The organism is Acetobacter fallax (assembly GCF_011516735.1).
Classification (GTDB): Bacteria; Pseudomonadota; Alphaproteobacteria; order Acetobacterales; family Acetobacteraceae; genus Acetobacter; species Acetobacter fallax.
The window spans coordinates 1-43,641 of the sequence record NZ_WOSX01000030.1; the positions used below are offsets into that span (position 1 = coordinate 1).

Genomic DNA, 43,641 nt, shown 5'->3' on the forward strand with positions numbered 1-43,641 from the left:
GATACTGCGCTCGGGTGATTTCAGTCCAGGCCATCTTGATCTCATCAGGTTATCGCAAACCCATGAATCATAACCCGCTGAAATCACTCAACTCATTTTCGGTCAGACACTTACAAAAACAAGCTATGTTTGATGTCAGAAAACCATCCGACGACCAGCCCACCAGGCGCCGACCATACTGGATTCTTCCGACAGAAGCACAACTTTTGTAAGATATCACCTCTTTTTTCGATAAAACAGAACGAGCTATTACTATACTTTACAGCCCGACCTGCATTGCATCTCCCAGTATAAAATCAGATACCTCATTCATATAAAACATTCTGTCGGGACAGATGGAGCACGACGAAAATTTCCTCACTCTGAGTCTTTCGTACAGAGTCCGGCTCATCTTTCTGACCATCAGATCGGGTGCCTCCTGGTCCATCGCAGTGATACCGACGGCCCAATTGTTGTTATACCATCAACACCAGAAATAGTTTGCAACAAATTTCTTTGCATACAGTATAGAATTTATTACCCGCAACACAGACTGTCATAATTTGACATATTTTTCAAAACATTTCCAATCCGGAAAAATAGTTACTTTTGTACAACAATCTTTCCTCTGCAATCAGACTCACCCACAGAACAGCTTGACACCCCCCCCCATTACCAGGATCAGGTGGCAGCCATGCCTGTAATGCAACGAAGCGTTTCATGTATGTCTCGGAACTGAGCAGAATTGTTTCATGGCACCAAACCAGAACAGCTGAATGTTACCAGACGTTAATGATACGCCATCGCGCTTACCTGGAACCCGGATCGATACGGTACCGATCCAACCATCTCATGTTTGCCCCATCGAAAGCTGGGAACCATTTATCTGGGTGTGCACCGAATGAAACAGATGACTTCAAAGGTTTTTCGCAATGGTAAGCTGCTTTTACTGACTTACTCAGCCATGAGCGGAGCAATGCTCTCCCCCGCCTTTGCTCAGAGCACAGCCACGCAGACAGATACGAACCGCAAGCCTCATCCGGCAACGACCCGGAGCGTAAAGAAGACCGCAACAGTAACGGGGCCGGCGGCTCCCGTGACAGCGGCTCCGGTCATATCGACCCGTTCCGACAAGACCGCGACCATATCGCGGGCCAAAGCCGCCACCTCAATGGAAGCGGCACCAGCCCAGGCGGAAACGGTCACTGTAACAGGCTCGATCCTGCGTGATCCGAACCTCACCAGCGCCTCACCGGTGACAGAAATCACGAGAGCCGATCTTCAGCGACGCGGCATCAAAAACGTCACCGACGCTCTCCAGGCCCTCTCCGCGAACGGTGCAGGAAACCTCACAAATGCCTTCTCCTCCAACGGCGCTTTCGCCGGCGGCGCGTCGGCCCCTTCGCTGCGTGGCATGAGCACGGACTCCACACTCGTCCTGATGGATGGCCAGCGCCTCTCCTATTACCCGCTTTCTGATGACGGCGAACGGAACTTCGTTGATACCAACTGGATGCCTCAGTCGATTATGGAAAAAATCGACGTCATGCAGGATGGCGGCTCGGCAACATACGGCGCGGATGCCGTCGCGGGCGTGGTCAACTACATCACCCGCAAGCAGATCAAAGGCTTCGAAGGCAACGCCGAAGGCGGCCTGAGCCAGCGTGGCGATTCCGGCCATCAGCGTCTCTATGCCACTTACGGACATGGTGACCTGGCACAGGATGGCTATAACTTCTACGTCAACTCAGAATACCAGCAGGATGACGCGCTATATAATCGACAGGTCGGTTATCCTTACAACAATGGAAATCTGACAGGCATCGGCGGCACCAACGGCAACACAAACGTTGCCGGTGCCGATGGCACGATCGCAAACTTCGGGCAGACGCCGGTCGCACTGGTCCGCCCCGTTACGAACGCAACCGGTGGCACCGGCCCGTGGCAGTTGCTCAATCAGTCTGCCGGCTGCGGAAAATATGGCTCTGTGGTCAGCGGATATGCTTCAGGCACGACAGCGGGTTCAACGAGCCAGGCCTGCACTCAGAATGCAACCGGCGATTACAGCCAGATCAGCCCGGATCTCCGGCGTATCAACGCCACAGCTCACTTCACCGCCAATGTGACAAACCGCTCGCAGTTCACAGCGATGTTCAATTATTCTCAGGTCCAGTCGAGTTCGATCTCGCATAATCCTTACACAACGCGTTCGTCCACTCAGTCGTTGCTCGCCAACACACGCACCACCTTCCTGCCTGTGTATCTGCCCAACGGACAGCTCAATCCCAACAACCCGTTCGCGGCACAGGGGCAGGAAGCACAGATCTACAACATGTTCGGTGGCCTCGTCCCGACACAGACGCAGTTCAGCCAGAATTTCCGTGGCTCAGCCCGTTATTCAGGCACGGCAGCATCGCACTGGGGATCAGACTGGAAGTATGACGTCAACTTCGTCGGCATGAATACCACACTTGAGAACACCTATACCGGTTATCCGACAATTAACGGCATCAATAACGCGATCCTCAACGGCACTTATAATTTTGTCGATCCCTCTGAAAATTCAGCCGCGGTTCTCAATTCGATCGCCCCAAAAAACACAATGCATGCTCTCTCGCAGGAGTATTCGGGGGATATGTCGGCAAGCAAGGGGATTCTGAAGCTCCCCGGCGGCATGTGGGATATCGCCATCGGCGGCAACATCCGTTACGAGGCACTGAACGATCCGAACGCCAACCCGGTCAATCAGAGTGATCTGGGCGCGCAGTATGCAGGGATCAATCCCTTCAATGCCAAAGGCAGCCGCTGGGTGGAATCCGGTTATTTCGAAACGTATCTGCCATTCGTCAAAATGCTGGATGCCGACATTTCCGGTCGTTACGACAATTATTCAGAAGGCATGCATCATTTTTCACCGAAGGTGGGCGTAAACTTCAAGCCAGTTAAGCAGTTCACCCTGCGTGGCACATTCTCAAAAGGCTTCCGTGTCCCCAGCTTCGCTGAGACAGGTGGCTCAAATGTCGGCTACACCACCTACACGCCGACAGACACGGCATGGATCAGCCAGCATCTGAATGCCAACGGAACGCCGGACACCTACGCCCAGAGTTACAGCCTGGGTGTAAACACGTCCGGAAACTCCAGCCTCAAGCCGGAAATCTCAACCAACTTCACCGGCGGCGCGATCATCAGACCCCTCGACTGGCTCAGCCTGACATTCGACTATTATTACATCAAGAAAACTAACTACATTGCGCCCAATCCGGTTTCGCCCGCAACCGTCGCCGCCGCCTACCTTGCAGGCCAGAGAGATTTCGGATCCGGCATTTCCGTAACACCGGATATTTCCGATGCACAGAATCCGGCGGGAGCATTACGTCCCGGCCTCATCAATGTCGGTTACATCAACACGAACAAACTGGTGACAGATGGCGTGGACATGGCAATCGACGCCAGTCACCGTCTTCCAGGGGCCCTTCATGATGTGAGATGGTACAGCCGCGGCACGGCGACCTACGTTCACAGCTTCAACCTGACCCTGCCGGACGGAAGCGTGCAGAGTTACGCAGGCACCATCGGGCCGTATCAGGCCGTCTCCGCTTCAGGAACGCCACGCTGGAAAGCCAGCTGGGCGAACACCTTCGCTTACAGGGGCCTCTCAGTCACGCCGACAGTTTATTACACCAGCGGCTACAAGACGGTTGCTGAGGATTATACAGGTGCCGGCTCCAGACAAGGCTGTGCCGCTGCTTCCCAGATCCTCAACAGCTACGCACCATTCCAGTGCCACGTTAAGAACTTCTGGGACGTCGATCTCACCGTCAATTACCAGATCAACAAACGCTGGTCTATTTACGCCAACGTCTACAACCTGCTCGGCTTCCGGGCACCGTATGACTTCGCCACCTACGGGTCCTATCTTTATAACTCGTCCTGGGCACAGAAGGGTCTTGTCCTTCGTTCGTTCCAGTTCGGTCTCAACGTAACCCTCTGACCGAAACGTCACTCCCGGGGGCAGTCTTTCACCCCCGCCCTGAAAGGCCTCCGTCAGGAGGCCTTTTTGGTATCGAAGCAGAAATCAGATCTTTCCATCAACACCACGAACAAGCCGCCACGGAATAACCGCTCCCTCCACGCGACGCACATCCACATTGTAAACATCCCGCATGGCAGCATCCGTCATCACACCGGCAGGCGTGCCACTCCCTGCAATGCAGCCACTCTGCAAAAGAACCACCCGGTCGCAGAAACGGGCAGCCAGTGTCAGATCGTGCAGAACAACAGTAATGCTTCTGCCCTTTCGGGCCAGCGCGCAAAACAGGCTCATCACGGATAACGCGTGAGCCGGATCAAGAGCGGCAATCGGCTCATCAGCGATCAGATATGGTGTCTCCGCCGCCAGAGCCCGGGCGAGCAGAACCCGCGCCAGCTCCCCACCGGATAAAGCCGTGGCCGGGCGATCCTTCAGCGACACCGTCCCCGTTTCCTCCATCGCCTGAGCAATGGCGTCCCGGTTTGCCGGATCACTGCCAAAAGGCAACCGACCAAGCGAAACAAGATCAGAAACATCCATAGGCGGCGGAGAACCACCATTCTGCGGCATAAACGCAATCTGACGCGCACGCCGGTTCGGCGACAGGTCAGCAAGCCGGCCACCATCCAGAGTGACATCGCCCGTATCCGGCTGGCGCAGCCCCGCAAGCACACGCAGGAACGTGCTTTTCCCCGCGCCATTCGGACCAATCAGCCCAAGCACCTCGCCCTGACGCGCTTCAAGCGAAACATCGTTCAGAACCGACCTGCCGCCGAGACGCAGACTGACATTCGCCGCGCTTAGCCCACCTGTCTCAGCACTCATGAGCCGGTCCGCCTCAGTCTGATCACGCGCCACAGAAAGAGCGGCGCACCGGCAATGGCAGTCAGCACGCCCACATGAAGCTCCGAACTCGTCGGAATGAGCCGCGCGAGAGCATCGGCAAACAACAGTAAAATCGCACCGCCAAGAAAGGACGGAAACAGCAAACGCCCCGGCCGATGTCCCGTAAGCGGACGCAGAAGGTGCGGCACGACAAGACCAACAAAACCAATCGCGCCGGAAACCGCCACGCAGGATCCAACAGCCAGCGCAGACCCAAGCACAATGCGCGTCCGGGCGCCCGACAGACCACCGGGCGGAAATCCAAGACTTTCCGCAACGTCCTCACCAAGCGTCAGAGCATCAAGCGTGCGGGCCGTGGAAAACATGAGTGCACAGCCGGCAACAATACCCGGCAGGCAAAGCCAGACATGCGTCATCGTGCGGTCTGCGAGAGATCCCATCAGCCAGTGCATGATTTCAAAAGATGCATACGGACTCGGGACCAGATTGAGAGTCAGCGCCGTCATAGCCGCAAAGAAACTGGTCAGCGCAGTCCCCGCCAGAAGAAGAGTCAGCGTTCCCCCCTGCCCGGCCAGACCAATGAGCATGGCAACCGAAAGCAGAGCGCCGGCAAGCCCACCCGCCGGAAGCGCCAGCGCGGACGTCGCCGCAAGACCTGTATAAAATGTCACGACCGCGCCAAGCGCCGCACCGCTGGAGACGCCCAGCAGACCCGGATCGGCAAGAGGATTGCGAAGATACCCCTGCAGCACAGCCCCCGAGAGTCCGAGCGTCCCGCCAATCAGCAGCGCAAGCAACGCCCGCGGAAGACGGAGCTGACCAAGAATAATGGCGCCGATCGTGGGACGACCGGCGAACAGGTCATGAAGGGCGGCCGGAATGTCCAGCGCAGTTTCCCCCCACAGGAGAGCCGCCGCAAACAGCGCGATAACCCCCGCCAGAAGGGCCGCAACAAGACGACAATCCGGGTGACGGGTCACTGTCCGGCCTCCAGCGCGCGGCGGGCGGTCACGAGCGCATCAAGCGCATCGAGCGTCTGCGGCAGACCACACAACCAGCGTGAGGCTGGCATAACCAGACGATGCGGCCCGCTAAAGGCCCTTTGCAAAGCCGGATTATCCAGCATGCTCCGGGCAAGAGAAACCCCGCTGTCGGAAGAATCGAGGATCAGCAGGTCAGGATGACGGGCGATCAGGATTTCCAGCGGTATGGCCCGGGTATATCCATTGCCATCCAGGCTCATGAAATTTCGAAAACCCGCATGACGGAGAACATCATCGGGAAGCGAATCCCTGCCGGTGATGTAACCGTTCGCTGTATAGATCGCAGCAACCGGAGCACTGTCTCCGGTCGTTACCGAAAGACGGGAAAGCCGGTCATTGAAAGCACGGATCAGAGCCTCGCCCCGTTCCGGAACCCCAAGCAGACCGGCCATGCGGCCAATCTGCTGCGGAATTTCGGAAAGACTGTTAACCGGCGAAAATGTTTCCACATCCGCACCAACCGACCTGGCGGCGAGAAGCGTCGTTTCAGCAGTGAAGCTTTCACCCAGAACGAGATCGGGCTTCCGGGCAAGCAGATTTTCAGCACTCGGGCGAATAACCGGAAAGTTTCCTGCCCGCTCACAGAGAACAGCATTGGAGCAGTCCCGGGACAGAGGCGTCAGCCCTGTAACCTGTTCCGGGTTCGCCAGCAGGATCAGAAGCTGATCCGTGCAGAGATTGAGGGAAACAACATGCAGCGCTCCCCGCCCCTGAGCCTCGCCGGACAATACGAGAAACAGGATAACCAGAGCAACATGCAGCGCCCCGTTCATCTCAGTAAGTCAGCGTAAAGCCGGCATAACCGCCCCGCCCCGGCTGCAGATAACCGAGCGACTGCTCATACTGCCTGTTCAGCAGATTGTCCGCACGGGCAAAAACCGAGACATACCGGTTAATTTTGTAGTTTGCAGCAATATCGATCGTGAAATAACCATGACCTTTCGCGCAAAGGCTGCACGTTTCCGTTCCGATGACCGGGAGATCGCGCCAGCCACTGACATAAAGGATATTGCCCGAAAACGTCAGATCCTTAACAGGCGTCCAGGTCGTGTTGAAATTGAACTTATGCTGCGGACGTCTCTGCAGCACCGTATCGTTCGTTTCATCCCGCCCATGTGTCCAGGTATAATTCAGGTTGAACTCAAGAGTCTCCAGAGCCTTCCAGTTCAGGAACGCCTCCACGCCATACATCCGCGCTTTCGCGACATTGGCATAGGAATAAATGTAATTTCCTGATTGAATCTCAAGGGAAGACTGAATCAGATTCTGCACCCGGTTATCATACCAGGTCGCGCCAAAATTCAGATGATTATTCAGAAGCTTCTGCTCAACACCGGCGTCATAACCAATCAGCCTCTCAGCCTTCAGGTTCGGATTTCCCAGTTCCGAGTAACCGGCACCGACCTGACTGGCAAAAAGCTGATAAAGCGAGGGACCATGAAAGCCCGAACCGGCACTCGCCTTGATAATGGTGCCAGTCCCCGGAACATGAATTGCCGGAGCAACACGCCAGGTGACATGGTTCCCGTAACGGGAGTTTGCGTCGTAACGAATATTCGCCGCGCCGTACAGAATTTTATTCCAGTTCCCCTGATACTGCCCATAACCCGCGGTCGTATCCATGCTGGCTGAGTTATTGTAACCGGTATCCCACTCACTGGCCGCCGTATGGCTCGTGTTAAAAGTATCGTGGAAATGTTCCGCGCCAATCAGGAGAGAGCCATACTGCCTGAGATTGAACGTGCCATGCCAGTCAATCTTGAGACGGCTGGAACGGTAATAATCCGGATCAGGATTAACCGGACTGCCATAGGATGTCCCGGTTTCCGTCCAGCGGTTGCGGTTGGTCATGTAGCCCAGCCCGATCACCTGATCAAAAAAACCACCGCCGGACACAAGATGAGCCGTCCCGCGCACGACCGCTTCGTTCTGATTGTTCTGTTCCCTGACACCGGAATCGCCATACGCATTTTCGCTCTGCAGATCATATATAGAATAAGTATGGTAATTACTCTGCACCAGCCGCGATGTCAGACCCACATCAAAATTGTCCGTAACGTCGTAACCGAGGCGAACATTTGCGCTTCTGTTGTCGTTACGGTTTCCCTCGTTCCTCTGCTGCCTGTCAGCACCGTAATACCGCTCGGCATATTTCGGAATGCTGTGAAAGCCATCCATCCGGTAGTGAGACAGATCGACATTATAATGGAAGCGCCCCTTGCTCCCGCGCGCGCCAAACGCCTGATTGAACGTGCCGTAAGCACCGCCTTCAATACGCACAAACGGCGTAAAACGTCCCTGCCCCTGCGCAGTGGTGATATCAATGACACCGGCCATCGCATCCGCCCCATACAGACCGCTCTGCGGGCCGCGAAGAATTTCAATCCGCCCCATGCCATCCGTGGTGAACTGGGCCGGGTCAAACAGACCGCTGGGCGTGCTGCCGTCATTGACGTCCATGCCATCTATGCGGACCTTGACTTCATTCGAATTGGAACCACGCATGAAGATGGAGGTCGTCGCACCCGGCCCGCCTGACTGGACCACGTTCATGCCAACCTGCCGGGCGAGGATCTCCGACAAACCCCGCCGCTGCTGGGTCTGAATCTGCTGTTCCGTGATGATCGTCATGGCCGTGCCAATCTCATCAGCGGATGTCGGCCTGCGCGCGGCACTCACGCTGACCAGTTCGGGAAAACCCGGATTTACCGGCGAAACCACCGTTTTTGATGTCTTCGCCTGCACAGCATGCGGCCGCGCCTGTCGGACCGTCCCGCTCTGCGGCACAGCATCTTCAGCCCGGGCGGCCTGCATTCCTGTGACGGAAAGAATTGAGGAAGCGATCAGAAATCGGCGGAATACAGTCATCGGGTTCAGGTCTCGCGGTCACGTTATCGCTGCCACGAGAGCGCACTGTCCCCGAACTGCATTGTGCCGCAGCCAGAGCCATCACCCGCCAGAACACCCCGTCCGACGTTTCCCGATCGCAACCAAAGCTGACGGCAGGTTTCCTGGCTCGCGGCATAACACCCGACATAACCTTCCCGGAAAAAAGCTTTCCAGTGGCCCGGACCATGACGTCCGGATGATGCTCGGGCAAACCGCTTACAGTTGCGGGGGCAGCCACAGCTTTGGACACTTCCGTCCGCACTGCATTCCCTTTTGACCCCGCAAAGCGGGGCACCGTCGCGGCCTTTCTATATTTTGAGCCGTTGCTGTCAAGAAACTGATCGGATCAGTCCGATAACACTCCCTCAGACTCACCGCCCGTCAGACGACGGCGATCAGACCTTATGCCCGGGCTGCGTATCCCAGGCCACGTCACGCCTCCGGCGCCTGACTGTCGGACGCTCATCCGCCGGCGGTGGAAGCATGGCAAGATAATCATCAAGCAAAGCCGATGGTTTCGGAAAATCCGCCAGCGATTCCGCCGTGCGCATCCGCTCCACCAGAGACAGCCCCAGATGCATATCCTCCAGAACATAAGTCGCCAGCCGTTCGAGTCCGGGCCGGTAATCAGACGGATGAGAAAGCGCCCCCCCGATCGACGCCAGATTGCGCAGCCGCAGATTCCCTCGCTCGAAAGCAATCATCAGAGAGTCAGACCACGAAGCGCGCGGCCAGTGAATCAGCATGTCCTCCGCAACAAGCAGATCAGACTGCGCCCGGCAGGCACGGGCGGCAGTGGCCTGAAGCTGCATGGCGGGAACGACATGAACAGAACACCGTGTCGCGAACCGGACAAGAGAAAGAATCGTGGCAAAATCAGGTACACTGAGCCAGAGCGCTACCCGGCGCCCGTCCCGCGCAACAGCCTTCGCCCCCTGCAACTGCCGGGCAACCTTTGCACAACGCGCCTCGAAAAGCGGAAAAATTTCCGCCAGAGCCTCGTCGCAGGCGGCGACATACCGGCCCTTTTCCGCAAAGGTCAGAGCAATGGCACGGGCAGCCGGAAGAACATTGTCAATTTCATTGCGAGCCGCGAGAAGAAGCGGCATTGCAAAGGTCCACGCAGTCAGACCTGCTCCGGCAATACGGGTCAGGGTCGCAAGCAGGTCGCTTCGGCTGACCACAGCGGGAACAGGGCTGCTCCCGTGCGGAAACAGCAGCGAGGCTTCCGCGAACAGCACCGCAAGCGACGGCAGAAGACCGATAATCTCGGTGGTGCGCAGGCCCGATGTTTCCGCCATTTCATCCAGGACCAGCGGTGGCACGGGGCGGGACAGCACGGCGGCGGCACGGACCCAGAGCAGTTCAGACGCACGCTGGACGGGGTCCGCCCATTCAGGTTCCTCCAGAGGATCACGGGCGGGAAGAGCGCTTCCATCCCCCGATCCGATGAGACGCATGACCAGATCAGCGTCGGGATAACAGTCGAAGAACCAGATCCGCAGCGGTTCCAGCAGCGTGTCAGGAATACGGCTCGTCGCATCCTTCCGCGAACCGCGCCACTGAACGGTGGGAATGACGAGCGGCCAGAGCGGACGAAACAGCAGATCAGATGGCGTTGTGCCGGGACCGGCAACCTCCGGCATATCGGCATCCGGAGACTGAGAGAAAAAGACCGGGAGCGGCATGTCAGACGTCCCTTACATCGAGAGTGATCTCAGCACGAAGCATGCGTTCATTACGCTCCGAAAGATAAAGGGCATGATCGATTTCCCGTGGCCACTCGGACGGACCAGGGCGCGCCGTGCTGAGCACAGGCGCATCCTGTGCGCTGGCATTGTTTTTGTGCCCAAGCACCTGCGCCAGAGCAGTCAGGTCCGCCACGGCATGGGCGCGGGACGGCGCGCGCATCACCTCCCGCGCCATCAGACAGAACCTGGTCCACCCGGCGAGCAGACCAAGATCGGTGGCAAATGGTCTGCCAGCCGGAACCAGCCCGGCAAGGCGATCGGGCACAAGCAGACATTCCGCCAGACCGGTATAAAGCGCCTCCATCCGGGTCAGCGCATTTTCAGCCAGACGAAGACAACGCCCCGCGCTGGTACCGTTATAATCCGGCGGCAGAATATCAGGAAGATTGCCAATCACCTCCCGCAACAGGCGAAGCCGGGGCGGAAGCCGTGACTCAGCCTCACCGTCCCGGTCCGCCGCCCGGCCGCCCTTCCCCCCACCCGGCGCCCGGTTTCGCACCGGCGCACACAGGACAGAAGACAGATCATGAGGATTAAGACCGGTCTGCATCAGCACGCCGGTCAGCCAGTCCGGCAGATCCGGGGACGTGTTGCGCCGCATCACCGTGGCAACGATCTGATCACGCAGCATCCGCCGCCGCCGCACACTGATCGCCGCGACAGCGCGAGCAAGCACCTGCGCCTCACGACCGGCAAATCCCGAGAGCGCGGTGGCCCGGACACTGTCGCGCACATCGCTGATCCGAACCGGCTTCAGAGCAATGATCCGCCGGATCATCACGCGGTCAAACGCGGAAGGCGCGAAGCCGAAATCATCCAGCCGGTCCGGTGGCGCGACCAGAACACCGGCGCCGAACGGATTGGGCAGAAGAAGCTCTGTCGGCCTGGTCTGATAGATCCGCAGCATCAGCCCGCCTGACAGAGGACTGGTGGTGGGCAGGAAAACAGAAAGCCCCGGAGCGATCGACGCGGCGGCTTTCTGCGATTCGAGAACGCTCTCCATGGTGTTTATGCGCTATCCTGCCTGTGCGGGTTGTGGCGTGGTCGTGCGGAAACGGGCTGGCACCGGAACGGATGACGTGTCATGTCCTCGACGAAGAACATTCAGACCCGGGAACGATGAACATTCCGTCAAGCGATGCACCGAAGCCGAAGCACTCCCCTCGCAGCCGCAAAGGGGGGCCTTCGAAAAGTCACAACCGGAAGGGCAGCGGCCCGGCGCCCCTCATGAGTGCTGACCCGACGCGTGACATAGCCTTCGACATCGTCCGGGGCGTGATCGAAAACCGCCGGATGCTTGAAACCACGCTGTCCCGCTCGCCCGAGGCAAAAGTCGCGGACGCGCGTGACCGTGCGGCGGCCCACCGCCTGGCCGCCTCCGCATTGCGCCATTTCGGAACACTGTCCGCCGTCCTGGAGCCCTTCCTGCGCAAGGAACCGCCCGAACCCGTGCGCGCGGCCCTGCTCCTCGGCGCGGCACAGCTTCTGTTTCTCGAAACACCTCCCCACGCGGCCGTTGGCACGACGGTCGATCTCATGCGCCGTCGCGGCCTGGCGCCCTTCGCCGGACTGGCCAACGCGGTCCTGCGAAAAATCGCGAATGGCGGCCCGGCGCTTCTCGAAGGCCTGGACCAGGACCGGCTCGACGTCCCGCCCTGGCTGTGGTCATCCTGGAAAGCCCTCGGCCCGGGCGTGGCGCGGGCCATCGCCAGAGGACTGGAGCATGAAGCCCCGCTGGATCTGACCATGCGCACGGACGCGGAAATCCCCGAAGGCGGCGAAATCCTGCCCACCGGATCAGTGCGCCTGCCAGCAGGAACCCGCGTCGTCGAACTGCCAGGATTCGAAGACGGCGCCTTCTGGGTTCAGGACGCGGCAGCAACCCTGCCCGCCCGCCTCCTCGCCGTGAAACCAGGCGAACAGGTCGCCGATCTGTGCGCCGCTCCCGGAGGAAAAACAGCCCAGCTCGCCTCGGCCGGCGCACAGGTAACCGCGCTGGAACGCGACCCGGGCCGGATGGAACGGCTTCAGGAAAATCTGACGCGCCTAAAACTGGACGTCACCACGGTCTGCGCCGATGCCGCCGCCTGGCAACCGGAAGCGCCCCTCGATGCCATCCTGCTGGACGCCCCCTGCTCAGCAACCGGAACCGCCCGCCGCCACCCCGACGCGCTGTGGATCAAACGTCCCCGTGATCTGGCCGGCCTCACTGAAGCGCAGGATTCCCTGCTGGCCGCCGCCGCCCGGATGCTGAAACCAGGCGGACGGCTGGTCTATGCCGTATGCTCGCTGCAACAGGAAGAAGGCCCGGAACGGGCACGGGCCGCGGAAAAATACGGCCTGAAACCCGACCCGATCAGACCGGACGAACTCGCCGACCTCCCCGAAGCCCTCACCGCGGAAGGCTGGCTCCGCACCCATCCCGGCATGTGGCCGGAGCGAGGCGGCATGGACGGCTTTTTCGCGGCCCGTTTTGTGAAGACCGCCTGAGGCAAAGCCCATGACCGGGGACAGCGGCAACGCAGGCGGAAACGAACGAACCGGCTGCCCGCCCGCGCACATCGACAGCCCCGAAGGGCGACACCTGTGGCGTACCCTGCAGGAACGGATGCCACATCTGGGAACGCTGATCCGCTATCTGGATCAGAAGCAGGCCAGCCCGCCGGAAAGCCCCCTGCTCTGGTATCAGCAGGAACTGTTCGAACGCTGGTTTTTCCGCGTTCCCTCCCCGATGACAGGCCGAATGATCCATTCCGGAGAAGCCTGCCTCATCGGGGACCGGGCGACGGCATTCCGGTTGCCCGAAGCCCCGCAAATCGTCCTGATCAGTATCGCCGATAATGACGCCTGCCCTGTCAACACAGTCCTTGAAACATCCACGGGAGCGTCACTTCACTTCGGGTCACGAACCGTAAACCTGACGTCGACAGAAACAGCCGCAGCCCTGAACGCGTTTACCGGACCACCACAAACAATCAGCCGCGTCGTCGCCATATGCGGAACCGCGCCTTTTCGGACCCAGCTCCCGGCGTTGCAGACCATCACCAGGCTACGACGTTACACACCGGAAGCAGCACAGATCGACGTGCCACACGTCCCACCCGGAGACATCCTCGCCCTGGTCCCGGACCTGCGCAACCGGCTCATCAAAGAACCGGATGCAACCGGCGGCCAGGGACAGGTCATGTTCCGGTTCGGATATCCCTGACCAGACGATCCTGCCGCATCGCACTGATGCATGCGGCCCGGACGAAAAACGCTTACTCCCCACCCCCCCCACAGACAGGAATCCCACCCCGCCTTTCCGGCAAACATCACCGCTTGCGAACATCAGCCCCTTCCCCCGGCATGACAGAAAATCCCCTTTCCGACCGGGAAGATACGCCAGAGCGGGACTCCGGCAATGATCCGGTGAAAAAGAGTTTCTGACGGTGGTTGCGTCTGGTCTGGCGATTACCGATAACGGAGAGATGACGATTCCCTCTCCTCTTCTCATCGCCCCCAGTATCCTGGCCGCCGACTTCGCCCGGCTCGGGGAAGAAGTGACCGCCATCGGAAAAGCTGGCGCGGACTGGATCCATCTTGATGTGATGGACGGTCATTTCGTCCCGAACATCTCTTTCGGCCCGGCGCTCATCAAAGCACTCCGCAGCCATTCGTCGCTGCCCTTCGACGCTCACCTGATGATCGAACCGTGCGACCTCTTTCTTGAAGCCTTCGCAAACGCGGGCGCCGATCACATCACCGTTCACGCCGAAGCCGGCCCGCATCTGCACCGCTCCCTGCAACGTATCCGGGCGCTTGGCGTGAAGGCCGGTGTTTCGCTGTGCCCCGCCACGCCACCGGAGCAGTTGTCGCAGGTTCTCGACATGGTGGACATCATCCTGGTGATGACGGTCAACCCGGGCTTCGGCGGCCAGAAATTCCTGACCAGCCAGATCCGCAAGATCGAAACCCTGAGGGCCATGATCGCGGCGAGCGGCCGGGATATCCGGCTGGCCGTGGACGGTGGAATCGACCCTGAAACCGCTCCCCTTGCCGTGGCGGCGGGAGCGGACGTGCTGATCGCGGGCAGCGCCATCTACGGCACAGATGATTATGCAGCCGCCATCCACGGATTGCGGGAGGCCGCCCGGACATCGTGACCAACGTTCATTTTCGACCTGTAAAGCGAGGCGTTCCGGTATGGGCCTAAGCCGCTGGCTGCGTGATATGCGGCTGTCCATGGCACTGCTCGGCCCTCTCGGCGGCGTGCGCTCCATTCCGGCAATGCCCGAACAGACCGTCCGGGACCCCTGGCCCGGCAACGCGACCGTCGGAGAACTGCTGGTGCAGGGCTCGGCGTCACACGCCGGCGTCACACGGATTCTGACCTATGCCCGCTGGACCGGAGCCGACTGGCCAGATCAGTTTCGTGACTGGTTCCAGAGCTTCGAATGGCTGCGCGACCTGCGCGAACTCGGCTCAGAATCAGCGCGGGCAAAAGCGCGCGCCATGGTCGCCACCTGGATCGGCCAGCCAATGAGCGACACCCCGCTGCAGGACCCGTCGGTGACCGGCGCCCGGATCGCCGCATGGCTGTCCCAGTATGATTTCTTCGCGGCCTCCGCCGATGATTCATTCCGCCGGAGCCTGATGACGCGGATCGTGCTCGAATCCCGGACCATCATGGCCCTCCTGCCGACAGACCGGCATGACTGGACAGCATTGCGGGCGCTCAAAGGCCTGCTCGCGGCAGCGATCGCGCTGCCCGGACAGAGCGGATTCCTCGCCCGCTACATGAAGCTGATCGATGCGGAACTGGAATGTCAGGTTCTGCCCGACGGCTGCCATGCCTCGCGCAGCCCGGAAGCACAGCTTCTCGTTCTGCGGGAACTGGCCGACATGCGCCTCCTGCTGCAAACAGCGAAAGTGCCGATGCCAACAACGCTGGCAGCGGCGCTGGACCGTATGGCGCCGGTTCTGCGTGCCTTCCGGCATGGTGACGGTCGCCTGGCGCTGTTCAACGGAACCGGACCGCACCGGCCGGAGATGGTTGATCTGATCATCGCCCGGGCCCTGCCACGCGGCCATGTGCTGGCGCGCGGAATGCCGGACGGACGCTTCATGCGCGCAGCATCGGGCAATACGGTGCTGTTCGCTGACGGAGGCCCCCCCCCGCCGCCAGGCTTCGACGCGCTGACACATGCAGGCCTGATGTCGATGGAACTGTCGTCCGGGCGATGCCAGATCGTCGTAAACTGCGGCGCAAGCGGCCTGCCAGCCTGGCGGAACGCCCTGCGCGATGCACCCGCCCATTCGGTCCTGTCCCTGCCCTCCTGCCCGCCGGTCCTGTGGCGCAGCGACGGTCACGTCGAAACGCGCCCGGCCGTCAAAAGCGACCACACAGTGCTCGGAACCGATCACCTGATCGAACTCAGTTCGGACTGTTATCGCCCCGCAGGCGCCGGCACCTATCACCGCCGGCTCTATCTGGCACAGGAAGGAACGGATCTGAGGGGCGAAGACCGCCTGGACAGCGTGGGACCTGCCCCGGAATTCGTCGTTCGCTTCCACCTGCACCCCGATGTGAAGGTCGAACTGGAAGACACAGACATCCTTCTCCACACACAGGAAGAGATGTGGTGCTTCCGAAGCGACGGATATTCATCGATTGAAGAGAGCGTTTATTTCGGAGGACCAAAACCGACACCCACGCTGCAGATCGTGGTGCGCCCGGCAGAAATCCTTCCGGAATCCGAAGAGCCCGCCGTTGAGCCCGTCTCCGACGAGCAGCCCGCTGACTTCGCCGAAGGCGACGAAGCCCGCTCCGGCGAACCTCATGACATGCCGGAAGACCCGGCAGACGCGCAGCACCCTGATGAAGAGCCCCATGCAGGCGAACAGGATGAGCACCCACAGCAAGAAACCACCGAACCCGGACAGGACCCATCCTCACCGGCGGCAAACGAGCCGGCTGACGAGCCTGACGCCCTGTCTCCGGAGGAGGAATCGCCCGCGCCGGTGACACCGCCGGTGGTGACACCGCCTGTTCTGGCCAGCAGCATCCGCTGGGCCTTTACCCGCCTCGACGGATAAGGTGGCGCCACACGGGACCGGAACCCCTGCGTGAAAATCCTCGAAATCACAAATGTGGATTTCTCGCTCCGGCACTTTCTGCTGCCATTGATGCGGGAACTGCGCGGCCACGATCACGACGTCATCGGCGTCTGCGCGGACGGTCCGCTTCTCGCCGATCTCCGCGCCGAGGGCTTCCAGGTGATAACCGTGCCAATGGCCCGCTCACTGTCGCCTGTCGCGCAACTCCGGGCCTTCGTGGCGCTGGTGCGGCTGATCCGCCGCGAGCGCCCCGACCTCGTGCACGCCCATATGCCCATCAGCGGGCTCCTGGCGCGGTTCGCCGCAAAGCTCTGCGGCGTGCCGCACATCGCCTACACCTGCCACGGTTTCCTGTTCAATCAGCCCGGATCACGGCTGCGGCGGCTTGTCGCCCTCGCACTGGAACGGGCGGCAGGACGCATCACGGACACCTACCTCACCGTCTCGCGGGAAGAGGCGGAAGACGCACGACGACTGCATATCCATCGCCATCCGCACGCAGTCGGAAACGGCCGCGATCCCTCAGTCTTCTCGCCCGACCCCGCCGCCCGAACCCGGATACGAACGGAACTGGGCGTGCCGGACGACCAGGTGGTGATCGTCGCCGTCTCACGACTCGTCCGCCATAAAGGCTACCCGGAACTGCTGGAAGCGATGGAATCCGTCCCGGACGCAGAGCTGTGGATCGTCGGGGAACGGCTGACGAGCGATCACGGAGAGTCACTTCAGCCCGCCTTCGACCGGGCGCAGGCGGTGCTGGGCGACCGTGTGCGCTTCCTCGGCTACCGGACAGACGTTCCCGCCGTGCTGGCCGCAGCGGATATCTTCACGCTGCCAAGCCACTTCGAAGGGCTGCCAATGTCGATCATCGAAGCGATGATGACAGGGCTGCCCGTTGTGGCCACCGACATCAGAGGGCCACGTGAACAGGTCATGCCAGGCAGAACCGGCCTTCTCGTGCCAGCCGGCAAGTCCGCCCCCCTGGCAAAAGCCCTGACTCAGCTCGTCAAAGACGCCTCGCTGCGTCTGACAATGGGCGCAAACGGCCGGTCAGCAGCGATCCGGCTGTTTGATGAAACGCGTGTGCTCGCCCGAACAGCAGCCTTTCTGGAAGGCACACGAAGCTAAAATCCGGGATACCTCCCGGATGACAGAGCCTTTGCAAAAGCTCTGTTGTCATTCAGTGCTGGCTCCTTCCCAGGGCTTTGCCCTGGAACCCACCAAAGGTCTCAGACCTTTGGAAACCATTTTATTATAAGTAAATCGGGGTGCAGGGGCCTGCGGTCCCTGCCGGGTCCGGGCAGAGCCCGGTCTTGCTAATCCTTTGAAAAATCACAGATCAACACTTAACGACAACAGAGCCTTTGCAAAGGCAGGGCTCTGCCAGCTTCCAGGGCACAGCCCCAGCCTTCTGACCGGATTACTCAGCTTTTCACGGCATTATGCGGCCCGAAATCCCCCAGAAGAATCTCCGTGAGAAACGGATAATGCGGCGGCAGAAGCGACGCGACGCTGTAACAGACAAGCACAAACAATGTTGCCGCGCCATAAACCAGCACAGCACGCCCGCGACTGATATCAAGACCGCACCGCGCGATAAACATGCCAAGCCAGAGATCATAAAGCTGCGAGGAAAACATGACCGCATGACCAAAACCCGGCCGGTCGGCAAGAGCGGGCATGACAAGCGCCGCAAGCGCCATGACAACGACGCAGATGAATAACGACGTCCACTCGCTCCAGGCCGAAGCAGTCGCATAACGCAGCCAGCGATCTTCCCTGCCCCATTTCCGGGCAAACAGGAAAGAAATCACCGGCAGCGCCAGAAAAGCACAGAGCGACAGCTCAACCCTGATCAGGCCGACAATGGTATCTTTCTGCAGCAAAGCCAGGAAGAAACTGACGAGATTAAACGCAATACCCGGTGAGAGCGCCGCAAGAAACGAGTTCACCGTTCCCCGAAAACGCTCAATCCCCTCCGCCCGCCCGCAGGCCAGCAGAGCCATGCCCTGAACAACAGATTTCGGGTCCGGAGTCTCGTTCGGCGGATTACTGCTCACGCCACCATTCTTTCAAGCAGATTTTCATAAATACGGGTCAGAGACACCAGATCATCAACAGCAACGTGCTCATCAACCTGATGCATGCTCGTGCCCACCAGCCCAAACTCGGCAACCGGGCAATAACGGGCAATAAACCGGGCATCCGAGGTGCCCCCGCCCGTGTCCAGCCGCGGCTCACGACCCGTGACCGACTGAACGGCCTCAGACAGAGCCATTACCTCAGGGCCGGGTTTCGTCAGAAAAGCCTCACCGCTGATCTGGGACTCAATAACGGTGCCCGGCGCGTAACGCTGGCAGATCGTCTTGATCCAGCCGAGCAAAGCAGCGCCCGTATGAAGATCGTTGAACCGGATATTAAGCGCGGCAGTCGCCTGCGCAGGAATGACATTGGTGGCCGGATTACCGACATCAACACTCGTGACCTGCAAACCCGAAGGCTCGAACCACTCGGTGCCCTGATCGGGCGGCACAGCCGTCAGCTCATGCAAAACCCGCAACAGACGATGCACCGGATTATCAGCCCGATGCGGATACGCGACATGCCCCTGTCTGCCGCTGACAGTCAGATGGACATTCATGCTCCCGCGCCGGCCGATCTTGATCACCTCACCCATGACAGCCGGATTGGTGGGCTCACCAACCACGCAGAAATCAGGGATCTCGTCATGTGCCTCCATCCACTCCAGCACCTTCTGTGTGCCAAAGCGGGCCGGCCCTTCCTCATCGCCCGTGATAAGCAGACTGATCGAACCACGCGGCTGCGGCTCGCGGGCAAGAAAAGCAGAAACCGCTGCGACGAACGCCGCGATCCCCCCCTTCATGTCGCAGGCGCCACGCCCATAAAGCAGACCGTTCTCAATATCGCCCGCATAAGGCCCGTGAGCCCAGGCACTGCTGCCCGGCGGCACCACGTCGGTATGACCGGCGAAACAGAGATGCGGATGTCCGGTGCCAAGACGGGCAAACAGATTCGGAGTCCGCTCAGCACCGTCTCCGAACGGAAGATGCGTCACGGTAAAACCCATCGCGCTCAATGTCGCGCCCAGAGCAATCTGGGACTCGCCGGAGTCCGGAGACACCGACGGATGGCGGATCAGATCTGCGGCGAGATCGGTAACATCAAGCGGACCGGACATCAGGTGATTATCAGTCCCGCAGCAGATCGTTGATCGAGGTTTTCGAACGGGTACGCTCATCGACGCGCTTGACGATCACGGCACACGCAAGAGCCGGATTGGGCTGGCCTTTGTCATTAAGGGCCGTTCTCGCCGGCAGAGAGCCGGGAACAACAACGGAATAAGCCGGAACCCGGCCAATATGAATCTCACCGGTCGCCCGGTCAACGATCTTCGTGGACGCGCCAAGAAAGACGCCCATCGACAGAACGGAGCCCGTTTCGACAATAACGCCTTCGGCGACTTCGGAGCGCGCACCGATAAAGCAGTTGTCTTCAATGATGACAGGAGCCGCCTGAAGAGGCTCCAGAACGCCGCCGATACCAGCCCCGCCGCTGATGTGGCAGTTCTTTCCGATCTGCGCGCAGCTGCCGACAGTGGCCCAGGTGTCGATCATCGTGCCGCTGTCAACGCGCGCCCCAACATTCACAAAGCTCGGCATCAGCACGACACCAGGCGCAATGAACGCGGAACGACGGACAACCGCTCCCGGCACCGCGCGGAAACCGGCGCTGGCGAACCGGGCCGCATCCCATCCGGCAAATTTCAGCGGCACCTTATCGAACGCCGGAGCACCGGCCGCGCCCGCTTCCATGACTGCGTTGTCGAAAAGGCGGAACGACAGCAGAACAGCTTTTTTCAGCCATTCATGCACCCGCCAGCCAGACTCCGCCGGTTCGGCGACGCGCAGCCGACCGGAATCGAGGGCATCAAGGGCGCTCTCAATGGCCGACCGGTCTTCACCGGATGTCGCGGGAGAGACAGACGCCCGCGCCTCCCATAACGCTTCGATCCGGGACTGGAGTTTATCTTCGCTCATCGTTTTCCACACTCAAAACTGGCTGCATTGCGCGGCGCCGCCGCAGTCCGCGGGCATGTCTTCGCTGCGGGACCATGCTGATCGTGTCCGCTCCTGTCAACGCAGAGCTTCTTAACGTGGCGGAAACCATTCGCGGGTGAAATGGCGTCGACATGAACACGATCCCCCCTTCCTCCGTTCCGGATTCGCATTCCCCAAAGAATGACAGCGAACTCATGGACGCCCTTCTGGCCAGTCGCAGACGGTGGAAAAGCCTGACGCAGCTTGTCGCGGATCTCATCTTCGAAACCGACGGGGAAGGACGTTTCAGCTTCTTTGAAGCCGGCTCCGCCCTCGGATGGGCGGACCATGAATTAATCGGTGAAAGCAGTACCCGCCTGCTTCCTTTCGTGGACGCCGCTCCCGGCCCCAATCCGTTCCGGACGCATACTGTCATGCGCGGTCGCCGCTGCTGGATCAAGCGGGCCGACGGCAGTTTCGCCTGCCTGCTCATTTACGCAACGCCGTTGCAGTCACCGTCCGGCCAGCATACCGGCGTCCGCGGACTGGGCATTGATGTTTCGGATGAAGCGCACGCGAACGCCGATCTTTCCGTCTCACGGCTTCACAGTGAAATTATCCGGCGCATCACCACAACGATGCGGTCCCGTGCCCTGTCCCGGCTCGGCATCCCCCCTGCATTTGAAGAGCTCGCCGCTCTCCTCGGCGCTGCGGGCGGCATTCTGATCTCTGAAACACCATCAGGTGAAACAGAAACCGGCGAAGAAGACGAGGACGATCTCGTTTACCGCATCGACGGCGCCACAACTCCCTTTAACGCCGCGATGGAGGCAAGACTGCGCGAGCCGGATGACGGAGAACTGTTCGAGCCACGCTTCCTCCAGATCGACGGGCATGACGTCATCCTCTGCCGCAGCCGTGTGCGCTACAACACACCGGCGGCAATGGCGCTCTGGCGCAACGGGCTCGGCGTCTGGGGGCAGGACGACGCCAATCTCGCCGACGCGGCCCTGGCAACCTTTGCAGCCGCCCTTGAAATGAACGCGCTGAACCGCACCTTGGCGCGAAACGCCCGTTTTGATCCGCTGACGGGCATGCTGAACCGGAGCGGCATGATCGCCGAAATCAGCCGGCGCCTGCCCCGTCTCGATCGTGAGCGCCTGTCCGGAACGCTGCTCGTCATCGGTCTCGACCGGTTTGCGGACATCAACGCCCGGTTCGGTTTCGAAGCCGGCGACAGCGCGCTCCAGCAGGTTGCGACCTATCTTCGTGATGCCATCCGCCCGACCGATCTCGCCGGTCGTCTCGGCGGAGACATATTCGGCCTCTGGCTCGATGGCGCGGATCATTTCGTTGCCGCCGAGCGTGCCGAAACCTTTTGCCAGCAAGGCGCCGCCATCTTCCTCGCCGAGCCTGTCACACTGACATTTTCAGTCGGGCTCGCGGCACGCAGCTGGGAAACAGGAGAGGGAGTCGAATCCCTTATCGATCGCGCAAGCCTTGCGATGCGCAGCGTGAAACTTGCCGGAGGTGCCCGCTGGCATACCTCCATGGAAGAGTCCTCACCATGACAAATTCAATTGATCCAAAATTCTTTCAGATCCTGCCCACCCGCTCGCTTTCTTCCGGCCCTGCGACGCAGGCAGAGCCTTCCCGCATCAGGAGCCGGAACAGAAAAGCCCCCCTCCCGGGCAAGGCATCCGCCTCGGCATGGAACGTTCTGAAAACCCGTATCCAGGCATTACGGCCCGATTTCAGCAATGCCCGCACTGATGCGCTTTCAGCATCCCTTCAGAGCACTCTGGAACATCTGCTCGCCGAAAACTGGCAGCTCGCCCAGCGTGTGATTACGGACGCCGCCGGCGACGCGCTGGCCATAGCCATTGTGGGCTCTCTGTCGGAGTCCGCCTCGGTGGTCACACGCCTCATGGCAGAAATTGATGACGCCACGCTGAGCGATGAACTGCTTCACCGCAAAGACAACGCCACCGTGTCCGCCGCCCCGGCAATGGCGTGCTCGCAGGCAATGGCCGCAACGCTTTCCACCCGCGAAATTACGCGGATCGAGCCGGCTCTGGATGAAATGGAACGCCAGCCCGAACGGCCAGCCGCTCTCGATTACGCCTGCACAGTCACAGTGAAGGCGCTCGTGAGAGAACGCTGTGCCAGCCTCGTCCCGCCTGTCCGCATGAAAATCGAAAAAGAACTCTCGTTTGAGTTTTCCGCAGCGTCCGAAGTGACATCAGCCCCTCCCCGGGACACCGCGACTCTGCCGGCAGCGCCTGACAACAACGTGGAAGCCGCAAAACGCGCTCTTCAGGACAACGATGTCGATGCGCTGATCGACGTTCTGGCCCGCCTGCCGGGCTGCGCGCCACAGCTTGCCCGTGAGGCCGTTAACGGCCGCAACGCACGGGCAATCACAGCCCTGGGGTGGAAGCTTGGCCTGCCGGCCTCCCTGACATCGGCCATCCAGATTCATCTGGCGCTCATCCCGCCCTCCCGCGCCATCCTCCCGCTGGCTGATGGCGACTACGCCCTCACTCCCCGTGAAATGAACTGGCAGCTGGATTTTCTGCGTGACAGATGCGGCGCAATGGCCGCCTGAGAAACAATGACAGACGGCTTTCCACCAAAACAAAAGCGCCCTGCAAGGGGCGCCTTGACCTGAAAATCAGCCTTCCTCGTTAAACCAGGACGGCCGGGACTGCGAAGCGTAGCGATCAAGAGCCCCCTGCAACATGTAGGCCGCCGCCATCTTGTCCACGACCTCCGCCCGCTTCTTCCGGGACATATCAGCCTCCCCGATCAGAGTCCGGTTCACAACGCTCGATGACATCCGCTCATCCCACATCGCCGTCGGAATCCCCGTCAGATCCGCAAGCGCCAGAGACCAGTCCCGCGCCGCCTGCGCGGCAGGACCAAACGTTCCGTCGAGCGACAAAGGCAGACCGGCAATAATGCCCGCCACCCCGTGCTCGCGTGAAATCCCTTTGATTTTCCCCGCCATCACCGAGAGTTTCTCCCGCTTCAGAGCCCCGTACGGAGACGCGACCATCCGCATGACATCCGATAATGCAATCCCGACGCTCTTCGCGCCAGGATCAATTCCAAGAAGGCGCTGCCCTGGTCCCAGGGTCGCCATGAGTTCCGCTATGTTGAATAGTGCCATGCCCTGAGGGTATGTTGCGCCGCCGGTGGCGACACCAGCACTTTTTTTCCCCTGATGAGAGTTTCTGCTTCATGTCGCTCGATCTCGCGACCACGAGACGCATAGCCAAGCTGGCCCGTATCGGCCTCAATGACCAGGAAACCGAAGCTGTGCGCGCACAGCTCGGCGGGATTCTCGGCTGGATCGAGATCCTCAACGAGGTCGATGTCGAAGGCATCCCGCCCATGATCGGCACCAGCATGAACACCGCCCTGGCCCAGCGCCCGGATGTCGTCACCGACGGCAACTGTCAGGAAAAAGTGCTCTCCAATGCCCCGGACCGCGCCGGTCCCTTCTTCACCGTGCCGAAGGTGGTCGAATGATGCTCACAGATCTCACCATCGCCCAGGCCGTCGAAGGCCTCCGCAAGCGCGACTTCTCCGCCACCGAACTGACAAAAGCACACACCGGCGCCATCAGTCAGCTCAACGGACGCCTGAACGCCTACATCACCGTCACCGCCGATAAGGCCGAAGCCGCCGCCGCCGAAGCCGACAAGGCCCTCGTCGCAGGCGATGCGCCAGCCCTCACCGGCATTCCCCTCGGCATCAAGGACCTGTTCTGCACCGAAGGCGTCAGAACCACCGCCGGCAGCCGCATCCTCAGCAACTTCGTCCCGCCCTACGAGAGCACTGTCACAGCAAACCTGCTGAAAAACGGCGCCATCTTTCTCGGCAAAACCAACCTCGACGAATTCGCCATGGGGTCGGCCAACCTCACCTCCGCCTTCGGTGAGGTCGAAAACCCCTGGCACCGCACAGGCGATAGCTCTGTCCTCGTCCCCGGCGGCTCCTCCGGCGGATCAGCCGCCGCCGTCGCCGCCCATCTCGCCATGGGCGCAACCGGAACCGACACAGGCGGCTCCATCCGCCAGCCCGCCGCCTATTGCGGCATCGTCGGCCTGAAACCCACCTACGGCCGATGCAGCCGCTGGGGCACCATCGCCTTCGCCAGCTCGCTCGACCAGGCCGGCCCCATGACCCGCACCGTCGAAGACGCCGCGATCATGCTCCAGGCCATGGCCGGACACGACCCGAAAGACAGCACCAGCGCCGACATCGCCGTCCCGGATTACCGCGCCGCCACAACCCGCAGCCTCAAAGGCCTGCGCGTCGGCATCCCCGCCGAATACCGCCCGGACGGCATGTCCGAAGAGCTCCTGGCCGTCTGGCAGAAGGGCATCGACATGCTCCGCGAAGCCGGATGCGAGATCGTCGATGTCTCCCTCCCGCACACAAAATATGGCCTGGCGACCTACTACATCATCGCCCCCGCCGAGTGCTCGTCCAACCTCGCCCGCTATGACGGTGTCCGCTTCGGTGTCCGCGCCGAAGGTGCCACCAGCCTTGATGACCTCTACGAAAAAAGCCGCCACAACGGCTTCGGCGAGGAAGTCCGCCGCCGCATTCTTGTCGGAACCTACGTCCTGTCGGCAGGCTATTACGACGCCTACTACCTGAAGGCCCAGAAAGTCCGCACCCTCATTCAGCGTGATTTCACAAACGCCTTCGAAAAAGTGGACGTCCTGCTCACCCCGACAGCACCGACCGCCGCCTTCGGACGCGACGAGAAACCCGAAGATCCCGTGCAGATGTATCTCAACGACATCTTCACCGTCCCGGCCAGCATGGCAGGCCAGCCCGCCATGTCCGTCCCCGTCACGCTCGACAGCAAAGGCCTCCCCCTCGGCCTCCAGCTGATCGGCCGTCACTTCGACGAAGAAACCCTTATCGCAGCAGGCGCGGCACTCGAAAAAGCCGCCGCGTTCACGGCAAGACCAGACCTGCGCGCAGGAGCAGCCGCATGAGCTACACAATCGAAGGCAGCACCGGCACCTGGGAAATCGTCGTCGGGCTGGAAGTCCACGCCCAGGTCATCAGCCACTCAAAACTGTTTTCCGGCGCCTCAACCGTGTTCGGAGCTGAACCCAATACCCAGGTCAGCCTGATCGACGCCGGCTTCCCCGGAATGCTGCCCGTCATCAACCATGAATGCGTCGCCCAGGCCGTCCGCACAGGCCTCGGCCTGAAAGCCCGGATCAACCTGGAAAGCCGCTTCGACCGGAAAAACTACTTCTACGCCGATCTCCCGCAGGGCTACCAGATCAGCCAGTTCGCCCACCCCATCGTCGGCGAAGGCAGCATCGGGATCGAACTCTCCGACGGCAGCACACGCGACATCGGAATCACCCGCCTCCACCTCGAACAGGACGCGGGCAAACTCATCCACGATCAGGACCCGAAACTCTCCCTCGTCGATCTCAACCGCGCCGGCGTCTCCCTGATGGAAATCGTCAGCGAACCCGACATCCGCACCCCCGAGGAAGCCGGCGCCTATCTGCGCAAACTCCGCCAGATCCTGCGCTACCTCGGCACCTGCGACGGCAATATGGACGAAGGCTCAATGCGCGCCGACGTCAACGTCTCCGTCCGCCACGCCGGCGAGCCGTTCCGCACCCGCTGCGAAATCAAGAACGTCAACTCCATCCGCTTCGTCATGCAGGCCATCGAAATCGAAGCCGCCCGCCAGGTCGAAGTCTGGGAATCCGGCGGCACCGTCGATCAGGAAACCCGTCTCTTCGATCCGGCCCGCAGCGAAACGCGCTCCCTCCGGTCCAAGGAAGACGCGCACGATTACCGCTACTTCCCCGACCCCGACCTGCTTCCGCTGGTCATCGGGCAGAACTGGGTCGATCAGCTCAAAGCCAGCCTCCCGGAACTCCCTGACGAAAAGCGCGCGCGCTTTCAGAAGGACTACGGGATCACCGCCTATGACGCGGGCGTCCTCGTCGCCGAACAGGCCATCGCCGACTTCTACGAAAGCGTCGCCAAAGGCCGTGACGGCAAATCCGCCGCTGCCTGGATGACCGGGGACTTCTTCGCCGCCCTCAACCGCACAGGCAAGTCGATCGACGAAAGTCCCGTCGGCGCCGATAAACTGGGCGCCATGCTCGACCTCATCGCCGACAGTACCATCAACGGTAAAATCGCCAAAGACGTGCTGGAAACGATGTTCGAAACCGGCGAAACCCCACTCGAGATCGTCGAGCGCAAAGGCCTCCGCCAGGTCACCGACACCGGTGCCATCGAAAAAGCCGCCGACGACGTCATCGCAAACAACACTGACAAACTCGAACAGTATCGCGGCGGCAAAGACAAACTCTTCGGCTTCTTCGTCGGCCAGGTCATGAAAGCCACGCAGGGCAAAGCCAACCCCGCGATGGTCAACGAGATCCTGCGCAGGAAAATCGACGGCTGACCAATATCCCCCCGGCCAGAGTAACGGCCGGGGATCACAAGAAAAAACCGGTGAACATTTAGCCAGCGAGCCGGAACAAACCCGCGACACGCCCCAATATCTTCACAATCTCTTTTTTCCTCTGCGCGGACCGGCTGAGCGTTCACTGACGTCGATTGCCGCACGCAGATGGCTGATCATCTCCGCCTTTGCCACATCTTCTTTCCGGCGGATCAGAGCGTCGACGATACGCCGGTGCTCTGCGATCGTCTCATCGACTGAATACTCCTGAAGCGACACAAGGTTGCCGACTTTGGAAAACCAGATCTGGTCATAACTGACCTCAAGCTGGTGAGTCAGAAGGCAATTATTTGCGCCGTTCGCAATCCCGACGTGAAAAAGCGCGTCCAGACGCTCATAATCGTAAAACCGTTTCTGGAAGACCGCTTCCTGCTGATCGTCGACGATCTTACAAATATGCTCAAGCTCTTCGTCGCTGGCGCGGCGGCAGCACAGAACGATCGTGCTGGCTTCAATCGCTTCCCGAAACTCATACAACTCGCGGATACGCTCCACCGGCGGCTGAACCACCGTGTAGAAGCGCCCCTTCCGACCGATCAGGTTATCCTGATGCAGCCTTTGCAACGCCTCGCGAACCGGCGTGCGGCTGACGCCATAACGGGCAGCGATCTCGTTCTCCTGAAGAACCGCACCACCCGGCGTCCTGTCGTTAATCAGATCCTGGCGAAGAATGAGATAAAGCTCTTCACCCGTATAATGCCGACGCATCTCCCCGTCTTCAGCCGTCACCTGCAGGTCCGCCTTCACCATAATACCGCCTGTCGCGCCTCTCACAGCTTCGCTCATATGCACTACAGAGCAGCTTCGAGAACAGCCCGGGCAACATCCGGCGTCACGCTCTGGCGCTCACCCAGCGCACATGTCCCGTGCGTCCGCTCCAGCGCCGCGAGCAAAGCCTCCACGTCACCCTGCCCCAGGCCGTAATCAGACAAATGAATTCCCAGACCGAGACGCATGAAAAATTCATTCGTTAAAGTCAGCGCGGACCGGATTTTTTCGTCGTCAGATCCTTCCCGCACGCCCCACACACGTTCAGCATACTGAATCAGCTTTGCCCGTTTTTCCTCTCTCCGCACGGACAGCATCGCCGGGAAGACCACAGCGAGCGTTCGCGCATGATCAAGACCATAAAGCGCTGTCAGCTCATGCCCGATCAGATGCGATGACCAGTCCTGGGGCACGCCCGCGCCAATCAGACCATTCAGCGCCAGGGTCGCCGCCCACATCAGGGAAGACCGCGCATCGTAATTCTCCGGCTCCGCGAGCGTGGTGTCCGCCACCTCCAGCAGAACGTGGAGCAAACCTTCGGCGAAACGATCCTGGACCGGCGCGTCCGCCGGGTAAGTGAGATACTGCTCCAGCACATGCACGAACGCATCAACAATTCCGTTGGCGATCTGCCAGGGCGGCAGCGTGAACGTCAGCGTCGGATCAAGAACAGCAAACACCGGAAAAACATGCTCGCTTTTGAACACCCGCTTCGCAGCGATGTCGGCGCGCGTGATAACCGCCGTCCCGTTCATCTCGGAGCCGGTCGCCGGCAGGGTCGGAATGGCAGCCAGCGGGATGGCCGTGCGGATTTCGCTGCCGCGCGTCGCCAGAATCCCCCAGGGATCGCCATCCCAGACGGCTGCGGCCGCGACAAACTTGGCGCCGTCGATCACCGAACCGCCGCCCAGCGCGATCAGAAAATCCACTGATTTTTCGCGCACAAGCGCAACCGCCCGCATGAGCGTCTCAAAGGTCGGATTGGGCTCAATGCCGCCAAACTCCAGCATTTCACGTTGCGTCAGCCCGGACCGGACACGCTCCATGGTGCCGTTCCGCAGGACGCTCCCGCCGCCGTAAAGCACCAGAACACGCGCCCCGACGGGGATATAATCCTCCATCCGGGCCAGCATGTCTCTGCCGAACAGAACACGCGTCGGATTAAAGAACGAGAAATCCAGCATCACAGAGCCTCAGTCGTTGTTCAGATGAAAACGTTCCAGCCGGAATGAAGCCGCTGAAGCCGGAGCCGCATCACCCATCACAATGTCAGCCATCAGCTTACCGGACGCCGGACCGATTCCGAACCCGTGCGCTGAAAACCCTGTCGCGAGGAAGAGACCGGGATACTGCGCCACCGGAGACAGGATCGGCAGAGCGTCCGGCATCACGTCGATGATCCCGGCCCAGGACGCCGCGATCCGGGCGGACCGGAACATCGGCGCATCGTCCCTGAGGTGTTCAAACGTCTCCTTCAGCGTGTCGATGTCAGGCGCGGGATCGCAGGCGCGGAAATCCTCAAAAGGATTGGCGCGTCCAGGCCCGAAGCGTCGGCTTAGCTGCAGTTCACTGAAGAAACTCATTCCGGCGCGGACGCGAAGAAGCTTCTTCTGTTTCAGATAATTCGGCAGATACTGACGAATGAACCGTATGGAATCCGGCGTCACCCATGTAAGCGACGAATTGCGCCGCGCCACAGTGTAGCCTCCGTCCTTCCGGCGGCGCAGACAGTAACGGGTCGAGGCCAGATTAGGCTCGGGTCCGTCCTCCACCGGCGTCGTCCGCAGAACCGACGCCATCACCTTGAGTTGCGGAATAATAATGCCGACCGTACTGCACAGCCAGCGCGACCACGCGCCGGCGGCGATCACGATCCGGTCCGCCGTCACGCGCCCCGTCTCGGTCTCCACAGCCGTCGCTTTTCCACCGGTGATATCGATGCTCCGGACGGCATCACCAGCCACGATGCTGACACCGGCGGCACGCACCTTCTTTTCAAGAAAACGCATGGCCAGATCAGGCTCGATCCCCGCATCGCCAGGAGCGAAGAGCGCGCCCGTCCAGCGTCGGCGGAACTGGGGCAGCAGACGCGCCGTTTCAGCGCTTTCAAGCGCCCGAGTATCAAGGCCACGCCCCGCCGCAAGCCGCAGCCACTCCTGGAGCGCTGCCCACTCCTCATCGTTATCCGCCACGGAAACAAGGCCACATTTCCGGAAGCCGAAATCGCCCTCGACCGCCCATTGTTGCCAGAGGGGACGGCTTGTCAGCGCCAGTTCCAGCTCCGCCATGTCCTGCCCGACCGTGCGCATCCATCCCCAGTTGCGGGTTGACTGCTCATAGGCCGCCTCGCCTTTGTCAAAGACTACGACGGAAAGGCCGCGTTCGCGCAGAAACAGCGCCGTGGAAAGGCCAATAATGCCCGCGCCCGCGATGACGACATCATAATGCTGGCTCATAGTGTGCTGCGACGTCATGGCGTCCGGGCTCCGCGTCTGTTTTCCGGTCTCTCCAGAGAATGCGATATTACCGTATGCCGGGAGGACCTGTGATGGGTTCTGTCAGAGGTTTAGACCGTATTCAGGTATACTGAAAAGAGGAAAAAAGGCGATTCGAATTGATTTGAATTCCAATCCTTCAATATTTTTCATTAAAAAATACGAATATAGATGCACCATCAAAACGATGTAGACAGGAAACGGTTTTTCAGTATACCGTAATGCAACCCACGAGATGAAAACCTTCTCCTCCCGTGGGGATGTCAGATCATTCGGTATACGAAGCGGCGCATCCGCCGTCTTTCTCCACCTCGTAGACAGTGAGGCCTTCATGTCCGGTCCCAGACTCTGCGCTCCTGGTGTTATGATTGCGGCATGCGCGAGCGTCTCCCTGCTCGCACTCCATGCTGCGTCAGCCCGCCCGGCACACGTCCGCCATCCGCAGCATGGCTCCGGCAAGCGCGCTGTACCGCCAGCCGCATCCACCGCCCGCACCGCGCCCGCCACCGCGCTTCCAGCCGCCGCTCACGCCACCTCAATGCAGGGCGGCACCGAAAACATCGCCGTGCACGGGGCCGTCTCCGCGACCGGAATGACCGGCAGAACCCCCGGCGGCGGCCTGATGGCTAAACAGACCTCGCCCTATGCCCGCAACACCATCACGCGCGACTACATCGCCGCCCAGTCCCCGACGACCAACGTGCTGAATCTCGTGCGCAACACGCCCGGCGTCGTCGTCGCCAGTGCCGACCCCACCGGCGCCACGGACCGTATGAGCATCTCCATCCGCGGCATGAACCAGAACGAAATCGGTTACGAGTTCGAAGGCATGAATCCTTCGGACGTGCTCTATTACAGCCCGGCGTCCTCCACATGGGCCGACACGGAGAATATCGGGTCCATCACCATCTCTCCCGGATCACCCGATCTGATGTCTCCCACCTTCAGCGCCGTCGGTGGCCTCATCAGCGCGAAAATGCGCAGCCCGTCCGCAAAGGCTGGCGGCGTCGCCGATTTCACATTCGGCGGCAACGATCTGGAACGCGAATTCATCCGCGCGGAAACAGGCGAGATCGGTCATTCCGGTTTCCGCTCCTACGCCTCGTTCTCCAACACCACCGCCACGAACTGGCGCGGCCCGGGCGGACTCAACCGCTGGCACGTCGATTTCAAAGGCGAGAAGACATGGGGAGACGGAAACAGCATCTCCCCTTTCATGTCCTATAACGATGTCACGGAAAGCCTCTACACGTACCCGACCATGGCGCAGTGGAGGCAATACGGAGATGCCTATAACTACTCAAAAACATTCACCGGATCGAATACGAATTACTACAAATTCCACCAGTACGAGTGGCGGCATGCCCGCGCCAGCCTTCAGACGCATTTTAATCTGGGCCACGGCCTGGAACTGACCGCGACGCCCTATGTCTCCGATGTGGACGGCACTCTGAACGGCGCGACGACGCTCAGCCAGACCGGCAGCTATCTCGGCAACCAGTCAGCCGGAACTCTTCAGTTTCCGTCAGGAACGTCCGGCAGCACTGTCGGGGTCTCGGTCGATCACTTCCGGGAATCGACCTTCGGTTTCAACAGCGCCCTCAGCTGGAAACATCGTCATAACGAACTGTCGCTCGGATACTGGTATTCCTATGTGAACTACACGGAAGATCCCTCCTACTCCCTGCCCGGAACCAACGGACAAGCAGCCAGTCTGTGGGGAAATTACCCCGTTCTCACACAGAACGGCCACAGACTTCTCCAGTGGGACGCGCATGTCATCCAGCAGATCAACGCCCTCACGCTCCAGGACACCTACAAGGCGTTCGGTGACAGGCTGACCATTTCAGCCGGTATCAAAAACGTTATGATGACGCGCGCCGCAACCAACCTGATCCCGGGCGCCACCTACGCAACAGGCTTCAGCGACTTCCAGCCGCTGCCGCGCGTCGCCATCAGCTATCAGATCACGCCGCATGACCAGATTTATATTAATGGCACAACGGCTTTCCGTGAAGCCGCCGCCGTCACACCGTCCATCGATATGTTCAGCGTGGCGACAGGCAAAATGACGAGCAGCCATTCGGGCTATATCAAGCCGGAATATTCCATCGCGGAGGAAGTCGGTTACCGTCATTATGGCGCGTTCAATCTTACCGTCTCTCTGTTCAACTACAATTTCACCAACCGGCAGCTCACCAGCAACGCGCTTGTCAACGGCACGACCATCACCACGTCGCTCAGTGGCGGCGGTCAGACCACGCGTGGCGTCAGTGCCGAATTCAGCCTTCCCGCCTGGCACCATTTCTCACCCTATCTGTCCGGGCAGTATCTCCACGCAACCATGGACAACAACATCGCCGCAGGCGGGGACTATCTCCCGACAAAAGGAAAAACCGCAGTCCTCACACCAAAATTCATGGGCTCGATTGGCCTGTCCTACGATGACGGAAGGGTGTTCGGAAATTTCTCGTTCAATTACATCGATTCCCAGTATACCACCTTCATGAACGACCAGAGCATCCCGGCCTATAAGACAGCCAATGTCAGCATGGGATACCGGTTTCGCGACATCGGTTTTCTCAAACGTCCGCAGATCCAGCTGAACCTCGTCAATGTCGGGGACTCGCATTACCTTTCCGGCGCATGGGGTCTGACGTCAAACGCCGTCGCCACAAAGGGAATCTACGGACACACTATCGCCGCCAGCCAGCCGACCTATATCACCGGAGGAAAATTTTCCGGTATCGTTTCCCTCACAACCGGCTTCTGAGAATGGCCTCACCCCGCGAAATGACGGCCTTTCCACCGGCGACCCGCCGGAAACGCACCATTCTGGCCACGACGCTCGGCGGGGCGCTGGAATGGTATGATCTGCTGCTCTACGGCCTGTTTTCGGTGACGTTCTCCCGGTTATTCTTTTCCACCGGTGAGGGAGGCCCGCTCGCTCTCGCACTGAGCCTTGGCAGCTTTGGCGTCGCGTTCGTCGTGCGGCCACTGGGGGCCGCCTGGCTCGGGTCATGGACTGACCGGCACGGACGGCGAAGCGGGCTTATTCTGTCCTCCGTCCTGATGACTCTGGGAACGGGCGTCGTCGCCCTCATTCCCGGTAGTCAGACCATCGGGCCGCTCGCCCCTGTTCTGCTTGTCCTTTCCCGTATGGTGCAGGGCTTCGCCGCCGGCGGCGAGTTCGGCAGCGCGTCCGCCATGCTGGCTGAACGTGATCCTGCCCGGCGCGGATTTTACTCCAGCCTGCAATGGTCCGCCTCGGGCGTTTCCGTCACTCTGGCCGCCTTCTTCGCCTGGTGCGTCCACCATTTCTTTTCTGACAGTCAGATCGAGGCCGGCGCCTGGCGTCTGCCCTTCCTCTTTGGCCTCGTCATGGGACCGCTCACCACCTGGATGCGTCTGCGCGGCACTGAGTCCGAAGAGTTCGTTTTACGGGAAAATCACCTTCCCATCCGCGAGATTTTCCGAAGTGACAAGAAGCGGATCATCCTCGCCGTCGGCGCTGTCGGTCTGGGAGCCACGGGAAGCGCCCTGAACGTCTATATGCCGACATACGCCCGGACATTCCTGCATCTGTCTGAAACAGGCTCCCTCGCCGGCACAATCGTTTCCGGCGTGCTCTCGATCTTTCTTCCACCGCTCTTCGCCACGCTCGGCGACAGGACGGAACGGCGAAAGATGATGATCATCACCGCCACGACCGGCGGTCTCATCGCGTGGCCGCTCTTTGCGTGGCTGACTGCCGAACCCTCGGCCCTGCACCTGATGCTTGTGCAGTGCGCCTTCATCACCTGCATTTACGGCGCTTACTATTCTTCCGTGCCTGCGCTGATGGCTGATCTCTTCCCTCCCAGAAATCGCGCCAGTTCCATAGCGCTGGCCTACGCCATCAGCCAGCTTCTGTTTGGCGGTTTCACGCCCGTCCTGCTGTCCACACTCACGCAGAATTCCGGTGTTCTCAGCACGCCGGGGCTGTATCTTCTCGCCGTCGCCTCCATCAGCGTCCTGTGCCTCACCCTGGCTGCCCCACTGATGCGGAACCCGCGGGAAAGTAACACATCATGACGCAACCCGCCCTCAAATCCGGGAGCGACGCGGTCAGCCGGGATGGCCCGCGCGGCATGGAACCGCCTTTCCGTGATCAGCCGCATCACGGCTACTGATCTTCCAGGGATATTCCGATGACCAGACGTCGTCTCGCTCTTGGCCTCTCCATGCGTTACCTTGGGTACCACGCTGCCGGCTGGCGCCATCCGCGGGCTAACGCCGCCGGCACGACGTCCTTCGCGCACTACCGCACGGTGGCGCAGGAAGCGGAGGCAGCCGGTTTCGATCTGGTCTTCCTCGCCGATGGCATGGCTGTCCGCGCCCGCGATGAACCGGAGGGCGCTCTCGCGCAGTCTTCGCAGATCGCCGATTTCGAGCCGCTGACGCTCCTTTCCGCTCTCGCCGCCGTCACCAGTCGCATCGGGCTGGTCGCGACAGCCTCGACAACCTATAATCAGCCCTATTCCCTTGCCCGCCAGTACGCATCGCTCGATCTTCTGAGTGACGGGCGCGCCGGCTGGAACGTCGTCACCTCCTGGTCAGACGCTGAAGCACGCAACTTCGGGCTGGAGGCCACTCCGGACTACGGAGCCCGCTACCGCCGCGCCGAAGAATTTGTTGATGTTGTCACAGGTTTATGGGATTCATGGGACGAAGGGGCGCTTCTGCATGACAAGGAAAACGCCCGCTTCCTCGACGCTGCAAAACTGCATGTCCTGAACCATCAGGGCGACGAATTCCGTGTGCGCGGTCCTCTCAGCGTGCCCGGCAGCCCTCAGCGCCGTCCCGTCATCGTGCAGGCCGGCGCTTCGGAAGCCGGCATGAACCTCGCCGCACGCACAGCAGATCTTGTCTACACAGTCCCCCAGTCGAAAGACGCCTCCATCGCCTTCCGCAAGGATCTTCGTGAACGCGCCGCCTCCTTTGGTCGCGATCCGGATACCATCCGGGTGCTGCCCGGCATCGTCCCTTTCACCGGCGCGACTGATCAGGATGCCCGCGCAGGATATGATGAGCTGAACAGCCTCATTCCGGACGAACTTGGTCGCCAGTATTTATACAACCAGATGGGCGATCTTTCCGGTTTTCCGCTGGATGGTCCCGTCCCTCCCCCTCCGGCCGGCGCGGCTGTGGGCAGCATCGCGAAAAATCTTTATGAAATGGCGCAGAGAGAGGGCCTGACTCTCCGCCAGATGGTACACGTCGCCGCCGCTGGTTACGGTGCGCGTGTGATTGTCGGTGCAGGCCATAGCATCGCGGAAGAAATGCTGGACTGGTTTCATTCCGATGCCGCGGATGGATTCAATATCTGCGCACCGCTGCTTCCTGTGGCTATCAGCGATTTTTCCAGACATATCATGCCCGTTCTCGAAAAGTCCGACATCCTGACCGACAGAGCAATTCCAGCCCTCAGAGCAAGACTGGGTCTGCCAGATATAAAAAGTCGCTACTCATAAAGCACACAGACCCGGAGGGACCAAAGAACCGCTGACTGATGTCCTGTCCGCCTGTTTTCAGAGTCAGCGCACGATGAAGGATAGTTCGGTTCCGTGCTGACCGTTCTGCCTTACGGGCGGAGCAGTATTCATTGCCCCGGATTCATTGCCCCCGGGGATCGCTATATGGCCTGCACTGATCCTTTCCGGGAAGAAGATAGCGGGCATGTTGCAGACGATGCTGGCCAGCCCGATCCTCATGGTGGCCCGTTCCATCCCGACGGTCCGGATGAACAGTCCCACCTGTCATTTCTGATCGGCAAAGCCATATTCGACACGCGAGCGGATCGCCGGATATGCCGGGACATGGGCTTGAGATGCGGCTTTTTCCTGTGGACCGTTGAGACAAAACCCTGCTTTTCCATGAAAGCCTCATTCGCCTTTGACCGATACGCCGTATTGCTCCGGTCGGGCAGTCCTTCACGTAGTCTGGCCCCGTCACCTGCCGCGGCATCCGTGGTCTTCCACCTGCGGATCAGCCTGAACGTCCGGTCGATGGAAATATAGGATTTATACCGGAGGGTCCGGCCTTTGACCTGTGTGAGACTGGCTGGCGCAGGACCGGGGGGCTCTGCCCTGGAACCCGGCAAAGGCTCTGTTGTCGTTAAGTGTTGATCTGTGATTTTTCAAAGGGTTAGAAAAAGATCGGGCTCTGCCCGAACCCGGAAGGGGTCGCGGACCCCTTCACCCCGATCTGTTGATCAATAAGCAGGTTTCCAAAGGTCTGTGACCTTTGGTCAGTTCCAGGGCAAAGCCCTGGGAAGGAGCCAGCACTTAATGACAACAGAGCCTTTCCAAACCGTTTTATGATCAGCAAACCGGGATGCAGGGGCCTGCGGTCCCTGCCGGGTCCGGACTGAGCCCGCAGACTCTCATCGACAGGTCGGCCTTCCCGGTCTCCGGCATGGCTTCTGCATACCTTAAAACAGAATATCCGAAATCACTCTTTTATATCACTCCAGAAACGAAGCCCCACATATCCGGCTTCGTTCCTTTCTGCTGTTGACAGTCGGAGATGTGATCCACAACATGTTGCGTGAGCAAAATAAGCATCACCGGCCTCCTGACAGGCGAAGCCCCTGCCTCCGTCTCTCACGCGGCCCGGTGCCCCCCGGCGGCCAGGCGCGATCCACGGCTTTCCCGCATGACTCACCATTGAAGGATCTCATCCGTATGCTTCCGCGTGGCAGCCGTCCTGTTCTCATCGCCTCCCTTCTTTCGGTTCTGCTTTCATCCGCCCGCGCACAGTCGCATCCCGACAATCAGCAGAGCAGTATATGCACTGTGCAGAAACAGACTGACGTACCCGCGAAAATGCGCGACGGGGTCGTCCTGCGAGCAGATATCTATCGCCCCGCGACGGACCGGAAAGTACCGGTCATTCTGATGCGGACACAGTACGGAAAAGAGTCAGCCCAGATGCGACCATCCCGTTTCCAGTCCCCCACATGGTTCGCATCTCACTGCTACATCGTCGTCATCCAGGATATACGCGGCCAGGGACACTCTGAAGGCAGCTTCTATGAATACCGTTATGACCGGGATGACGGTTACGACACGGTGGAATGGGCCGCGCGCCTGCCTGGTTCAAACGGAAAGGTCGGTATGTACGGTTCGTCCTATGTCGGGGCGACACAATGGCTGGCCGCGACCGCAACACCTCCCTCCCTGACCACGATCGTTCCGTCGAACACCGGCTCCGATTATGGAGATGGCTGGACCTACGAAGACGGAGCATTCCGGCTCGCTTTCATCGAACCATGGATGCTGGGCGACATCGCAGCCACGGCCGCGCAAAATCGCGGGGATATGGCGCTCGCGGACAAACTCATGGCAGCGGGCAAAAATCCGGCGAAATGGATGCGTTTCCTTCCCTATGCCAAATTCCCGCCTTTTCGCGTGAACGAAAAAGATGTCGCTCCCTATTTTTATGATGCGATTTCCCATTCGACATCGGACGCTTACTGGAAAGCATTCGATATCAAATCCCGTTACAATACCGTGGCAGTCCCGGTCCTCGCTTTTGACGGATGGTATGACTCATTTCTGAACGGCGCCCTTGAGAACTTCAATGGCGTGCAGCAGAAGGGCAGAACACAGGAAGCGCGACGAAACCAGCGTATCATCATAGGCCCCTGGGACCATATCGGCTGGGGGCGGCCGGATTCCATCGTCAGCCCGCGTCTGAAAGCTATCGGTCCCGTTGCCAACAGCCCGGTCAACGAACTGACGCTCCTGTGGTTTGATCATTTCCTTAAAGGTCAGGACAACGGGGTCCGGACAGGACCACGCGTCGATTATTTCACGATGGGTGAAAACAAATGGCACAGCGCTCCGGCCTGGCCAGTCCCCGGAACACAGTGGACATCCTGGCAACTGGCAAGCGTCACTGACGCATCATCTGTTATGGGCGATGGCGCCCTCGTTTCGGAACATGACGCCATCGCGACGCCGTCCGGACGTCCGCTCACTGCGGTAAGTGACAGTTTCGATTACGATCCTGCCAACCCTGTACCAAGTATCGGCGGCCATTCATGCTGCCACTGGGATGTGGGACCACAGGGACAGTTCGATCAGTCCGGCATCGAACAGAGGCCGGATATTCTCGTCTATACCAGTGCGCCACTCGACAGGCCGCTGAACGTGACCGGACCAGTCACGGTCGAACTCTACGCCTCCACAACAGCAGTCGATACGGACTTTACGGCAAAGCTGGTCGATGTCGCGCCAGACGGGACCGCTATCAACCTCAATAACGGAATCCAGGTCGCCCGCTTCAGAAACTCCCTTGAAAAGCCAGAACCGGTTCAGCCTGGCAAAATCTATAAATACAGAATCAACATCTGGCCCACGAGCAATCTTTTCTTCGCCGGACACAAAATCCGTCTTGAGATTTCCTCCAGCGACTATCCGCAATTCGCTCCCAACTCCAATACCGGCGAACCTTTCGGACAATCCGCGCAGCTGCTCAGGGCAACCCAGACAATCTGGCATGACCGCGCGCACCCTTCGGTTCTGATTCTTCCTGTCATACCCGTCAAAAACGACGGCATAGCATCCTCCCCAAAGCAATAGACAACCTCATGCGGAAGGAACACTCTCAGAAAACCTGTCTGATAACATTATATATCGGACTATTGATTCGATATCAGAATGGACTTCCGAACCGAAAAGGAAATGGAGAACACCGTCGATCCTAGCCCGCATCCTCTCCCTGCCCGGATGCTGATATGGAACCCGCATTGAGAGAAAACAGAAAACATCCGACTCTGACTTTCACCCGGGAAACCTCTGGCGCATCACCAGGACGTCCGCCACATTTCAGATCGAATCAGAAACAAATCCCTCCGTAACTCTCTGGAATCAGCCTCCACCTCAACCGAACCGTACCCGGCACAAACGCAAAAACTCCCCCCACCCACCTGCAGAGACAGCTCCACTATCCAGTCACCATCCAAAGGAACCTGCAATGTCCACTTCGCCGGCAACTGCCATCTTGTCCGGCAACCAGATCCTCGCCACACCCTGAACTGCGTGCACGAAACAATCCGTGATCCGCAGCCCGCAGCACCCCGACCGCTCTGGAAAATAACCGCCGGAAAAGCCTTTGCCCTCAGAGAAGAACCAGATCATCCCGATGGATCAGTTCGTCACGCCCATGCCAGCCAAGAACAGCTTCGAACTCTTCAGAACGCCGACCGGCAACCCTCTGCGCCTCGTCAGCCGTATAGCCGCACAACCCGCGCCCCAGCTCCTCACCATCAGGCCCGATGACCCGCACCAGATCACCACGCTCGAACTCGCCCGTCACACCGACAACACCAGCCGCCAGCAAAGAGCCCCCCTGTGTCAGCGCCCGCGCCGCCCCGGCATCGACAGCAATCTCCCCGGCGGGCGTCAACCCTCCGGCAATCCAGCGCTTCCGTGCCGAACGGCTGTCCGCACCAGGCAGGAACCACGTACACCGCGCCCCGTCACGCAAAGCCGCCAGCGGATGTTCCCGCTTCCCCAGCGCAATCGCCATGGCACAACCTGACCCGGTCGCAATATGCGCCGCCACCAGCTTCGTGCGCATCCCGCCCGAGGAATATCCCGGCGGCGGCGCTCCACCCATGGCATCAATCTCGGCCGTTAGCGTCTCCACCACCGGAATATGCTCAGCAGTAGGATCCGTCCGTGGATCGGCGGTATAAAGCCCATCAATATCCGAAAGCAGAATCAACTGATCCGCATTGATCATCTGAGCCACACGCGCGGCGAGACGATCATTGTCACCAAACCGTATCTCCACCGTCGCCACAGTATCGTTCTCGTTGATAACCGGAATACATCCAAGCCCCAGCAACGTATCAAGCGTTGCCCGCGCATTGAGATACCGCTTGCGATCTTCCGTATCGTCCGGTGTGAGCAGCAACTGCGCCGCCGTCAGACCCCGCTCCGACAGCACCGCGCTCCACGCCTGCGCCAGCCGGATCTGCCCGACAGCCGCCGCTGCCTGCTTCTCCTCCAGACGCAACGCCCGCCGGGTCAGCCCCAGCGAATGCCGCGCCAGAGCAATCGCCCCGGACGAAACCAGCACGACCTCGGTCCCGGCTGCACGCAGCGCGGCAATATCATCGGCAACGCCGGCCAGCCAGCCCTCACGAGGCACCGCCAGCTCAGGATCAACCAGCAGCGCACTGCCAATTTTCACCACAACCCGCCGCGCCGAGGCGAGCTCCGGGATCACGCCCGTCATGCCCCGTCGTCAGCCTGTTGCGTTTCAGCCGCACGCTCCGCCCGCGCTTCAACAACATGCTCAAACAGAGCGCGCAACACTTCAGTAACGCCCTGCCGTGCAACAGCCGAAATCACCATAACCGGAGCACCGGATACCTTCTCCAGCGCCCGTTTTCTCCCGGAAATCTGCTGCGGCGACATCGCATCCGACTTATTCAGCACAATGATCTCAGGCTTGTCTGCAAGCCCACCGCCATACTCCACCAGCTCATTGCGAATGGTCTGCCAGGCCTCCACAACATCGCCTGCAGCCCCGTCAATCAGATGAAGCAGAACCGCACACCGCTCAACATGCCCCAGAAACCGCGTTCCAAGCCCGGTACCCTCATGCGCGCCTTCAATCAGACCCGGAATATCCGCTATCACGAAATCCTCGGTCATCGAAAGACGCACCACGCCCAGTTGCGGGTGAAGTGTCGTAAACGGATAATCCGCAATTTTCGGACGTGCGGCCGAAACGACGGACAGAAATGTCGATTTCCCCGCATTCGGCAGGCCAACAAGACCCACATCGGCAATCAGCTTCAGCCGCAGCCAGATCCAGCGCTCTTCACCTGGCCACCCCTTGTCAGAACGACGCGGGGCCCTGTTCGTGCTGGTCTTGAAGTGAGCATTACCACGCCCGCCATCACCACCACGGCAGAGCGTGATACGCATACCGGCCTTATCAAGATCCGCAAGCAGCGTCTCCCGATCGTCCTCCATGATCTGCGTACCGATCGGGACCTGGATCACTACAGCATCAGCCGCAGCTCCCGTCCGGTCAGAACCGGCACCATTACCACCCTTGCGAGCCCGGAAATGCTGAGTATAGCGAAAATCAATCAGCGTGTTCAGATTAGGAACAGCCTCAAAAACAATGTCGCCGCCCCGGCCTCCGTTACCACCATCAGGACCACCGAACTCGATGTATTTCTCGCGACGAAAGGCCGTAACGCCGTCTCCACCGTCACCCGAGCACACATAAATTTTAGCCTGGTCGAGAAATTTCATCGTCGCTTTCCGGTATCCGCCAGGTCTGAGATGAGCCGGGGATACAAAAAGGGGCCGATCCTGATGGACCGGCCCCTATCCTATACTCTGAACGCGGAATTAATCCGCGGGGGCCGCTTACTCAGCGGCTATTGGCAAAGCGTCGACAGAGACATGCACCCGATTGCCACCACGACGGTGGAAGCGAACGCTGCCATCAGACAGTGCAAACAGGGTGTGGTCACGCCCAACACCAACATTGGTGCCTGCAATCATCTTCGTACCGCGCTGACGTACGATAATGTTGCCTGCAATAACGGCTTCACCACCAAATTTCTTTACACCGAGACGACGGCCTGCGCTATCGCGTCCGTTACGGGATGAACCGCCTGCTTTCTTTTGTGCCATGAGATATGCTCCTGGATTAACTGACTGTGATCGATTTCCTTGTCAGGAAAGATCAGGCAGCCTTGATCTCGCTGATACGCAGAACGGTAACCGGCTGACGGTGGCCATTCTTGCGACGGCTGTTCTGACGACGACGCTTCTTGAAGATAATGATCTTCGGGAGGCGATCCTGAGCAACGACTGTAGCCGTCACCGTTGCGCCGGAAACCAGCGGAGCGCCAATTGTCGTGCCGGACTCACCGCCAACAGCGAGCACTTCGGAGAAGGTGATTGTCGAACCGGCTTCACCTTCGAGCTTCTCGACCTTAAGCACGGAGTTAGGCGTAACACGGTACTGTTTGCCGCCGGTGCGGATAACTGCGAACATACTGTTTTTCCGATCTATCGACCCCTCGCGGCACAGTTGCGCAGGCGAAAGGTCCAGTCGCTTTTTCTCGTTGACCGCACATGCGGCCGGCCCCGCCTATTGATGGCGGAGTGGGGCTTTTACGCGGCGCGCAGCGGCTCAGTCAACCGGAATCGGTATCAAAGCAAAAATCTCTCTTGTGTTGCGACCCGACACTCCCTAAAAGCAGCGCCTGACACCGCAAGGCGTGCGGAGAGGTGCCAGAGTGGTCGATCGGGGCGGTCTCGAAAACCGTTGTGCGTTTTGCGTACCGTGGGTTCGAATCCCACCCTCTCCGCCAGTTGATATATCCCATAGCAGTCTATAGCGTTTCAAGCACAGAAAGACTGGCAGTTTTCTGCCGCTTATGTGCTCTATGACGCGCTGTGATGTTCCTTCAAGCTCATGCATTGTGGGGGTAGATATGGGGGTATCATTTCTGGTGTTGGGGTATCAATGCTGACAGACGTTCAGCTGCGTCGCCTCGCACCCCGAGAGAAGCCATACAAGCTTACCGATACAGGCGGACTGTTCATTCTGGTCCAGAAAAATGGCTCGCGTCTGTGGCGCATGAAGTATCGCTTTGGTGGTCGGGAAAAGCTGCTCGCTTTTGGCGCTTACCCTGGGGTGACGTTTGCAGCGGCCCGCGATGCCCGTGATCAGGCGCGCGCGGAGTTGCGGGCGGGCCGTGATCCATCTGGAGGGTTCTAAAAACCCTCCTTTTTCGATCACAGCAGAGTCATAACTCATTGATATTGCGCATTACACAAAAGCTTGGATAGGGGTTTTTCGAACCCTCCATCTACAATCGGCTCATTGACAACGGCAAGCATGCCAGGCGCGCTATTACCGCGGTCATGCGCAAACTCGTTATCCTTGCCAATGCGTTGTTACGCGATGACCGAACCTGGACCCCAAAAGCAGCTTGATCACAACGGACACTCTAGCAGCCTGTCGGGTTGGGCATTTTGCGGCTGATAACGCCGAGGCTGACCCGGCTTATGCTGTTTGAAGCCGTGCCATTCTTTTGCAGTTGTATGCGAGAGCGACGAGTG

The 43,641-nt window shown here is 59.9% G+C and carries 34 protein-coding genes, 1 tRNA gene, 1 pseudogene and 1 riboswitch; of the genes and pseudogenes, 18 read left to right on the plus strand and 18 right to left on the minus strand.

Annotated features, from left to right (window positions below; all coding sequences use genetic code 11):
* Together GOB85_RS19070 and GOB85_RS13395 are read left to right on the plus strand one after the other, a co-directional pair.
* A partial coding sequence (locus GOB85_RS19070; protein ID WP_206752439.1) for a hypothetical protein occupies positions 1 to 212 on the plus strand: 212 nt, incomplete at its 5' end.
* A 677-nt stretch (positions 213 to 889) separates the two neighbouring features.
* The gene (locus GOB85_RS13395) at positions 890 to 3,973 is read left to right on the plus strand and encodes a TonB-dependent receptor plug domain-containing protein (protein ID WP_408737074.1); all 3,084 of its coding nucleotides are present in this window, start codon (positions 890 to 892) and stop codon (positions 3,971 to 3,973) included.
* An 84-nt stretch (positions 3,974 to 4,057) separates the two neighbouring features.
* Here the strand turns inward: GOB85_RS13395 and GOB85_RS13400 are convergent, their stop codons facing one another.
* The 6 genes from GOB85_RS13400 to GOB85_RS13425 form a co-directional block, all read right to left on the minus strand.
* Complete coding sequence (locus GOB85_RS13400; protein ID WP_173578017.1) at positions 4,058 to 4,837, minus strand: ABC transporter ATP-binding protein; 780 nt, start codon at positions 4,835 to 4,837, stop codon at positions 4,058 to 4,060.
* Entirely contained in the window at positions 4,834 to 5,838 is a 1,005-nt protein-coding gene (locus GOB85_RS13405) for an iron chelate uptake ABC transporter family permease subunit (RefSeq protein ID WP_173578016.1), read from the minus strand. The genes GOB85_RS13400 and GOB85_RS13405 overlap by 4 nt, the downstream gene beginning before the upstream one ends.
* On the minus strand, positions 5,835 to 6,674 hold the full coding sequence (locus tag GOB85_RS13410) for an ABC transporter substrate-binding protein (protein ID WP_173578015.1): 840 nt from the start codon (positions 6,672 to 6,674) through the stop codon (positions 5,835 to 5,837). The genes GOB85_RS13405 and GOB85_RS13410 overlap by 4 nt, the downstream gene beginning before the upstream one ends.
* Before the next feature lies 1 nt (position 6,675).
* Complete coding sequence (locus GOB85_RS13415) at positions 6,676 to 8,769, minus strand: TonB-dependent receptor plug domain-containing protein (protein ID WP_173578014.1); 2,094 nt, start codon at positions 8,767 to 8,769, stop codon at positions 6,676 to 6,678.
* A gap of 116 nt (positions 8,770 to 8,885) precedes the next feature.
* Positions 8,886 to 9,104: riboswitch (cobalamin riboswitch) on the minus strand.
* Between the two features lie 81 nt (positions 9,105 to 9,185).
* The gene (locus GOB85_RS13420; protein ID WP_173578013.1) at positions 9,186 to 10,478 is read right to left on the minus strand and encodes a hypothetical protein; all 1,293 of its coding nucleotides are present in this window, start codon (positions 10,476 to 10,478) and stop codon (positions 9,186 to 9,188) included.
* 1 nt (position 10,479) lies between these two features.
* Positions 10,480 to 11,544 (minus strand): hypothetical protein, encoded by a 1,065-nt coding sequence (locus GOB85_RS13425; protein ID WP_173578012.1) that lies wholly within the window; start codon positions 11,542 to 11,544, stop codon positions 10,480 to 10,482.
* A gap of 116 nt (positions 11,545 to 11,660) precedes the next feature.
* Between GOB85_RS13425 and GOB85_RS13430 the strand changes: the two genes are divergently transcribed.
* From GOB85_RS13430 to GOB85_RS13450, 5 genes are all read left to right on the plus strand, one after another.
* The gene (locus tag GOB85_RS13430) at positions 11,661 to 13,031 is read left to right on the plus strand and encodes an RsmB/NOP family class I SAM-dependent RNA methyltransferase (RefSeq protein WP_173578023.1); all 1,371 of its coding nucleotides are present in this window, start codon (positions 11,661 to 11,663) and stop codon (positions 13,029 to 13,031) included.
* Between the two features lie 10 nt (positions 13,032 to 13,041).
* The gene (locus tag GOB85_RS13435) at positions 13,042 to 13,749 is read left to right on the plus strand and encodes a hypothetical protein (RefSeq protein WP_173578011.1); all 708 of its coding nucleotides are present in this window, start codon (positions 13,042 to 13,044) and stop codon (positions 13,747 to 13,749) included.
* A gap of 262 nt (positions 13,750 to 14,011) precedes the next feature.
* Positions 14,012 to 14,686: a ribulose-phosphate 3-epimerase gene (rpe, locus tag GOB85_RS13440; RefSeq protein ID WP_173578022.1), complete on the plus strand. Its 675-nt coding sequence runs from the start codon at positions 14,012 to 14,014 to the stop codon at positions 14,684 to 14,686.
* Positions 14,687 to 14,726: 40 nt separating this feature from the next.
* A complete protein-coding gene (locus tag GOB85_RS13445) occupies positions 14,727 to 16,619 on the plus strand; it encodes a heparinase II/III domain-containing protein (protein WP_173578010.1) in 1,893 nt (630 codons plus the stop codon).
* A 30-nt stretch (positions 16,620 to 16,649) separates the two neighbouring features.
* A complete protein-coding gene (locus GOB85_RS13450) occupies positions 16,650 to 17,768 on the plus strand; it encodes a glycosyltransferase (RefSeq protein ID WP_173578009.1) in 1,119 nt (372 codons plus the stop codon).
* A 296-nt stretch (positions 17,769 to 18,064) separates the two neighbouring features.
* Here GOB85_RS13450 and GOB85_RS13455 read toward each other — a convergent pair whose 3' ends face one another.
* Genes GOB85_RS13455 through dapD form a run of 3 tightly spaced genes read right to left on the minus strand, consistent with a single transcriptional unit; the run spans position 18,065 to position 20,698 of the window.
* Positions 18,065 to 18,700: a hypothetical protein gene (locus GOB85_RS13455; protein ID WP_338421742.1), complete on the minus strand. Its 636-nt coding sequence runs from the start codon at positions 18,698 to 18,700 to the stop codon at positions 18,065 to 18,067.
* Entirely contained in the window at positions 18,697 to 19,839 is a 1,143-nt protein-coding gene (gene dapE, locus GOB85_RS13460; RefSeq protein WP_173578008.1) for a succinyl-diaminopimelate desuccinylase, read from the minus strand. The genes GOB85_RS13455 and dapE overlap by 4 nt, the downstream gene beginning before the upstream one ends.
* Positions 19,840 to 19,849: 10 nt before the next feature.
* Positions 19,850 to 20,698: a 2,3,4,5-tetrahydropyridine-2,6-dicarboxylate N-succinyltransferase gene (dapD, locus tag GOB85_RS13465; protein WP_173578007.1), complete on the minus strand. Its 849-nt coding sequence runs from the start codon at positions 20,696 to 20,698 to the stop codon at positions 19,850 to 19,852.
* Between the two features lie 152 nt (positions 20,699 to 20,850).
* On the opposite strand from dapD, the gene GOB85_RS13470 reads away from it, so the two are divergent.
* Together GOB85_RS13470 and GOB85_RS13475 are read left to right on the plus strand one after the other, a co-directional pair.
* Positions 20,851 to 22,269 (plus strand): sensor domain-containing diguanylate cyclase, encoded by a 1,419-nt coding sequence (locus GOB85_RS13470; RefSeq protein WP_173579000.1) that lies wholly within the window; start codon positions 20,851 to 20,853, stop codon positions 22,267 to 22,269.
* Complete coding sequence (locus GOB85_RS13475) at positions 22,266 to 23,306, plus strand: hypothetical protein (RefSeq protein WP_173578005.1); 1,041 nt, start codon at positions 22,266 to 22,268, stop codon at positions 23,304 to 23,306. The genes GOB85_RS13470 and GOB85_RS13475 overlap by 4 nt, the downstream gene beginning before the upstream one ends.
* 66 nt (positions 23,307 to 23,372) lie before the next feature.
* On the opposite strand, the gene ruvX is transcribed toward GOB85_RS13475, so the two are convergent.
* A complete protein-coding gene (gene ruvX / locus GOB85_RS13480; protein ID WP_173578004.1) occupies positions 23,373 to 23,870 on the minus strand; it encodes a Holliday junction resolvase RuvX in 498 nt (165 codons plus the stop codon).
* Positions 23,871 to 23,941: 71 nt separating this feature from the next.
* On the opposite strand from ruvX, the gene gatC reads away from it, so the two are divergent.
* The 3 genes from gatC to gatB are packed head-to-tail and all read left to right on the plus strand — an operon-like array spanning position 23,942 to position 27,167.
* The gene (gene gatC / locus GOB85_RS13485) at positions 23,942 to 24,232 is read left to right on the plus strand and encodes an Asp-tRNA(Asn)/Glu-tRNA(Gln) amidotransferase subunit GatC (RefSeq protein ID WP_173578003.1); all 291 of its coding nucleotides are present in this window, start codon (positions 23,942 to 23,944) and stop codon (positions 24,230 to 24,232) included.
* Positions 24,229 to 25,716, plus strand: a complete 1,488-nt coding sequence (gatA, locus tag GOB85_RS13490; RefSeq protein WP_242011508.1) for an Asp-tRNA(Asn)/Glu-tRNA(Gln) amidotransferase subunit GatA — start codon at positions 24,229 to 24,231, stop codon at positions 25,714 to 25,716. The genes gatC and gatA overlap by 4 nt, the downstream gene beginning before the upstream one ends.
* Positions 25,713 to 27,167, plus strand: coding sequence for an Asp-tRNA(Asn)/Glu-tRNA(Gln) amidotransferase subunit GatB (gene gatB, locus GOB85_RS13495; protein ID WP_173578002.1), 1,455 nt, complete (start codon positions 25,713 to 25,715; stop codon positions 27,165 to 27,167). Before gatA ends, gatB begins: the two co-directional genes overlap by 4 nt.
* A 102-nt stretch (positions 27,168 to 27,269) precedes the next feature.
* Here the strand turns inward: gatB and GOB85_RS13500 are convergent, their stop codons facing one another.
* From GOB85_RS13500 to GOB85_RS13510, 3 genes are read right to left on the minus strand one after another with little or no spacing between them, the layout of a single operon-like run.
* Positions 27,270 to 27,977 carry a GntR family transcriptional regulator gene (locus GOB85_RS13500; RefSeq protein ID WP_173578001.1) on the minus strand — a complete coding sequence of 236 codons (708 nt, stop codon included), beginning with the start codon at positions 27,975 to 27,977 and terminating at the stop codon, positions 27,270 to 27,272.
* 41 nt (positions 27,978 to 28,018) lie between these two features.
* Complete coding sequence (locus GOB85_RS13505; RefSeq protein ID WP_173578000.1) at positions 28,019 to 29,179, minus strand: iron-containing alcohol dehydrogenase; 1,161 nt, start codon at positions 29,177 to 29,179, stop codon at positions 28,019 to 28,021.
* A 9-nt stretch (positions 29,180 to 29,188) separates the two neighbouring features.
* Positions 29,189 to 30,469: an NAD(P)/FAD-dependent oxidoreductase gene (locus tag GOB85_RS13510; protein ID WP_173577999.1), complete on the minus strand. Its 1,281-nt coding sequence runs from the start codon at positions 30,467 to 30,469 to the stop codon at positions 29,189 to 29,191.
* A gap of 352 nt (positions 30,470 to 30,821) precedes the next feature.
* Between GOB85_RS13510 and GOB85_RS13515 the strand changes: the two genes are divergently transcribed.
* The 3 genes from GOB85_RS13515 (at position 30,822) to GOB85_RS13525 (ending at position 36,003) form a co-directional block, all read left to right on the plus strand.
* Positions 30,822 to 33,263 (plus strand): TonB-dependent receptor, encoded by a 2,442-nt coding sequence (locus GOB85_RS13515; protein WP_173577998.1) that lies wholly within the window; start codon positions 30,822 to 30,824, stop codon positions 33,261 to 33,263.
* Positions 33,264 to 33,265: 2 nt separating this feature from the next.
* Positions 33,266 to 34,564: an MFS transporter gene (locus GOB85_RS13520; protein ID WP_173577997.1), complete on the plus strand. Its 1,299-nt coding sequence runs from the start codon at positions 33,266 to 33,268 to the stop codon at positions 34,562 to 34,564.
* Between the two features lie 116 nt (positions 34,565 to 34,680).
* Entirely contained in the window at positions 34,681 to 36,003 is a 1,323-nt protein-coding gene (locus GOB85_RS13525; RefSeq protein ID WP_194298783.1) for an LLM class flavin-dependent oxidoreductase, read from the plus strand.
* A 171-nt stretch (positions 36,004 to 36,174) separates the two neighbouring features.
* Here the strand turns inward: GOB85_RS13525 and GOB85_RS13530 are convergent.
* A pseudogene (locus tag GOB85_RS13530) lies at positions 36,175 to 36,659 on the minus strand (IS5/IS1182 family transposase); the annotation flags it as partial.
* 538 nt (positions 36,660 to 37,197) lie between these two features.
* On the opposite strand from GOB85_RS13530, the gene GOB85_RS13535 reads away from it, so the two are divergent.
* Positions 37,198 to 39,117, plus strand: coding sequence for a CocE/NonD family hydrolase (locus tag GOB85_RS13535; RefSeq protein WP_242011509.1), 1,920 nt, complete (start codon positions 37,198 to 37,200; stop codon positions 39,115 to 39,117).
* Positions 39,118 to 39,655: 538 nt separating this feature from the next.
* Here GOB85_RS13535 and proB read toward each other — a convergent pair.
* The 4 genes from proB to rplU all read right to left on the minus strand — a co-directional run bounded on the left by proB (position 39,656) and on the right by rplU (position 42,568).
* Positions 39,656 to 40,780: a glutamate 5-kinase gene (gene proB, locus GOB85_RS13540; RefSeq protein WP_173577996.1), complete on the minus strand. Its 1,125-nt coding sequence runs from the start codon at positions 40,778 to 40,780 to the stop codon at positions 39,656 to 39,658.
* On the minus strand, positions 40,777 to 41,814 hold the full coding sequence (obgE, locus tag GOB85_RS13545) for a GTPase ObgE (protein ID WP_173577995.1): 1,038 nt from the start codon (positions 41,812 to 41,814) through the stop codon (positions 40,777 to 40,779). The genes proB and obgE overlap by 4 nt, the downstream gene beginning before the upstream one ends.
* A gap of 117 nt (positions 41,815 to 41,931) precedes the next feature.
* Positions 41,932 to 42,201 carry a 50S ribosomal protein L27 gene (gene rpmA / locus GOB85_RS13550; protein ID WP_173577994.1) on the minus strand — a complete coding sequence of 90 codons (270 nt, stop codon included), beginning with the start codon at positions 42,199 to 42,201 and terminating at the stop codon, positions 41,932 to 41,934.
* A gap of 52 nt (positions 42,202 to 42,253) precedes the next feature.
* Complete coding sequence (gene rplU / locus GOB85_RS13555; protein WP_173577993.1) at positions 42,254 to 42,568, minus strand: 50S ribosomal protein L21; 315 nt, start codon at positions 42,566 to 42,568, stop codon at positions 42,254 to 42,256.
* Positions 42,569 to 42,798: 230 nt separating this feature from the next.
* Here rplU and GOB85_RS13560 point away from each other — a divergent pair.
* Both GOB85_RS13560 and GOB85_RS13565 read left to right on the plus strand, forming a co-directional pair.
* Positions 42,799 to 42,887, plus strand: a tRNA-Ser gene (locus tag GOB85_RS13560).
* Positions 42,888 to 43,042: 155 nt separating this feature from the next.
* Positions 43,043 to 43,297, plus strand: a complete 255-nt coding sequence (locus GOB85_RS13565) for an Arm DNA-binding domain-containing protein (RefSeq protein WP_173577992.1) — start codon at positions 43,043 to 43,045, stop codon at positions 43,295 to 43,297.
* Positions 43,298 to 43,641 lie beyond the last annotated feature (344 nt).

Coding starts and splice junctions, on each gene's coding strand:
- GOB85_RS13395 (WP_408737074.1), top strand. CDS start 890: ATGACTTCAAAGGTTTTTCGCAATGGTAAGCTGCTTTTACTGACTTAC.
- GOB85_RS13400 (WP_173578017.1), bottom strand. CDS start 4,837: ATGAGTGCTGAGACAGGTGGGCTAAGCGCGGCGAATGTCAGTCTGCGT.
- GOB85_RS13410 (WP_173578015.1), bottom strand. CDS start 6,674: ATGAACGGGGCGCTGCATGTTGCTCTGGTTATCCTGTTTCTCGTATTG.
- GOB85_RS13415 (WP_173578014.1), bottom strand. CDS start 8,769: ATGACTGTATTCCGCCGATTTCTGATCGCTTCCTCAATTCTTTCCGTC.
- GOB85_RS13420 (WP_173578013.1), bottom strand. CDS start 10,478: ATGCCGCTCCCGGTCTTTTTCTCTCAGTCTCCGGATGCCGATATGCCG.
- GOB85_RS13425 (WP_173578012.1), bottom strand. CDS start 11,544: ATGGAGAGCGTTCTCGAATCGCAGAAAGCCGCCGCGTCGATCGCTCCG.
- GOB85_RS13430 (WP_173578023.1), top strand. CDS start 11,661: ATGAACATTCCGTCAAGCGATGCACCGAAGCCGAAGCACTCCCCTCGC.
- GOB85_RS13435 (WP_173578011.1), top strand. CDS start 13,042: ATGACCGGGGACAGCGGCAACGCAGGCGGAAACGAACGAACCGGCTGC.
- rpe (WP_173578022.1), top strand. CDS start 14,012: ATGACGATTCCCTCTCCTCTTCTCATCGCCCCCAGTATCCTGGCCGCC.
- GOB85_RS13445 (WP_173578010.1), top strand. CDS start 14,727: ATGGGCCTAAGCCGCTGGCTGCGTGATATGCGGCTGTCCATGGCACTG.
- dapE (WP_173578008.1), bottom strand. CDS start 19,839: ATGTCCGGTCCGCTTGATGTTACCGATCTCGCCGCAGATCTGATCCGC.
- dapD (WP_173578007.1), bottom strand. CDS start 20,698: ATGAGCGAAGATAAACTCCAGTCCCGGATCGAAGCGTTATGGGAGGCG.
- GOB85_RS13470 (WP_173579000.1), top strand. CDS start 20,851: ATGAACACGATCCCCCCTTCCTCCGTTCCGGATTCGCATTCCCCAAAG.
- GOB85_RS13475 (WP_173578005.1), top strand. CDS start 22,266: ATGACAAATTCAATTGATCCAAAATTCTTTCAGATCCTGCCCACCCGC.
- ruvX (WP_173578004.1), bottom strand. CDS start 23,870: ATGGCACTATTCAACATAGCGGAACTCATGGCGACCCTGGGACCAGGG.
- gatC (WP_173578003.1), top strand. CDS start 23,942: ATGTCGCTCGATCTCGCGACCACGAGACGCATAGCCAAGCTGGCCCGT.
- gatA (WP_242011508.1), top strand. CDS start 24,229: ATGATGCTCACAGATCTCACCATCGCCCAGGCCGTCGAAGGCCTCCGC.
- gatB (WP_173578002.1), top strand. CDS start 25,713: ATGAGCTACACAATCGAAGGCAGCACCGGCACCTGGGAAATCGTCGTC.
- GOB85_RS13500 (WP_173578001.1), bottom strand. CDS start 27,977: ATGGTGAAGGCGGACCTGCAGGTGACGGCTGAAGACGGGGAGATGCGT.
- GOB85_RS13505 (WP_173578000.1), bottom strand. CDS start 29,179: ATGCTGGATTTCTCGTTCTTTAATCCGACGCGTGTTCTGTTCGGCAGA.
- GOB85_RS13510 (WP_173577999.1), bottom strand. CDS start 30,469: ATGACGTCGCAGCACACTATGAGCCAGCATTATGATGTCGTCATCGCG.
- GOB85_RS13515 (WP_173577998.1), top strand. CDS start 30,822: ATGTCCGGTCCCAGACTCTGCGCTCCTGGTGTTATGATTGCGGCATGC.
- GOB85_RS13520 (WP_173577997.1), top strand. CDS start 33,266: ATGGCCTCACCCCGCGAAATGACGGCCTTTCCACCGGCGACCCGCCGG.
- GOB85_RS13525 (WP_194298783.1), top strand. CDS start 34,681: ATGACCAGACGTCGTCTCGCTCTTGGCCTCTCCATGCGTTACCTTGGG.
- proB (WP_173577996.1), bottom strand. CDS start 40,780: ATGACGGGCGTGATCCCGGAGCTCGCCTCGGCGCGGCGGGTTGTGGTG.
- obgE (WP_173577995.1), bottom strand. CDS start 41,814: ATGAAATTTCTCGACCAGGCTAAAATTTATGTGTGCTCGGGTGACGGT.
- rpmA (WP_173577994.1), bottom strand. CDS start 42,201: ATGGCACAAAAGAAAGCAGGCGGTTCATCCCGTAACGGACGCGATAGC.
- rplU (WP_173577993.1), bottom strand. CDS start 42,568: ATGTTCGCAGTTATCCGCACCGGCGGCAAACAGTACCGTGTTACGCCT.
- GOB85_RS13565 (WP_173577992.1), top strand. CDS start 43,043: ATGCTGACAGACGTTCAGCTGCGTCGCCTCGCACCCCGAGAGAAGCCA.